Source organism: Magnetococcales bacterium, from assembly GCA_015232395.1.
In the GTDB taxonomy this organism is placed as follows: domain Bacteria; phylum Pseudomonadota; class Magnetococcia; order Magnetococcales; family JADFZT01; genus JADFZT01.
Genome location: JADFZT010000018.1, coordinates 1 through 55129, shown reverse-complemented (window position 1 = coordinate 55129; position 55129 = coordinate 1). Strand labels below are relative to the sequence as shown.

General features: G+C 53.9%; 62 protein-coding genes, 5 tRNA genes and 2 pseudogenes (1 of these 69 cut by a window edge). 63 read left to right on the top strand and 6 right to left on the bottom strand.

Features of this window, described 5'->3' with window-relative positions:
• From HQL52_07480 to ychF, 4 genes are all read left to right on the top strand, one after another.
• Window positions 1-567 carry the 3' portion of a ribose-phosphate pyrophosphokinase gene (locus HQL52_07480; protein MBF0369278.1) on the top strand. 372 nt of this gene lie to the left of the window's left edge, so the window shows 567 of its 939 coding nt (coding positions 373-939); its start codon lies beyond the left edge, outside the window; the stop codon is at window positions 565-567.
• 34 nt (window positions 568-601) lie between these two features.
• Window positions 602-1243: a 50S ribosomal protein L25/general stress protein Ctc gene (locus HQL52_07475; protein ID MBF0369277.1), complete on the top strand. Its 642-nt coding sequence runs from the start codon at window positions 602-604 to the stop codon at window positions 1241-1243.
• 36 nt (window positions 1244-1279) lie between these two features.
• On the top strand, window positions 1280-2068 hold the full coding sequence (locus HQL52_07470) for an aminoacyl-tRNA hydrolase (GenBank protein MBF0369276.1): 789 nt from the start codon (window positions 1280-1282) through the stop codon (window positions 2066-2068).
• Between the two features lie 125 nt (window positions 2069-2193).
• Window positions 2194-3303 carry a redox-regulated ATPase YchF gene (ychF, locus tag HQL52_07465; GenBank protein ID MBF0369275.1) on the top strand — a complete coding sequence of 370 codons (1110 nt, stop codon included), beginning with the start codon at window positions 2194-2196 and terminating at the stop codon, window positions 3301-3303.
• Window positions 3304-3454: 151 nt separating this feature from the next.
• Here the strand turns inward: ychF and HQL52_07460 are convergent, their stop codons facing one another.
• Window positions 3455-3595 carry a hypothetical protein gene (locus HQL52_07460; protein ID MBF0369274.1) on the bottom strand — a complete coding sequence of 47 codons (141 nt, stop codon included), beginning with the start codon at window positions 3593-3595 and terminating at the stop codon, window positions 3455-3457.
• Between the two features lie 209 nt (window positions 3596-3804).
• Complete coding sequence (locus HQL52_07455; protein ID MBF0369273.1) at window positions 3805-4776, bottom strand: homoserine kinase; 972 nt, start codon at window positions 4774-4776, stop codon at window positions 3805-3807.
• Window positions 4777-4909: 133 nt separating this feature from the next.
• Here HQL52_07455 and HQL52_07450 point away from each other — a divergent pair, with 133 nt between their 5' ends.
• The 6 genes from HQL52_07450 to HQL52_07425 all read left to right on the top strand — a co-directional run bounded on the left by HQL52_07450 (window position 4910) and on the right by HQL52_07425 (window position 11852).
• The gene (locus HQL52_07450) at window positions 4910-5596 is read left to right on the top strand and encodes a UbiX family flavin prenyltransferase (GenBank protein MBF0369272.1); all 687 of its coding nucleotides are present in this window, start codon (window positions 4910-4912) and stop codon (window positions 5594-5596) included.
• A gap of 98 nt (window positions 5597-5694) precedes the next feature.
• Window positions 5695-6699: a U32 family peptidase gene (locus HQL52_07445; GenBank protein ID MBF0369271.1), complete on the top strand. Its 1005-nt coding sequence runs from the start codon at window positions 5695-5697 to the stop codon at window positions 6697-6699.
• Window positions 6699-7619: a U32 family peptidase gene (locus HQL52_07440; protein MBF0369270.1), complete on the top strand. Its 921-nt coding sequence runs from the start codon at window positions 6699-6701 to the stop codon at window positions 7617-7619. The genes HQL52_07445 and HQL52_07440 overlap by 1 nt, the downstream gene beginning before the upstream one ends.
• Before the next feature lie 62 nt (window positions 7620-7681).
• Window positions 7682-7954, top strand: coding sequence for an accessory factor UbiK family protein (locus HQL52_07435; protein ID MBF0369269.1), 273 nt, complete (start codon window positions 7682-7684; stop codon window positions 7952-7954).
• Window positions 7955-7979: 25 nt separating this feature from the next.
• The gene (locus HQL52_07430; GenBank protein ID MBF0369268.1) at window positions 7980-9407 is read left to right on the top strand and encodes an aldehyde dehydrogenase family protein; all 1428 of its coding nucleotides are present in this window, start codon (window positions 7980-7982) and stop codon (window positions 9405-9407) included.
• Between the two features lie 915 nt (window positions 9408-10322).
• Window positions 10323-11852: a YifB family Mg chelatase-like AAA ATPase gene (locus HQL52_07425; protein MBF0369267.1), complete on the top strand. Its 1530-nt coding sequence runs from the start codon at window positions 10323-10325 to the stop codon at window positions 11850-11852.
• A gap of 140 nt (window positions 11853-11992) precedes the next feature.
• Here HQL52_07425 and HQL52_07420 read toward each other — a convergent pair whose 3' ends face one another.
• The 3 genes from HQL52_07420 to HQL52_07410 all read right to left on the bottom strand — a co-directional run bounded on the left by HQL52_07420 (window position 11993) and on the right by HQL52_07410 (window position 13793).
• Window positions 11993-12574 (bottom strand): superoxide dismutase [Fe], encoded by a 582-nt coding sequence (locus HQL52_07420; GenBank protein ID MBF0369266.1) that lies wholly within the window; start codon window positions 12572-12574, stop codon window positions 11993-11995.
• Window positions 12575-12737: 163 nt separating this feature from the next.
• A complete protein-coding gene (locus HQL52_07415) occupies window positions 12738-13127 on the bottom strand; it encodes a class II SORL domain-containing protein (GenBank protein ID MBF0369265.1) in 390 nt (129 codons plus the stop codon).
• Between the two features lie 69 nt (window positions 13128-13196).
• A complete protein-coding gene (locus tag HQL52_07410) occupies window positions 13197-13793 on the bottom strand; it encodes a peroxiredoxin (GenBank protein MBF0369264.1) in 597 nt (198 codons plus the stop codon).
• A gap of 235 nt (window positions 13794-14028) precedes the next feature.
• Between HQL52_07410 and HQL52_07405 the strand changes: the two genes are divergently transcribed.
• From HQL52_07405 to HQL52_07150, 52 genes and pseudogenes are all read left to right on the top strand, one after another.
• The gene (locus HQL52_07405) at window positions 14029-14607 is read left to right on the top strand and encodes a helix-turn-helix transcriptional regulator (protein ID MBF0369263.1); all 579 of its coding nucleotides are present in this window, start codon (window positions 14029-14031) and stop codon (window positions 14605-14607) included.
• A gap of 44 nt (window positions 14608-14651) precedes the next feature.
• Window positions 14652-14736, top strand: a tRNA-Tyr gene (locus HQL52_07400).
• Window positions 14737-14784: 48 nt separating this feature from the next.
• A tRNA-Gly gene (locus tag HQL52_07395) sits at window positions 14785-14858 on the top strand.
• 11 nt (window positions 14859-14869) lie between these two features.
• Window positions 14870-14944: transfer RNA gene (locus HQL52_07390), tRNA-Thr, on the top strand.
• A 93-nt stretch (window positions 14945-15037) separates the two neighbouring features.
• Window positions 15038-16228: an elongation factor Tu gene (tuf, locus tag HQL52_07385; GenBank protein ID MBF0369262.1), complete on the top strand. Its 1191-nt coding sequence runs from the start codon at window positions 15038-15040 to the stop codon at window positions 16226-16228.
• Window positions 16229-16262: 34 nt separating this feature from the next.
• Window positions 16263-16418, top strand: a complete 156-nt coding sequence (rpmG, locus tag HQL52_07380; GenBank protein MBF0369261.1) for a 50S ribosomal protein L33 — start codon at window positions 16263-16265, stop codon at window positions 16416-16418.
• 29 nt (window positions 16419-16447) lie between these two features.
• Window positions 16448-16523, top strand: a tRNA-Trp gene (locus tag HQL52_07375).
• 143 nt (window positions 16524-16666) lie between these two features.
• Window positions 16667-16858, top strand: a complete 192-nt coding sequence (gene secE, locus HQL52_07370) for a preprotein translocase subunit SecE (protein ID MBF0369260.1) — start codon at window positions 16667-16669, stop codon at window positions 16856-16858.
• Between the two features lie 113 nt (window positions 16859-16971).
• A complete protein-coding gene (gene nusG, locus HQL52_07365) occupies window positions 16972-17502 on the top strand; it encodes a transcription termination/antitermination protein NusG (protein ID MBF0369259.1) in 531 nt (176 codons plus the stop codon).
• An 85-nt stretch (window positions 17503-17587) separates the two neighbouring features.
• Window positions 17588-18019, top strand: a complete 432-nt coding sequence (gene rplK, locus HQL52_07360; GenBank protein ID MBF0369258.1) for a 50S ribosomal protein L11 — start codon at window positions 17588-17590, stop codon at window positions 18017-18019.
• A gap of 11 nt (window positions 18020-18030) precedes the next feature.
• A complete protein-coding gene (locus HQL52_07355) occupies window positions 18031-18720 on the top strand; it encodes a 50S ribosomal protein L1 (protein ID MBF0369257.1) in 690 nt (229 codons plus the stop codon).
• A gap of 178 nt (window positions 18721-18898) precedes the next feature.
• On the top strand, window positions 18899-19426 hold the full coding sequence (rplJ, locus tag HQL52_07350) for a 50S ribosomal protein L10 (protein ID MBF0369256.1): 528 nt from the start codon (window positions 18899-18901) through the stop codon (window positions 19424-19426).
• A gap of 82 nt (window positions 19427-19508) precedes the next feature.
• The gene (rplL, locus tag HQL52_07345) at window positions 19509-19889 is read left to right on the top strand and encodes a 50S ribosomal protein L7/L12 (protein ID MBF0369255.1); all 381 of its coding nucleotides are present in this window, start codon (window positions 19509-19511) and stop codon (window positions 19887-19889) included.
• A 201-nt stretch (window positions 19890-20090) separates the two neighbouring features.
• Entirely contained in the window at window positions 20091-24185 is a 4095-nt protein-coding gene (gene rpoB / locus HQL52_07340; GenBank protein MBF0369254.1) for a DNA-directed RNA polymerase subunit beta, read from the top strand.
• A 52-nt stretch (window positions 24186-24237) separates the two neighbouring features.
• Window positions 24238-28320: a DNA-directed RNA polymerase subunit beta' gene (gene rpoC / locus HQL52_07335; protein ID MBF0369253.1), complete on the top strand. Its 4083-nt coding sequence runs from the start codon at window positions 24238-24240 to the stop codon at window positions 28318-28320.
• 155 nt (window positions 28321-28475) lie between these two features.
• Entirely contained in the window at window positions 28476-28847 is a 372-nt protein-coding gene (locus HQL52_07330; GenBank protein ID MBF0369252.1) for a 30S ribosomal protein S12, read from the top strand.
• 76 nt (window positions 28848-28923) lie between these two features.
• The gene (rpsG, locus tag HQL52_07325; GenBank protein MBF0369251.1) at window positions 28924-29394 is read left to right on the top strand and encodes a 30S ribosomal protein S7; all 471 of its coding nucleotides are present in this window, start codon (window positions 28924-28926) and stop codon (window positions 29392-29394) included.
• Window positions 29395-29452: 58 nt separating this feature from the next.
• A complete protein-coding gene (gene fusA, locus HQL52_07320) occupies window positions 29453-31537 on the top strand; it encodes an elongation factor G (GenBank protein ID MBF0369250.1) in 2085 nt (694 codons plus the stop codon).
• Between the two features lie 13 nt (window positions 31538-31550).
• Entirely contained in the window at window positions 31551-32741 is a 1191-nt protein-coding gene (gene tuf, locus HQL52_07315; GenBank protein MBF0369249.1) for an elongation factor Tu, read from the top strand.
• Window positions 32742-32859: 118 nt separating this feature from the next.
• On the top strand, window positions 32860-33168 hold the full coding sequence (rpsJ, locus tag HQL52_07310; GenBank protein MBF0369248.1) for a 30S ribosomal protein S10: 309 nt from the start codon (window positions 32860-32862) through the stop codon (window positions 33166-33168).
• 26 nt (window positions 33169-33194) lie between these two features.
• Complete coding sequence (gene rplC, locus HQL52_07305; protein MBF0369247.1) at window positions 33195-33836, top strand: 50S ribosomal protein L3; 642 nt, start codon at window positions 33195-33197, stop codon at window positions 33834-33836.
• A 19-nt stretch (window positions 33837-33855) separates the two neighbouring features.
• Window positions 33856-34476: a 50S ribosomal protein L4 gene (rplD, locus tag HQL52_07300; protein MBF0369246.1), complete on the top strand. Its 621-nt coding sequence runs from the start codon at window positions 33856-33858 to the stop codon at window positions 34474-34476.
• A complete protein-coding gene (gene rplW / locus HQL52_07295; GenBank protein MBF0369245.1) occupies window positions 34473-34772 on the top strand; it encodes a 50S ribosomal protein L23 in 300 nt (99 codons plus the stop codon). The genes rplD and rplW overlap by 4 nt, the downstream gene beginning before the upstream one ends.
• 40 nt (window positions 34773-34812) lie before the next feature.
• Complete coding sequence (gene rplB / locus HQL52_07290) at window positions 34813-35643, top strand: 50S ribosomal protein L2 (GenBank protein ID MBF0369244.1); 831 nt, start codon at window positions 34813-34815, stop codon at window positions 35641-35643.
• A gap of 37 nt (window positions 35644-35680) precedes the next feature.
• On the top strand, window positions 35681-35959 hold the full coding sequence (gene rpsS / locus HQL52_07285; GenBank protein ID MBF0369243.1) for a 30S ribosomal protein S19: 279 nt from the start codon (window positions 35681-35683) through the stop codon (window positions 35957-35959).
• Between the two features lie 50 nt (window positions 35960-36009).
• Window positions 36010-36354 carry a 50S ribosomal protein L22 gene (gene rplV, locus HQL52_07280; GenBank protein MBF0369242.1) on the top strand — a complete coding sequence of 115 codons (345 nt, stop codon included), beginning with the start codon at window positions 36010-36012 and terminating at the stop codon, window positions 36352-36354.
• A gap of 69 nt (window positions 36355-36423) precedes the next feature.
• Complete coding sequence (gene rpsC, locus HQL52_07275) at window positions 36424-37062, top strand: 30S ribosomal protein S3 (GenBank protein MBF0369241.1); 639 nt, start codon at window positions 36424-36426, stop codon at window positions 37060-37062.
• A gap of 23 nt (window positions 37063-37085) precedes the next feature.
• Window positions 37086-37490 (top strand): 50S ribosomal protein L16, encoded by a 405-nt coding sequence (gene rplP / locus HQL52_07270; GenBank protein ID MBF0369240.1) that lies wholly within the window; start codon window positions 37086-37088, stop codon window positions 37488-37490.
• Window positions 37491-37501: 11 nt separating this feature from the next.
• On the top strand, window positions 37502-37705 hold the full coding sequence (gene rpmC / locus HQL52_07265) for a 50S ribosomal protein L29 (GenBank protein ID MBF0369239.1): 204 nt from the start codon (window positions 37502-37504) through the stop codon (window positions 37703-37705).
• A gap of 3 nt (window positions 37706-37708) precedes the next feature.
• Window positions 37709-37948, top strand: coding sequence for a 30S ribosomal protein S17 (gene rpsQ, locus HQL52_07260; protein ID MBF0369238.1), 240 nt, complete (start codon window positions 37709-37711; stop codon window positions 37946-37948).
• Window positions 37945-38313, top strand: a complete 369-nt coding sequence (rplN, locus tag HQL52_07255; GenBank protein ID MBF0369237.1) for a 50S ribosomal protein L14 — start codon at window positions 37945-37947, stop codon at window positions 38311-38313. Before rpsQ ends, rplN begins: the two co-directional genes overlap by 4 nt.
• 9 nt (window positions 38314-38322) lie before the next feature.
• Entirely contained in the window at window positions 38323-38652 is a 330-nt protein-coding gene (gene rplX / locus HQL52_07250; GenBank protein ID MBF0369236.1) for a 50S ribosomal protein L24, read from the top strand.
• Window positions 38653-38694: 42 nt separating this feature from the next.
• Window positions 38695-39234 (top strand): 50S ribosomal protein L5, encoded by a 540-nt coding sequence (gene rplE / locus HQL52_07245; GenBank protein MBF0369235.1) that lies wholly within the window; start codon window positions 38695-38697, stop codon window positions 39232-39234.
• Between the two features lie 24 nt (window positions 39235-39258).
• Window positions 39259-39444: a type Z 30S ribosomal protein S14 gene (locus tag HQL52_07240; GenBank protein MBF0369234.1), complete on the top strand. Its 186-nt coding sequence runs from the start codon at window positions 39259-39261 to the stop codon at window positions 39442-39444.
• Between the two features lie 54 nt (window positions 39445-39498).
• Window positions 39499-39897: a 30S ribosomal protein S8 gene (gene rpsH / locus HQL52_07235; GenBank protein MBF0369233.1), complete on the top strand. Its 399-nt coding sequence runs from the start codon at window positions 39499-39501 to the stop codon at window positions 39895-39897.
• Between the two features lie 19 nt (window positions 39898-39916).
• Window positions 39917-40450, top strand: a complete 534-nt coding sequence (gene rplF / locus HQL52_07230; protein MBF0369232.1) for a 50S ribosomal protein L6 — start codon at window positions 39917-39919, stop codon at window positions 40448-40450.
• 15 nt (window positions 40451-40465) lie between these two features.
• On the top strand, window positions 40466-40831 hold the full coding sequence (locus HQL52_07225; GenBank protein ID MBF0369231.1) for a 50S ribosomal protein L18: 366 nt from the start codon (window positions 40466-40468) through the stop codon (window positions 40829-40831).
• A 44-nt stretch (window positions 40832-40875) separates the two neighbouring features.
• Complete coding sequence (gene rpsE / locus HQL52_07220; GenBank protein MBF0369230.1) at window positions 40876-41412, top strand: 30S ribosomal protein S5; 537 nt, start codon at window positions 40876-40878, stop codon at window positions 41410-41412.
• Between the two features lie 9 nt (window positions 41413-41421).
• A complete protein-coding gene (gene rpmD, locus HQL52_07215; GenBank protein MBF0369229.1) occupies window positions 41422-41601 on the top strand; it encodes a 50S ribosomal protein L30 in 180 nt (59 codons plus the stop codon).
• A 26-nt stretch (window positions 41602-41627) separates the two neighbouring features.
• Entirely contained in the window at window positions 41628-42089 is a 462-nt protein-coding gene (rplO, locus tag HQL52_07210) for a 50S ribosomal protein L15 (protein MBF0369228.1), read from the top strand.
• Window positions 42089-43420: a preprotein translocase subunit SecY gene (secY, locus tag HQL52_07205; GenBank protein ID MBF0369227.1), complete on the top strand. Its 1332-nt coding sequence runs from the start codon at window positions 42089-42091 to the stop codon at window positions 43418-43420. The genes rplO and secY overlap by 1 nt, the downstream gene beginning before the upstream one ends.
• A gap of 125 nt (window positions 43421-43545) precedes the next feature.
• Entirely contained in the window at window positions 43546-43662 is a 117-nt protein-coding gene (rpmJ, locus tag HQL52_07200) for a 50S ribosomal protein L36 (GenBank protein ID MBF0369226.1), read from the top strand.
• A gap of 36 nt (window positions 43663-43698) precedes the next feature.
• Window positions 43699-44067: a 30S ribosomal protein S13 gene (rpsM, locus tag HQL52_07195; GenBank protein MBF0369225.1), complete on the top strand. Its 369-nt coding sequence runs from the start codon at window positions 43699-43701 to the stop codon at window positions 44065-44067.
• A gap of 25 nt (window positions 44068-44092) precedes the next feature.
• Window positions 44093-44485, top strand: a complete 393-nt coding sequence (gene rpsK, locus HQL52_07190; GenBank protein ID MBF0369224.1) for a 30S ribosomal protein S11 — start codon at window positions 44093-44095, stop codon at window positions 44483-44485.
• A 30-nt stretch (window positions 44486-44515) separates the two neighbouring features.
• Window positions 44516-45142, top strand: a complete 627-nt coding sequence (gene rpsD / locus HQL52_07185; protein ID MBF0369223.1) for a 30S ribosomal protein S4 — start codon at window positions 44516-44518, stop codon at window positions 45140-45142.
• 34 nt (window positions 45143-45176) lie between these two features.
• On the top strand, window positions 45177-46193 hold the full coding sequence (locus HQL52_07180) for a DNA-directed RNA polymerase subunit alpha (protein ID MBF0369222.1): 1017 nt from the start codon (window positions 45177-45179) through the stop codon (window positions 46191-46193).
• Between the two features lie 12 nt (window positions 46194-46205).
• On the top strand, window positions 46206-46580 hold the full coding sequence (rplQ, locus tag HQL52_07175; GenBank protein MBF0369221.1) for a 50S ribosomal protein L17: 375 nt from the start codon (window positions 46206-46208) through the stop codon (window positions 46578-46580).
• 98 nt (window positions 46581-46678) lie between these two features.
• Window positions 46679-47476: an SAM-dependent chlorinase/fluorinase gene (locus tag HQL52_07170; GenBank protein MBF0369220.1), complete on the top strand. Its 798-nt coding sequence runs from the start codon at window positions 46679-46681 to the stop codon at window positions 47474-47476.
• A gap of 52 nt (window positions 47477-47528) precedes the next feature.
• Window positions 47529-47604 (top strand) — tRNA-Asn (locus HQL52_07165).
• Window positions 47605-48016: 412 nt separating this feature from the next.
• A complete protein-coding gene (locus HQL52_07160; protein ID MBF0369219.1) occupies window positions 48017-50158 on the top strand; it encodes a TonB-dependent receptor in 2142 nt (713 codons plus the stop codon).
• Between the two features lie 402 nt (window positions 50159-50560).
• Window positions 50561-50989 (top strand): annotated as a pseudogene (locus tag HQL52_07155) (response regulator).
• A gap of 30 nt (window positions 50990-51019) precedes the next feature.
• Window positions 51020-53635 carry a bacteriohemerythrin gene (locus HQL52_07150; protein MBF0369218.1) on the top strand — a complete coding sequence of 872 codons (2616 nt, stop codon included), beginning with the start codon at window positions 51020-51022 and terminating at the stop codon, window positions 53633-53635.
• A gap of 317 nt (window positions 53636-53952) precedes the next feature.
• Here the strand turns inward: HQL52_07150 and HQL52_07145 are convergent, their stop codons facing one another.
• A complete protein-coding gene (locus tag HQL52_07145; protein ID MBF0369217.1) occupies window positions 53953-54288 on the bottom strand; it encodes a hypothetical protein in 336 nt (111 codons plus the stop codon).
• 243 nt (window positions 54289-54531) lie between these two features.
• Between HQL52_07145 and HQL52_07140 the strand changes: the two are divergent.
• Window positions 54532-55129 (top strand): annotated as a pseudogene (locus tag HQL52_07140) (DUF4372 domain-containing protein).

The window sequence follows — 55129 nt, the reverse complement described above, 5'->3', positions numbered from 1 at the left end:
CTCACCATGGATCTGCATGCAGGCCAGATTCAGGGATTTTTCAACATGCCGGTGGATAACATCTACGGCACACCCGTCCTCTTGAACGCCGTTCGTTCCATGGGGTTGGGGCCGTCTGTTGTGGTCTCCCCGGATGTGGGCGGTGTGGTACGGGCGCGTTCCTACGCCAAGCGGCTGGATATGGATCTGGCCATCATCGATAAACGCCGCCCCTCCGCCAACGTCTCCGAAGTGTTGCATATCATCGGTGAGGTGGACGGCAAGGAGTGCATTATTGTCGATGACATGGTAGATACGGCGGGCACCATGACCAAAGCCGCCGATGCTCTGATGGAACGGGGAGCAAAATCAGTCCGGGCGGTCTGCTCCCACGGCGTGCTCTCAGGGCCGGCCGTGGACCGCATTGAGGCTTCCGCCTTGAAGGAACTGATTGTCACCGATACCATTCGCCTGTCGGATCGTGCGGCAGCATGCGATAAAATTCAGGTTCAGACCGTTTCCCATCTCCTCGGAGAAGCCATCCGGCGGATTTCCGACGAGGAATCGGTCAGTTCTCTGTTTGTCTAGTTCGTGTAGGTAAAATAGCAAGGAGTTTAAGATCATGGCACTCATTCAAGCCCTATCACGTGAAGGGCTCGGTAAGGAAAAAGCCCGCCATTTGCGCAAGGAAGGTCGTCTGCCAGCCGTGTTGTATGGTGGTGATCGGGACAATCGCAACCTCTCCCTGGAGCTTAAGGAGTGGAGGAGCGTTTTGATTTCCGAAGGGACCAACCTGCGTACCCAGCGTCAAAACCTGGTGATCGATGGTAAGGGACGGGCTGCGGTTTTGCTTAGAGACATGCAGGTCCACCCCCTCACCGGTAATCCGATCCATGTGGACTTTCTCCGCTTCGATCCCAACATGCAGATCGAGGTGAACGTTCCAGTGATCCTGGAAGGGGAAGAGGAGTGTCCCGGGGTCAAAATCGGTGGCATGGTCCAGCAGGTTCGGCGTGAGCTGGAAGTCAGCTGCCGGGCGGGTGACATTCCCGACGAAATCAGACTCTCCCTGGTTGGCATGGAGATCGGTGATTCCATCCATATCGAGGATGTCGAGTTGCCCAAGGGGGTCGAGGTCCACACCGATGTCAACTTCACCATCGTCGCCGTGGTTGGCGTCAAGGCTGAAGAAGTCGAAGAGACCGAAGAGGAAGAGGTGCTTGAGGGTGCTGAACCTGCTGCCGAAGAGGGTGGCGAGGCCTGACGTATTTGTCAGTTCCTGCAATCGTCTCGATAGTCCATGAATCTGCTGGTGGGATTGGGAAACCCCGGTGAACGCTACCGGGGGACCCGTCACAACCTGGGTTGGGATGTGCTCCAGGAGGTGACCCGTGCCTATGGTCTCTCTGCGGGAAGCAACCGCTTTCAGGGGCTTTTCGGTAGCGGACGCGTGGGCGATCATCGGGTCTATTGGCTCTTTCCCGAAACCTACATGAACCTCGCTGGCCAAGCGGTGGGTGAGGCTGCGCGCTATTTTAAGATCGAGCCTGACCAGGTCGTCGTGTTTCACGATGACCTGGATCTGGCTTGCGGCGTGGTGCGTATGAAAGTAGGCGGGGGCAATGGCGGCCACAACGGTCTCAAGTCCATCCAGCAGCATCTGGGTACCCCGGCTTTTGTGCGTATACGCTTAGGCATTGGCCGCCCGCCACCGGTCATGGATCCTGCTCAATTTGTGCTCTCCCACTGGACCCAGGAAGAGCAGACGCTTTTGACCCCCCCTCTGACCGACCTCCCCAAGGCCATGCCCCACGTTTTGGCTGGCAACCTGCCGGGAGCGATGAACCAGCTCTACAACCCTCCAACCGGCAAAAAAACACCCAAGGCCCCTAAACAAAAAAGAGATCGGGTGAAACCTCCCAAGGCCGAAAATCAGATCGAAATGGCTTTTAAAAAGAGCCAGGCTGAAAAATCCGCCAACGAGAATAAACAGGCCCAGGAGAGGGACCCAACCCAACCATCCGGGGTGGGGGGCGTGGTCGGAGCCGGAGAGGTTCAGTCCAACGCCGGGGATGAAACAGTGAAATAGTATCCATGCGCCCCAGCTCAACAGCTTAATCTAATCAGGTAGAGCCACTCCCTTAAGAACGATACGCAGAATAATCGTTTTTTTTAATTCATCCCCAAACCAACACCACGGATCCCACTCATCCCATGTCACTCAAATGCGGCATCGTAGGTCTTCCCAACGTCGGTAAGTCCACCATTTTCAACGCCCTCACAGCTGCGGGGGCCCCCATGGCCAACTATCCCTTCTGTACCATCGAGCCCAATGTGGGGGTGGTGACGGTGCCGGACAGTCGCTTGGAATTGCTGGCGAAATTTGCCAAATCCGAAAAAATTCTTCCCACGGTGATGGAGTTTCTCGATATTGCCGGTCTGGTCGCCGGGGCCAGCAAGGGGGAGGGGTTGGGGAACCAGTTTTTGGGCCATATCCGCCAGGTGGACGCTATCGCCCATGTGGTGCGCTGTTTTGAGGGGGGGGATATCACCCATGTCCATGGCCAGGTGGATCCCGAAACGGATGTCGGGGTGATTGATACCGAGTTGATGTTGGCGGATTTGGTCAGCGTGGAAAAAAAACGCGACGGGGTGATCAAAAAAGCCCGCATTGGGGACAAGGAGGCCAAGCTCCAAGCCCCGGTGCTTGAAAAAGTGGCCACAGGCCTGCAAAACGGAGAGCCGGTCCGCCGCCTGGGGTTGAGCCCTGAGGAGTTGGCGGTGGTTGGGGAGCTGTTTTTGCTGACGGCCAAACCCCTGCTCTATGTTTGTAATGTTTCCGAAGAGGAGATCGGTGCTGCCCAGACTCCCGGCAACCATCGCTTAACCGATGCCGTGCGGGCCATGGCTGAGCAGGATGGCGCCCAGGTGGTGGTGGTGTGTGGCTCCATCGAAGCGGAAATCGCTGAGCTGGAAGCAGAGGAGAAGGCGGCCTTTTTGGAAGATCTATCCCTGTCGGAGCCAGGCTTGAATCGTTTGATCCGGGCGGCTTATGAGCTGTTGGGCCTGTTGACCTTTTTTACCGCCGGACCCAAGGAGGCCCGGGCCTGGACCGTTGAGAAGGGTTCCAGCGCCTATGATGCTGCCGGAGCCATTCATACCGATTTTCAGAAAGGCTTCATCCGGGCGGAAGTGATCGCCTTCAGCGATTTTGTCGAATATAAGGGGGAGCAGGGGGCCAGAGAGGTGGGACGCATGCGTCTGGAGGGGCGGGACTATCCGGTCCTCGATGGGGATGTGATGCATTTTCGCTTCAATGTCTGAGGATTTATCCCGACACCCTTGGCCGCTTTGGTTTATTTGCTGGATGAGACGCTGCAAATAAACAGGGGCTGTCTCCTGGGAGAAGGCCCCTTTTGGTCGTCTGGTTTTGGGGAATCAGGAAATGCCCTTGTGGGAAGGGGTGGTTGAATCTTTACCAAAAGGTGTGGTTCAAGTGGTCGGAGAGGTTTTTGACCCCCTTGACAATGACCACAGCCAGGGTAGCGGTGCCAAGGATGACAGCACCGGAGAGGGCCACTCTTCGGAGATGATTCCAATATGTGCGAAAAGCCATCTGTAAGCCTCCAACAGCCATTTGGCCCCCGCCAAATATTCTTGTTCGTTGATGTTTAGTATATACGAATGAGTTTCATTTTACGGGGTTTTGTTCGTTCGGTAGCAAAATAAATATCGGACGGAGGTTGGCGAAAATGACAGGCCCTTGGCAGGCTGCTGGGATTGTTGATTTTTTTTGATGGTGATCTTGTCTGGGGAATGATGTTTTTATCGGGTGTGGCTTGATAAAAAAGCTGTGAGGTCGGTTTTTTGATGAAACCGCAACCGATTCAGGAACGCTTTCGGGGGCTTGCGGGTCACTTGATCCCCTTGTCTGGGAAAGAGTTGATCCTTGAGTCGGGTGAGGGAAAACCGCAGCGCAGCGGCTCTCAGCGCCAGATTGAGGGCTGCCATTTCCTGGGGTTCCAGGGGGCGTAAGGTGCGGTAGCCCTCCCAGAGTGCCCCCAAACGATGTTGGTCGGGCTCCCCCTGATCATTCAGGCACCAGGCGTTCAAGGTGATGGCCAGATCCAACACCCAGCGCTCCTGGCAGCTGTAGTGAAAGTCGATCACCCCGGTCAGTCGGTCCCCTTCGAAGAGGGTGTTGTCGGGAAAAAGATCGGCATGACACACCCCCATGGGCAGGGATTTGGCGGCAAACTCTTTGGTCATGGCCACCATCTCCTCTTGCAGGAGGGCGGCGGTTGCTGGATCCTGTTTTTCCAGGAGCGGCTGCAATTGAGCAAAAATCCGGGTCAACATCCCGTCTCCCATGGGATTGGGCCGCTGTTTGGGAAAATCCCGTCCCGCTTGATGGAGCTTGGCCAGCATTTCCCCCAGGGTGTGGCATTGACGGGGGGTGGGGGTTTGGGGGGAGCGACCTGGCAGCAGGGTGACGATGAGGGTGGGGCGCTCTTTGAGTTGCTGGAGGACGATCCCCTTTCGATCCGCCACTGGCAAGGGGCAGGGGATGTGGCGTTTGGCCAGATGGCTGAGCAAAAAGGTCGAATAGGGGAGGCCGCGTGCTTCCCGGGGATCTTCCACCAGGGTGAGGATATATTTCCCCTGATCGGTCAACAGCCGATAGTTGGTGTTGACCACCCCATCGGAGATCCCTTCCAAGCGGTGAAGCTGGCCGATATCAAAACGGGGCAGCCAGTGGGTGAGATCTTCGGGGGTGACCCGGGTATAAACGGACATCGGTGGAAACTCTCCCTTGAAACGAAACGCTTAGCTTCCCATTCTTGGATGGATTTTTCCAGCTGGTGTTCCAGTGAGGTTATTTGACTGAACCATTGGCTGAAATGGTCAGTGGACGAAAGGTGTGCAAGCCATGGACCAGCAGCAGCCCATCACCGTCGCTTTGACCGGGGCCTCCGGCGCCCTTTATGGCTTGCGCCTGGTGGAAGTGTTGCTCGATTCTGGTCTGGCGGTGGATTTTTTGTTGAGTGAGGCGGCTAGAGTCGTGCTGGAGCGGGAGTGTGGTCTCAGCTGGCAGGGGGGGGATGAGGCGGTTGCCCGGGAGGTGTCGGATTATTTCCGGGTGGATGCCGGGCGGTTGCGCTATTTTGGCGTTCGGGATTGGTTTTCCCCCTTGGCTTCCGGCTCCGGAGGCGTGCGTAAAATGGTGGTTTGCCCTTGCTCCATGGGTACTTTGGCGGCTATTGCCGGGGGAATGTCCGATAATCTCATTGAGCGGGCGGCGGATGTCACCATCAAGGAGGGGGGCGATCTCATCCTGGTGCCCAGAGAGACCCCGTTTTCGGTGATTCATCTGGAAAACATGCTGAAGCTGGCCCGCCTGGGGGTGGTGATATTGCCTGCAGCACCTGGATTTTATCATGGGGCTCAGGGGGGGGAGGGGGCTCAAAACGGGTCTGTTCCAGATCAAGATCCCCCGAGAGTCGCGGAGCTTTCCGCTCCAAGGGTTTCGGATCTGGTCGATTTTTTAGTCGGGCGGATTTTGAACAGGTTGAAAATACCCCACAAACTGACCCGGGCCTGGCCAGAGGTTGGTTGACGGGGGGATGACGCAGCGTTTTGCCAGAACTTGTGGAAAAGGATAGACTCTTGCCTTGTGAGAGGGAGTTCACCCCCAATGTGGTTAGGGAAGCTATAATGAGTAGAGTGGAAGTCCTGGCCCCCGCTGGCAATCTGCCTTCACTGAAGGCTGCGGTGGATAATGGTGCCAATGCTGTCTATTTCGGTTTTCGCAACGCTACCAATGCCCGCAACTTTGAGGGGCTGAATTTTAGCGAGGCGGAGGCGGAGAAGGGAATCGAATATGCCCGCCGAAAGGGGGTCAAGGCCAATATTGTCTTGAACACCTTTCCCCAGGTGGATGATCCGAGCCCCTGGTATAACACCGTCGATCTGGCCTCAAAACTGGGGGCCAACGCCATTATTTTGGCCAATTTGGCGCTTTTGAAATATGCCCGGGAAAAACATCCCGACCTGAAGATTCATCTTTCGGTGCAGGCCTCTGCCAGCAACCACGAGGCGATCAACTTTTACCAGCGCCATTTTGGCATCACCCGGGTGATTTTACCCCGGGTGCTGACGGTGGAGGAGATCAAACGGCTCAAGACCAAGACCGATGTGGAGTTGGAGGTGTTTGCCTTTGGCGGGCTCTGTGTGATGGCTGAGGGGCGTTGTTATCTTTCCTCTTTTATCACCGGGGTGTCGCCCAACATCGAGGGGGTCTGCTCACCGGCTCGGGCGGTGCGGTTCGAAAACAGAGGGGAAAAGCTCCAGACCCGTCTCAACGGGGTGCTGATTGCCCAGTACGAAAAAGATCAGGACGCGGCTTATCCCACGGTGTGTAAGGGGCGTTTTCAGGCCAATGGCGAGACCTATCACGTGATGGAGGAGCCGGGCAGTTTGAATATCATTGAGATGCTGCCCCAGGTGATCGAAGCGGGTGTGGTTTCTCTCAAGATCGAAGGCCGCCAGCGCACCAAATCCTACGTAGCCACGGCGACCCGCATCATGCGCAAGGCGGTGGACAGCTACTATAAGGATCCGGAAAATTTTGAGCCCCGAGGCGGCTGGCTTCGGGCTTTGAATGCGACGTCGGAGGGTTCGACCCATACCCTGGGCACCTATGAGGAGAATTGGCAGTAATGAAAATTTCCATAGGTCCCCCGCTCTTTGACTGGGGTAAAAAGGGGTTTCGGACGTTTTTCAAGCAGATGGCCTACGAGACCAGCGCGGATATTCTCTATCTGGGGGAGGTGGTCTGCTCCAAGCGCTATAATCTGACCCCGGAGGAGATGGTCGAGCTGGCTGGTGAGTTGAAGGATTCGGGCAAGGAGGTGGTGTTTTCGACCCTGGGTCTGGTGATGAGCGATGGGGAGATCGAAAACGTCCGCAAAGTGGTGGAAAATGCCCGGGAGCTTGGACTCAAATTTGAAGCCAACGATATGGCGGCGGTCGGAATAGGTGAGGGGCATCCCATGGTAGCGGGGCCCCATATCACCACCTATAATCCGGAAACCCTCTCCTTTTTGGCTGAGGTGGGGGTCAATCGTCTGGTGCCGCCGGTGGAGCTGCCGCTGCACACCATCAAAGCCCTGGTCAACGACTATCGGGGGCCTGTCATGGAGTTTGAGGTGTTTGCCCATGGTCGCCTGCCCCTCACTTTTTCGGCACGCTGCTACACCTCCCGGGCGTTTCATCTGCCCAAAAATGACTGTCACTACAAGTGTGGGGAGTTTCCCGACGGCATGGAGGTGAAAACCCAGGAGGATTCCCCCATTCTGGTGATGAACGGCACGGAAACCATGTCGGAAAAGGTCTATAACCTGGTAGACCAGGTGGATGTGATGCGGGAGACGGGGGTGGATATCGTGCGTTTGTCTCCTCAATCCAAGCATATGGCTGAGCTTGTCGGGGTGTGGCGGGATCGGATTGATGGCCGGGTGGATGGCGAAGAGGCTCTGGCCAGGATGATGCCGTTTAACGACGACAAGGGGTTTTGTAACGGCTATTTTTATGGCAAGGCGGGGCTGGACTTTATACCGGCGGCCAAGTCCTCTACGTAAATCGGCGGCGGACCTGGAGAGAGGGGCCGTCTGGTTTCATTTTTTGTGGGAGATTCCTCGAAATGATGCAGATCGACAACATGGTGGTGGACCAGATCACCCAAAACATTTTGGGTGTGTTCAGCCAGCTCGGTGAGAGCCGGGAAGAGATGGTCGGCAAGGTGCGTGAGGTGGTGCAAGAGGGGGCGGAGCATTTTAATCTGGCCACCCGGGAGGAGCTGGAGGTGGCCCAGGAGCTGCTGTCCAACACCCGCATCAAGCTGGAAAACATGGAAAAGCGTGTGGCGGAGCTGGAGGCGGCCATGGCGGGCCTGAAGGACAAACCCGAAGGATGATGGATTTAGAGCTGGGGGAATTGTGATGCGCAGCGCTTATCTGGCCGGAGAGTGGGTGGAAACCGGCAAGAGCATGGATGTGGTCAACCCCTTTGACGGCGGGTTGGTGGAGCAGGTGGCCCGATGTGGCACGAGTGAGATCGATCGGGCGTTGGAATCGGCCCAGGTGGCGTTGGGGGATACCCGCAAGATGGAGCCCTATCAGCGGGCCGGGGCGTTGGCTTATGTCCGGGATCGGCTGGCCCAGCGTTCGGAGCTGTTTGCCAAAACCCTCTCCCAGGAAAATGGCAAGACCATCGCCGAATCCCGCCTGGAAGTGGCGAGAGCTGTAGCCACTTTCGATATTGCGGTGGGGGAGGCGACCCGGGTTTATGGGGAGGCGTATGATCTGGGTGTCAACTCCATGGGGGCGGGCCGTCGGGCATTGGTGCGGCGCTATCCCGTCGGGGTGGTGGCGGCGATTGCCCCTTTTAATTTTCCCTTGAATCTGGCCGTACATAAGATCGCTCCGGCGATGGCAGTGGGCTGTCCAGTGGTCATGAAACCCGCATCCAAAACCCCACTGACGGCGCTGATGCTGGCGGAAATCATTCGGGAATCCGGCTGGCCTCACGGGGCTTTTTCGGTGCTGCCGTGTGATCGCGCAGCGGGGCAGATGCTGGTGGAGGATGACCGCAGCCAGCTGCTGTCGTTTACCGGTTCCCCGGATGTCGGCTGGCAGATGAAGCGGGATGCGGGACGCAAAAAGGTAGTGCTGGAGCTGGGGGGCAATGCCGGGCTGATTGTTGATAAGGATGTTCGGGATTGGGACTGGCTGATTTCCCGGGCGGTGATGGGGGCTTTTTATCAGTGCGGCCAGGTGTGTATTTCGGTGCAGCGGATTTTTCTCCACGAAGAGGTGGTGGGGGAGTTCAGAGCCAGGTTCAAGCGGGCGGTGGAGCAGCTACGTCCCGGCAACCCCCTGGAGGAGTCCACCACACTGGGTCCGATGATCGATACCGCCAACTTGAATCGCTTGCAGAGCTGGATTGGGGAAGCGTTGGATCTGGGTGCGGAGTTGGTTACCGGTAATACCATCGCCGAAGTGGGTCAGGGCAACACCTTGAATGCGACAGTGTTGCAGGAGGTGGAAGAAAATTGCCAGGTCAATGCCGAGGAGGCCTTTGGACCGGTGGTGACCTTAACCCCGGTGGAGTGCATGAACGAAGCCTTTGATCGGGTGAATGACTCCCGCTTTGGTTTGCAGTGCGGCATCTTTACGAATGATTTCAACACGGTGATGCGCGCCATGGATCAACTGGAAGTGGGGGGTGTGATCCACAACGACGTGCCCTCATTCCGAGTTGATTCCATGCCCTACGGCGGCCTCAAGGATTCCGGCCTGGGAAGAGAAGGGGTCCGCTACGCCATGAACGACATGCTGGAAGAGCGGGTACTGGTCTATCGGGTGTGACCCCTCTCCAACGCCAACGCTGAACCCACCAAAGAGCAGACAAAAAGCCTTTCCCTCCCCGGAGAGGCTTTTTTGTTTTGCTTTCTTTCAACAACCTTGCCTCCCTATCCCTGAGATGTGCTCTCAAGCAATTCGAATCTTTGAATTGGACATGTGCTGTTGCCCTTTTGCCGTCGTTTTTGCGAAGGCGGGAATCCTGGAAGTCCAATGCGAATATATCCAGATTTGGCGTTACTTATCAGCATGTGTCAGAACTCTTGTAAGGATGAAATGAATGCTCAAGAGAAATATTATCATTTAAGCGCTCTGTTTTCCAAACTATCTCCTCTAGTGGTAAAAGTGCGAGTGTAAAAAATGGGATTAGAGTTGCAACACTTTGATTTCAAAGACAACCGCCACCACTAGTCCACCCCCATCTTCAATGCTTGGCTCTAGTTCTTTACTCCCGCCGACCACTTGACCGCAGAAGTTGCATAAAGAATCTGATATCCTGATCCATCAGATGGCTTAATGTTGTCGTCACGCCTCAATGGGTCTACCATCGAGGTGGGAATGGCTGGGAAGATCAGAGCGAAAACAGCCGACATGCAATGATTGATGGGTGCACTGAAAGCGGAGCGTTCTTAATGCATCCGAGCCGCTGAGGTGGGTGACCTGTCCTCATCACCCGTCGCAACAAACCTGTCGCCCAGTTGGTTCCTAATCAGAGAGACCGATCAGCCAGGCCTGCAAAAAACGGCTGATTCAACCGAATATCACCTGGCCTGGGGGCAAACCAGAGCCTGAGAGGTATGGTGGACTTCCTGCCAGGTGATAAAACTGCAGCTGAAATGCTCCTGGAAGAGAGAGGATAACAACGCTATGCACCGTTTGGGCGCTATGTTTGGAACATTTACCGTGATGGATTACTGAATAATGCTCGCTCGCATCAATACCGTGGCGTTGGAAGGGGTGACGGCGCGTCCCGTTGAAGTGGAAGTGGATCTCAGCCGGGGATTGCCCTCCCTCAACATGGTGGGGCTGCCGGAAGGGGCGGTGAAAGAGGCCAAGGATCGGGTGCGGGCGGCACTGGGCAACTCCGGCTATCGCATTCCCCCCCGAAGAGTCACCATCAACCTGGCGCCAGCCAACCTCCCCAAAGCGGGCAGCGGCTACGACCTCCCCATGGCTTTGGGGCTCTTGGCTGCCATGGGTTCCTTGTCTCCGGAAGTGTTGGAAAATCGGATTTTTTTAGGAGAGCTGGCCCTCGATGGCCGCATCAAGCCCGTCCCCGGAGCCCTCCCGGCCGCCCTCTATGCCCGCAAGCGGGAAATGGAGTTGATCGTATCCGGAGAGAATGGCCCGGAAGCCGCTCTGACCCCGGACCTGTCAGTGATTGCCCCCAAAACCCTCCTCGATCTGGTCCAGCATCTGGTGGGAGATACCCCCTTGGAGTCGGTCCCCACCACCAACTGGCAGGGATGGCTGGATGCAGAAACCGCCCTTTTTCGTGATCTCTCCGAGGTTAAAGGTCAGGAGTTTGCCAAACGGGCTCTGGAAGTGGTGGCGGCTGGGGCTCACAATCTCATCATGAGCGGCCCTCCAGGCTCCGGAAAAACCCTCCTGGCCCGCTGCCTGCCCGGTATTTTGCCCACGCTTTCTCTCGACGAAGCCCTGGAAGTAACCGCCATTCACTCCGTCGCAGGCAAGCTCCCCCAGGGTCAACCTTTGGTAGGGATCCGCCCCTTTCGCGCCCCTCACCACACCGCCTCCCGGGTCGCTCTCATCGGCGGCGGCGGGGTGCCTCGTCCGGGAGAGGTGAGCTTGGCCCACCGGGGAGTGTTGTTTCTGGATGAAATTCCCGAATTTGGTCGTAACACGCTGGAAGTGCTTCGGGAGCCTCTGGAAGCGGGGGAGGTGACCATCTCCCGGGCCGCCCGCACCACCGCCTTCCCCGCTGATTTTCAACTCATTGCTGCCTGCAATCCTTGCCCCTGTGGCCATCGGGGAGATCCCTATCGGGAGTGCCGCTGCCATCCGGGGCGGGTGGAAAACTATCGCGCCAAGCTCTCCGGCCCTCTGCTTGATCGCATTGATCTGCATGTGGAAGTGCCCCCGGTTCCCCACGAAAAACTGGTGGCCATGGCCGATGGCGAAGCCTCAAGCCGGGTTCGGGAACGGGTTTCCCAAGCCAGGGAGAAGCAGCTACGCCGCAACGGTCAGGGAATGCTCAACGCAGGCCTCATCGGGGAAGCTTTGGATCGTGTCACCCAACTGGATGAAGCCGGTCGAAGTCTGCTCTTGAACGCCGGTCGCAAGCTGGGCTTTTCCGCCCGCACCCACCATCGCCTGCTCAAAGTCGCCCGCACCATTGCGGATTTGGCCGGAGCGGAAAAAATCGAGGTGGACCATTTGGCCGAGGCGGTGCAGTTCAGAGTTTCCGGGGGCTTTGCCGGAGGGGATTGAAGGGGAGGGGGATGGTGCCCCTCTATCGGATTTAGGATTAAAAGAGCGATAAAAAATCAAAACGGCCAGCAGCTCCCGGGAGCCCTGGCCGTTCCTCGTTTTAGAAGCGCTTCCACCCGGTCAGGTGGTTATGGATCCCATCAGACCGCGAGATTTTTTCCGACAAATTCCCAATTGACCAGCTCCCAGAACGCCACCAAATATTTGGGTCGGGCGTTGCGGTAGTCCACATAGTAGGCATGCTCCCAGACATCACAGGTGAGAAGGGGCGTCCTGCCCTCTGTCCCAGGGGTGCCGGCATTGGCAGTGGTCATGATTTCCAACGATCCATCCCCGTTTCGCACCAGCCACGCCCAGCCTGAACCGAAAGTGGTAACTGCGGCTTTGGTGAAGGCTTCCTTGAAATTTCCAAAGGAGCCGAAGGCATCGTTGATAGCCTGGGCCAGGGCACCGGTCGGCTCACCTCCACCATTGGGTGAGAGGCAGTGCCAATAGAAGGTGTGGTTCCACACTTGGGCGGCATTGTTGAAGAGTCCGCCGGTAGCGTTCCTGACGATCTCATCCAGGCTCATTCCGTCGAATTTGGAACCAGGAACCAGATTGTTCAGGTTGGTGAGGTAGGTCTGATGGTGCTTGCCATAGTGAAAGGCCAGGGTTTCCCGGGAAATATGGGGCTCCAGGGCATCCATGGGGTAGGGGAGAGGGGGGAGTTCAAAGGCCATTATTCCGTCCTTTCGTTGCAAAAGGTGGCTGAACCGAAACGCCCGAAAGCCTGGAGGGTGCGAGGTGATTCATGCACCGTCCAGGCTTGGGGACGTTCACTTTTGATCCGGGCTTCAAGTGTTTCACCCGGATGCAAAGTTCATATGGCCGAAGTGGTTTGGATCAATCCACGGAGACCTCAACCGGATCACACTCCCAGAGGCCGTGCTTGGTGCAGTAGGCCAGGGCAGTGAGACGCATTTTGTTGCCTGAGGGGATGATGTTGAAGGTCACTTCGGCTTGACTTTTATTTCCGGTGCCGCCCAGGGCGCCGGAGGTGAAGCTGGCTTCGGCCAGGAGGGTCGGGCCGTTATAGAGCTGCATGGATTTGATGTAGTGGTCGGCATCGTCCGGGTGGCTATATTCCTGGCCCATGCGCACGGTCACTGGAAATTTGACCGAGTCTTTGGCGCTGCTGGCGCACTCGATGAAGGGGGAGTGACGGTCGATGTAATCCTTCTTGGCTTCTTTGTCCACTTGGGAGATGTCAACATAGCGATTGATCTTGGGCATGATCTTGTTCCTTGGCAGTTCGGGTTTCTTACGATTTTTGATCGTGAATAACGATTGTAGTTCCGTGCCTTAAAGGGCGTCGGCGTGCTTGGCCAGATAGTCGGCAACCCCTTTGGTGGAGCCTTGCATGCCGGGTTTGCCTTCTTCCCAGCCCGCCGGGCAGACCTCGCCGTGCTCTTCGGTAAACTGTAGAGCGTCGATCATGCGCAGCATTTCATCGATGTTGCGACCCAGGGGCAGGTCATTCACCACCTGATGGCGGACAACGCCTTCCTTGTCGATCAGGAATGAAGCGCGCAGGGCGATGTCGGGGCCGGTAAGGACATCATAGTCCCGGGAGATCTGTTTGGTGAGATCCGCCACCAGAGGATATTGCACATTGCCGATACCACCGTTGTTGACCGGGGTGTTCTTCCAGGCCAAATGGCTGAAATGGGAGTCAACCGAAACACCGATCACTTCGACGCCGCGCTTTTTGAATTCATCCAACCGGTGGCCGAAGGCGATGATTTCGGAGGGGCAGACAAAGGTAAAGTCCAGAGGGTAGAAAAACAGCACGACATATTTGCCCTTATAGTCGGACAGGGAAATTTCTTGGAAATCGTTGTCAGCCATGACGGCGGTAGCTTTGAAATCGGGGGCGGGCTTGGTGACCAGTACACTCATGTTGATGCTCTCCTTGGGTGGTTCATCTACGTTTCAAATGGACAGTTCGTTAGGGTTTTAAAGCGAGGCTTAATGCCTCTTTGGCGTTTGGTTTTGTCAGCTGGGTGACCTTTACTCGTTTGGTCCCGTCGTCTGGTGGCTACAGGGTGGAGAATTGGGCCTTGCAAGTCAAGAAAAAAAATGGTATACCGACAAAAAAGTTGGCGAGCCGACAAAACAGAAGAGGAGTTAAGCCATGTTGACCAACCTGGTCGGGACCCGGATTCGTGCTGTGCGGGCACAAAAAAAGCTGACCCAGCAGCATCTGGCCGATCTGGCCGGTGTGCCCCGGGCAACCCTGGCGACGGTGGAGCGGGATGATGCCAATCCGAGTTTGGCCGTGGTTTTTAAAATCGCCAAGGCTTTGGGAATTGGCATTGATGAATTGGTCGAGGAGGCCCGACAGCGGATTCAGCTGATCCCGGCTGGGGAGATGCGGATTGTCGAATCGGCAGACCGAGCCTACCGGGCGGTGACGGTTTCTCCAGCCAGATCTTTCCATATCACCCAGATGGTTTTCCATCTCAAGGGCCATGCATCCTATGAGGGAAAGCCCCACCCACCGGGTAGTGAGGAATATCTGCATCTCCTCAAGGGCGAGGTGGTGTTGGAGTTGGGAGGGGAGGCGCTTCATTTGAAAGGTGGGGATTCGGCGCGTTTTCACGGCAATATTCGCCATTTTTACCGCAATCCGGTAGAAAGTGAGGCCCATGGGGTGGTGACGATTTTGGAAGGAGTGGCCTCGGATGAAAAAAATAGCGCGGAAATCTCTTGACAATCGAATCGCCAGCGGTTAAATCTTCACGGCTTTATTGCGCTGGAGGGGTTCCCGAGTGGTCAAAGGGAGCAGACTGTAAATCTGCCGGCTTAGCCTTCGAAGGTTCAAATCCTTCCCCCTCCACCATTTTTTATTTTCACTTTTTTTCATCATTTTGCACGCTAGGGGTTTCGGGCGGGTGTAGTTCAATGGTAGAACGTCAGCCTTCCAAGCTGAACATGGGGGTTCGATTCCCCCCACCCGCTCCAGAAACGGATTCGCCCACGTAGCTCAGGGGTAGAGCACTTCCTTGGTAAGGAAGAGGTCACCGGTTCAATCCCGGTCGTGGGCTCCATTTTCCCCGGTATGGTCACAGACGTCATCAACTTTGGCACACAACACTTAGCTTTACGCTAATCATCTTAAAGCCTCCTGGGAGGGATCCAGCATGTCCAAGGCGAAATTTGAACGCACCAAACCCCATGTCAACATTGGGACGATTGGCCATGTTGACCACGGCAAAACGACGCTGACGGCGGCGATTACCAAGACACTGGCGGCGAAGGGCGGGGCCGAGTTTATGGCCTACGACCAGATCGACGCAGCCCCTGAAGAGCGTGAGCGCGGTATCACGATTGCGACGGCCCATGTTGAATATGAGACCGACTCCCGCCACTATGCCCATGTGGACTGCCCGGGGCATGCGGACTATATCAAGAACATGATCACGGGTGCGGCCCAGATGGATGGCGGAATTCTGGTTGTGTCTGCAGCGGACGGCCCGATGCCCCAGACCCGGGAGCACATTTTGTTGGCCCGCCAGGTGGGTGTGCCTGCTCTGGTGGTCTATATGAACAAGGCCGATCAGGTTGACGATCCCGAGCTTCTGGAGCTGGTTGAGCTGGAAGTGCGTGAGCTTTTGAGCCAGTACGACTTTCCCGGCGACGACATTCCGGTGATCATTGGATCTGCTCTCCATGCCCTGGAAGGCAAGGGCGGGGAGATGGCTGAGGATTCGATCACCCGGCTGATGGCTGCGGTGGACGAATATATTCCTGAGCCGGACCGTCCCCTGGATGGCCCCTTTCTGATGCCCATTGAAGATGTTTTCACGATTTCCGGTCGTGGTACGGTGGTGACGGGAAGGGTGGAGCGGGGCATCGTCAAGGTGGGTGAGTCCATCGAGATTGTCGGCATGAAGGCGACCACGACCACCACCTGTACGGGTGTGGAGATGTTCCGCAAGCTTTTGGACGAGGGCCGAGCTGGTGACAACATCGGTGCCCTGCTGCGCGGTGTGAAGCGCGAGGATGTGGAGCGTGGTCAGGTTTTGGCCAAGCCCGGCTCGATCAAGCCCCACACCAAGTTTGAAGCGGAATGCTATGTGTTGACCAAGGAGGAGGGTGGGCGTCATACACCTTTCTTCAGCAACTACCGGCCTCAGTTTTATTTTCGCACCACGGACGTCACGGGTATTTTGCATCTGCCTGAAGGGGTTGAGATGGTGATGCCCGGCGATAACGTATCCATGGTGGTGGAGCTGATTGCCCCGATCGCCATGGAGCAGGGGCTGCGATTTGCGATCCGCGAAGGTGGCCGTACGGTGGGTGCGGGTGTGGTTTCGAAGGTGCTTGAATAATTCCAATGAACCCTGACCGCCCGGGAGCGGCTCGATGCGAGATCTGTTAAGCCTGTGCTGTGAGGCGTGCAAACGCCGCAACTACACGAAAGACCGTAACAAGCGAAACAAGCCGGAAAAGCTGGCATTGAAAAAATATTGCCCCTTTTGCCGGAAACATACCCTTCACAAAGAGGGTAAAATCAAATAAGATATCCGGCTTTACGGAAAAGCCTGCAAAGGACAGTAGCTCAACTGGCAGAGCATCGGTCTCCAAAACCGACGGTTGTGGGTTCGAGTCCCTCCTGTCCTGCCAAGATCCGTTATCGCGGCGAATACCCTGCGTACTCCCCTGGCCAACAGCTCAGGCAGGTCGTGGGGCGTCGAGGATCCTAACAGGCCAATTTGGTGAATCGGAAGCCCATACACCGTTTAAAAGAAAGCCGGCGTTGATTCGATATGGAACGTGTCGCCCAATTCAAGAAGTACCTTCTGGACGTTCGGGTAGAAATGAAGAAGGTGGTCTGGCCCGACCGAAAGGAGACCACGACCACGACGATCGTCGTTTTCGGCATGGTGATCCTGGTTTCACTCTTTTTGTGGCTGGTGGATACCATCCTGGGCCTGATGGTGCGGGCTGTTATTGGCTGATGGCTCCTTCGTCAGATTTCCCCCCGACTCGAATCAAGCCTCGGAATAACGCGCTGACACCAGAGACAAAATCAGTTATGCCGGAGCGCACACCGGGGACGGCTTAGGTTATCATGTCAAAAAAATGGTACGTCATACACGCCTACTCGGGTTATGAAAAGAAGGTCAAAAGTATCCTTGAAGAGACCATTCGGGTTTCGGGCGCGACCCACCTCTTCGATGAAATTTTGATCCCTACCGAAGAGGTCGTAGAGCTACAAAAAGGTAAGAAGGTCACTTCCGAAAGGAAGTTTTTCCCCGGCTATGTGCTGGTGAAAATGGAGTTGAACGACGAAACCTGGCACATGGTCAATGAAACGCCCAAGGTAACCGGCTTTCTGGGTGGGGGGGGACGACCTCAAGCCCTTTCCGAGCGGGAGGTGGATAAAATCCTGCGTCAGGTTCGGGACGGTACCGAAAAACCAAAACCCAAGGTGACCTTTTCCGTCGGGGAAAATGTGCGTGTCATCGACGGACCTTTCGTCTCCTTCAATGGTCTTGTGGAAGAGGTGGACGAAGACAAGACCCGGCTCAAGGTTTCGGTCAGCATCTTTGGACGCGCCACTCCGGTGGAGCTCGATTTTGTACAGGTGGAAAAACTCTGATTCCGGCTCTTTACAGCCTGCCTGGAACCGTTCCAGGTGGGTTTTTTGCTGCGGGAATTTCGGACAATAAGGGAAGGGCTTCAAGATGGCGAAGAAGATAACGGCCTACATCAAGCTGGAAGTGCCTGCAGGCGCAGCCAAACCCAGTCCCCCGGTGGGACCGGCCCTGGGTCAGCACGGCTTGAACATCATGGAATTTTGCAAGTCCTTCAACGCCAAGACTCAGAAGATGGAGGCAGGAGCGCCGATTCCAGTCGTGATTTCGGTTTTCTCCGATCGGACCTTCACCTTTGAACTCAAAACCCCTCCGGCCTCCTACTATCTGCGCAAAGCGGGTGGCCTTGAGAAGGGTAGCCAAACCCCGGGACGTGGGGAGTCGGTGGGGACGGTAAAATGGAGCCAGGTGGAAGAGATCGCCCAGGCCAAAATGCCTGACCTCAACGCCGGTGACATCGAAGCTGCCAAACGTATCATTGCCGGATCCGCCCGCTCCATGGGCCTGGAAATAGTGGATTAGGAGAACCCTTCATGCCTCGTCGCGGTAAAAGACTGAATGCCATTCTTGAAAACATGGATCGTGTAGCGTCTCATGGTCTTTCGGAGGCGGTTAAGCAGGTAAAGGCTGCCGCCACTGCCAAATTTGACGAAACCATTGAGGTGGCTGTTAATCTCGGAGTGGATCCACGCCACGCGGACCAAATGGTGCGGGGCACGGTTGCTCTGCCCCATGGTACGGGTAAAACCGTTCGTGTATTGGTTTTCGCCAAAGGAGACAAGGTAGCCGAAGCTGAGGCTGCCGGTGCCGACTTTGTGGGTTCGGACGATCTGGCCAAAAAAATTCAGGATGGCTGGCTCGATTTTGATCGGGTAGTGGCCTGCCCTGATGTCATGGGCGTCGTTGGACGCCTGGGCCGGGTACTGGGCCCCCGGGGTCTCATGCCCAACCCGAAGCTGGGTACCGTCACCTTTGATCTGGAACGGGTCATCAAGGAGATCAAGGCGGGTCAGGTCACCTTCCGGGTTGAAAAAGCCGGGATCGTTCACGCTGGCGTCGGCAAGGCCTCTTTTCCCCAGGAAAACCTGGAGGAAAACGTCAAGGCCCTGGTCGAAAAATTGCGTAAGCTGCGGCCTGAGAGTACCAAGGGTACCTACATGAAAAAGCTCACTCTGAGTTCCTGCATGGGGCCAGGTGTCAAGATAGATTTAAATACGATCTGATGACGCTTTGATCACGGGGTGATCAAAGCTGCACAATTTCAGTCCAAGACAGCAGGCGGCATCCCCGGCCGGGGGATTCCTTAATCGGTAAGATCAAGCCTGCCGAGACCAGAGGCGAGGTGGATGGGGCGCTTCAGGGACCTGGACACACCCCAGCCACCGGCCAGAAGGAGTGGATATGGAAAAGGCCAAAAAAGGTGCTGTAGTCGAGGAAGTCAAAGCGACGTTGGAAAAGTCCAATATCGCCATTGTGACCCACTATCGTGGTCTCACTGTGGCGGAAATGACAGCCCTGCGTCGGGATATGAGAAAATCTGGATCTGAATACCGTGTGGTGAAGAATACCCTCACCAAGCGGGCCGCCCAAGGCACCTCTTTTGAGGGGCTGGGTGAAATTTTGACTGGTCCGGTGGGGCTCGCTTCCTCATCTGATCCTGTGGCACCAGCCAAAGTGCTCTCTGATTTTGCCAAGACCCATCCCAACCTGCAGATCATCGGTGGGATCATGGAAGGTCGTCCCATCGACTTGGCCGGGGTGAATGCCCTGGCAAAACTACCCAGCCGCGAAGTGCTGTTGGCCAAGTTGTTGGGTACCATGATGGGGCCTGTTCAAGGAGTGGTCGGAGTTTTGGCCGCCGTACCCGGAAGTTTTGTTCGGGTGCTGGAGCAGATCCGGCAACAGAAGGAAGAGCAATCCGCAGCCTGATTTTTCCGCCCAAATCAGGATATAAAAAATATCAACGAGTCATGCCTCAAGGCATACCGTACGTCCCAAGGAGTGTATAAAGATGTCCATTTCCCGTGAAGATCTGATCAGCGCCATTGAAAACATGACGGTTCTTGAGCTTTCCGAACTGGTCAAGGCGCTGGAAGACAAATTTGGTGTGTCTGCCGCCGCTCCTGTGGCTGCCGCTGTTGCCGGTCCCGCTGATGGGGGGGGGGCTGCTGCAGAAGCCCAGACCGAATTTAGCGTCATTTTGGCTGAAGCCGGTGCCAAGAAGATCCACGTCATCAAAGCCGTCCGTGCCATCACCGGCCTTGGCCTCAAGGATGCCAAGGATCTGGTTGAAGGCGCCCCCAAGCCTGTGAAGGAAGGGGTCTCCAAGGAAGAAGCTGAAAAGATGAAGAAAGATCTGGAAGATGTGGGTGCCAAGGTGGAAGTGAAATAATCCAACCTGTTTTAAACCGGTGGCATCCACATCTGCCCGCCGGTTGTAGCATGTTTATATAATAGACGACGTAGAACGGGGGTGGACCGTAATGCCGGTTCACCCCCATCTCCCTGGTTTCAATCCAAGGGACCGTCCGCTTGATACTGCCAATCCTAAAGCGGACGCCAGCCAATCCTCCATGGCGGCAGAGGAAACCCGATGGCTCTGACCTTTACCGACAAGAAACGGTTGCGCAAGAATTTCGGTCGGATCCCGACCATCATCGACATTCCCAACCTGATCGCGGTCCAAAAACAATCTTTTCAGCGTTTTTTACAAACTGGAACCGACCTCGCCGAAAGACGTAAACAGGGCCTGGAAGCGGTTTTTCAGTCTGTGTTTCCCATACAGGATTACACCGGAACTGTTACCCTGGAGTATGTCAACTATCAGCTTGGCGAACCCAAGTATGATGTCGACGAATGTCTCCAGCGGGGAATGACTTTTTCAGCTCCCCTGAAGGTAACCTTCCGCTTGGTGGTGTGGGAAGAGAACGAAGACACCGGCGCCAGGACCGTACGCGAGGTCAAGGAGCAGGATGTCTATCTGGGCGAAATGCCCATGATGACCGATACCGGTACCTTTATCGTTAACGGTACTGAGCGGGTGATTGTCTCCCAGATGCACCGCTCTCCCGGGGTGTTCTTCGACCATGACAAGGGTAAAACCCATCCCAGCGGCAAATTGCTTTTTTCTGCCCGGGTGATCCCTTACCGAGGTTCCTGGCTCGACTTTGAATTCGATCCCAAGGATTTGGTTTTTACCCGAATTGATCGCCGCCGCAAACTGCCCGTTACCACCTTTTTGCGCGCTTTGGGGATGACCGCCGAGGAGATTCTCAATCGTTTCTACTCCTCGGAAGTTTTTCGCAAAAATGGCGTCGTTTGGGAAAAGCGCCTGGATGCCGAACAGCTCGTTGGCAGCCGCCTCAACTTTGCCATCGTTCACCCTGAAACGGGTGAAGAGATCGTTCGTCCCAAGCGAAAGGTGACCCCTCGGGCCATCAAAAAGCTACAGGCTCTTGGGCTTGAGTGGATCCAGGTGCCAGCTGACGATGTCATGGGTCGCTTTTTGGCACATTCCATTCCTTCTGCAGACGGGGAGGTTTTGCTGACAGCTGGTGAAGAGCTGACCGAGGAAAATCTGACCGTTCTGGAAGAGCTGGGCGTTAACGAGGTCGAGGTTCTTTTTATCGACTATGTCACGGTGGGGCCCTATCTGCGCAACACCCTGAGCCTGGATAAAAACCAGACCCCGGAAGAGGCGCTGATCGATATCTATCGGATGATGCGCCCCGGTGAGCCGCCCACGGTGGAGGCGGCCAAAAATCTCTTCAACAATATGTTTTTCAATCCGGATCGCTACGATCTTTCAGCTGTGGGTCGGCTGAAGATGAATAAGCGTCTGAATGTCGAATGCGATCTCGATACCCGGGTATTACGCCAGGAAGATATTCTGGGGGTTGTAGAGATTCTGCTCAAGATCAAGGACGGTTTCGGCAAGATCGACGATATCGACCATCTGGGCAATCGCCGGGTTCGCTCGGTGGGTGAGTTGTTGGAAAATCAGGTGCGTATCGGTCTGGTACGCCTGGAGCGGGCCATTCGTGAGCGGATGTCTTCCGGAGAACCGGAAAACCTGATGCCCCACGACGTGATGAACTCCAAGCCTTTTTCAGCGGTCATCCGGGAATTTTTTGGTTCCAGCCAGCTTTCCCAGTTTATGGATCAGACCAATCCTCTTTCGGAAATCACCCATAAGCGTCGGCTTTCAGCTTTGGGGCCGGGCGGTATGACCCGAGAGCGGGCCGGATTTGAGGTGCGGGATGTCCATCCGACGCACTATGGTCGAATCTGTCCCATTGAGACCCCTGAGGGGCCCAACATTGGCCTCATCAACAGTCTCTCCACCTATGCCCGAATCAACGAATTTGGCTTTATCGAAAGTCCTTACCGTCAGGTTTCCGAGGGGCGGGTGACCGATCAGGTGGACTATCTGTCGGCCATCGAAGAGGAAAACTTTGTCATCGCCCAGGCCAATGCCCTTCTGGATCGGCAGGGGCGGTTTACCGGTGAGTTGGTCCAGTGTCGGCACAAGCTTGAATTTACCATGGCAGCTCCCGACCGCATCGAATATATGGACGTCTCTCCGAAGCAGATTGTTTCGGTGGCGGCCTCCTTGATTCCCTTTTTGGAGAACGATGACGCCAACCGGGCTTTGATGGGCTCCAACATGCAGCGTCAGGCTGTGCCGCTGATCAAGACCGATGCCCCCTTTGTCGGGACAGGTATGGAATCAGTGGTGGCCCGGGATTCCGGGGTGACCATCGTCGTCCGTCGTACCGGGGTGGTGGAGGATGTGGATGCTTCCCGTATCGTCGTCAAAGCGGATGATCAGCCGGGAGCCACCGAGCCGGGTGTCGATATTTACAACCTCACCAAGTTTTCCCGCTCCAATCAGAACACCTGTATCAATCAGGTGCCTCTGGTTCGCACTGGAGATCGGGTGACCAAGGGGGATATCGTCGCTGACGGTCCCTCCACCCAATGGGGTGAGCTGGCCCTGGGGCGTAACGTCCTGGTGGCCTTCATGCCCTGGAACGGCTACAACTTTGAGGACTCGATTCTCATCTCCGAGCGGTTGGTCCGGGACGATATTTTTACCTCGATTCATATCGAAGAGTTTGAGGTAATGGCCCGGGATACCAAGCTGGGTGCTGAAGAAATCACGCGGGATATGCCCAACGTCGGTGAGGACGCCCTGGCCAATCTCGACGAGTCGGGGATCATCTACGTCGGTGCCGAGGTCAAGGCCGGGGACATCCTGGTGGGTAAGGTAACCCCCAAGGGAGAGACCCAGCTCACCCCAGAGGAAAAACTTCTGCGGGCAATCTTTGGTGAAAAGGCCTCTGATGTTCGGGATACCTCCCTCAGATTGCCACCGGGTGCATCCGGCACGGTAGTCGATGTCCGGGTTTTTTCCCGGCGGGGGCTGGAAAAGGACGACCGGGCCAAGTTGATCGATCAAGATGAGATCGACCGACTGCGCAAGGATATTCAGGCCGAGCGACGGATCATTGAGCAGGATGCCGAAGGGCGTATTCGCAATCTTCTGGAGGACAAGAAGGTGGCAAGCGCCCCGGGACGCAAACCCGGAACCCGGCTGACTCGCTCCTATCTGGATAAGCTTGGTTCGAGAAAGCTGGGGGAGATCGTCCTGGAGGACGACGAAATCACCAAGCAGATCGAAGGCATTCTGGTCAATATCGAAAAGGCTGGAAAGCGTCTGGAAAAGCGTTTTGAGTCCAAGGTTGAAAAGCTGGAACGGGGAGATGATCTCCCCCCCGGCGTGCTCAAAATGGTCAAAGTCTATATCGCCATTAAACGCAAGCTGCAACCCGGCGACAAAATGGCGGGACGCCACGGTAATAAGGGCGTTATCTCCAAGATCAATCCCATTGAGGATATGCCCCACCTGGAAGATGGTACACCGGTGGATATTGTGCTCAATCCCTTGGGTGTGCCCTCCCGTATGAATGTGGGGCAGATTTTGGAGACCCATTTGGGCTGGGCGGCCCGAGGTATGGGAATTCGGCTTGGCAATATCATGGAGCGACTCCATAGTGGCGGTGGTGAAGAGGATGCTCTGGAGCTACGGGAGTTGATGACGGAGATCTACTCCAACCCTCGGCAATCCCGGGCGGTGCGGGCGCTCTCCGATGATGAGCTTAAGTCCATGGCGGTCAACCTGGAGGATGGGGTGCCGGTCGCCACACCGGTCTTCGATGGTGCCAGCGAAAAATCAATTCTGGATTGGCTGCAAAAGGCTGATCTCCCGGATTCGGGTCAGGTGCGGCTGATTGATGGCCGCACGGGTGAATATTTCGACCGTTCAGTCACGGTGGGCTACATCTACATTCTCAAGCTGCATCATCTGGTGGACGACAAAATCCACGCCCGATCCATCGGACCCTACTCTCTGGTGACCCAGCAACCTCTGGGAGGTAAGGCCCAGTTTGGTGGTCAGCGTTTCGGAGAGATGGAGGTTTGGGCCCTGGAGGCGTACGGCGCCGCCTATACTTTGCAGGAAATGTTGACCGTTAAATCGGACGACGTGGCGGGGCGCACCAAAATCTATGAATCCATCGTCCGCGGGGACGACACTTTCGAGGCCGGTATTCCGGAATCCTTCAACGTGTTGGTGAAGGAACTCCAGTCTCTGGCGTTGGACGTTGAGCTGTTGAGGTCTGAGTGAGGTGACGATGGACGTGACACAAAATCTTTTCAAGATCTTTTCCCGGCCCACCATGGGGCAGAGTTTTGATGGCATACGGATATCCATCGCCTCCCCGGAAAAGATTCGTTCCTGGTCTTTCGGTGAGGTAAAAAAGCCGGAAACCATCAACTACCGCACCTTTAAACCGGAGCGCGATGGTCTGTTTTGCGCCAAGATTTTTGGCCCGGTAAAGGATTATGAATGCCTTTGTGGTAAATATAAGCGCCTGAAGCATCGCGGTGTGGTCTGTGAAAAGTGCGGTGTGGAGGTGATCCAATCCAAGGTGCGCCGGGAGCGAATGGGCCACATTGAGCTGGCAAGTCCAGTGGCCCATATCTGGTTCTTGAAATCCCTGCCCAGCCGTATCGGCCTGCTTCTGGATATGACCCTGAAGGATCTGGAGCGGGTTCTCTATTTCGAAAACTTTGTCGTGCTGGAACCTGGCCTGACACCGCTGAAAAAGGGTGAACTCCTTACTGACGACCGTTTTCACCAGCTTCAGGAAGAGCATGGGGACGAATTTGTAGCGGGTATCGGTGCCGAGGCGATTCGCCAGATGCTGATGGACCTCGATATCAACAGCGAGGTTCTCACTTTGAGGGAGGAGTTTGCTGCCACCAACTCCGAGGCCAAGCGCAAAAAGATCATCAAGCGCCTGCATACCCTGGAGGCTTTCCTGGAGTCTGGGAATCGTCCGGAATGGATGATTCTGGAGACGATTCCCATTATTCCACCGGAACTGCGGCCCCTGGTACCTCTGGACGGCGGACGTTTTGCCACATCGGACCTCAACGATCTCTATCGGCGGGTGATCAATCGTAACAACCGCCTGAAACGTCTTTACGAACTACGGGCACCAGACATTATCATCCGCAACGAAAAACGGATGCTCCAGGAGTCGGTGGATGCCCTTTTTGACAACGGGCGCCGAGGACGGGTCATTACGGGAACCAACAAGCGGCCTCTGAAGTCTCTTTCAGAGATGCTGAAGGGTAAACAGGGGCGTTTCCGCCTGAACCTTCTGGGTAAGCGTGTTGACTATTCGGGACGTTCGGTGATCGTTGTGGGGCCGGAGCTGAAACTCCACGAATGCGGCCTGCCCAAAAAGATGGCGTTGGAGCTTTTCAAACCCTTTATCTACAACCGCCTGGAGGAGCGTGGTCTCTCCACCACCATCAAGGCGGCCAAGCGGATGGTTGAGAAAGAAAAAGGGGAGGTGTGGGATATTCTGGAGGAGGTGATCCGGGAACATCCGGTCATGCTCAACCGTGCGCCTACCCTGCATCGACTGGGCATTCAAGCCTTTGAACCCAAATTGATTGAAGGTAAGGCGATCCAGCTGCATCCTTTGGTCTGTACCGCCTTTAACGCCGACTTTGACGGGGACCAGATGGCGGTCCATGTGCCTCTTTCCATTGAGGCGCAGATTGAGGCTCGGGTGTTGATGATGTCCACCAACAACATCCTTTCACCCGCCAACGGCAAACCGGTGATCGTACCTACCCAGGATATCATTCTGGGGCTTTACTATATGACCTCCGAGCGTCTCAATATTATCGGTGAAGGGATGATCTTTTCGTCACCCCTGGAGGTGCGGCAGGCTTACGATTCCGGTGAGGCCGGGCTCCATGCCAAGATTCAGTGTCGCTATCGGGGAGAGCGGATCAAAACCACGGTTGGACGAACGTTGCTGACCGAAATTTTGCCCGAAGCGGTCCCTTTTGAGATGATCAACAAGCTTCTTACCAAGAAAGAGGTGGCGAAGCTGACGGATATGGTCTATCGGACCTGCGGCACCAAAGAGACCGTGATTTTTACCGACCGCTTGATGAACATGGGCTTCTCTTTTGCCACCCGGGCGGGCATCTCCTTTGGTAAAGAGGATTTGGTCATTCCCCAGGCCAAGAAAAAACTGGTCCGGGAGTCCCAAAAACAGGTGAAGGAGATTGAGCATCAATATACGGATGGCTTGATCACTGAAGGTGAAAAATATAACAAGGTGGTGGACATCTGGTCCCACTGTACCGAGCGGGTGGCCGAGGAGATGATGAAGGCCATTTCGACGGAAAAGGTGACTCTCGCCAACGGTGAAGAGGAGGAGCAGCCCTCCTTCAACTCCATCTTTATGATGGCCAACTCCGGTGCGCGTGGATCAGCTGCCCAGATGCGTCAGCTGGCGGGAATGCGCGGTTTGATGGCCAAGCCATCTGGTGAAATTATCGAAGCACCTATCACTGCCAACTTCCGCGAGGGGTTGACGGTGCTGCAATACTTTATCTCCACTCATGGTGCCCGTAAGGGTCTGGCTGATACCGCACTTAAAACCGCCAACTCCGGATATCTCACCCGGCGTCTGGTGGATGTGGCCCAGGATTGTATCGTTCGGGAATGGGATTGTGGCACCCGCACCGGCATGACCTCTTCGGCTCTGGTGGAAGGCAACGATGTGGTGGAAACCCTGGGAGATCGGGTGCTGGGCCGGGTACCATTGGATGATGTCCTGGATCCGGTCACTCAGGAACTGATTTCCAAGAAAGGGGATATCATCGACGAGGAAACCGTCGAAAAGCTCGAAAATTCCTCGGTGGACACCATCTATATCCGCTCTCCGCTGACTTGTGAGACCCATCGCGGGGTTTGCATCCAATGTTATGGTCGAGATCTGGCCCGTGGTACGGCAGTCACTGTAGGTGAGGCCGTGGGGGTCATCGCGGCTCAGTCCATTGGTGAGCCGGGTACACAGCTTACCATGCGGACCTTCCACATTGGTGGAACCGCTTCCAGAACAGTGGAAAAATCTTCCTCCGAGACCCACTTTGGTGGGGTTGCCCGGTTTCATAATCTGGCCATGGTGACGGGGAGGGATGGACGACCGGTGGTGGTCTCTCGAAATGGTGAAGTGACTATCCACGAATTGCGCATCATCAGTGGTCAGGATAAGCCGGAGGCGGGACGCGAGCGGGAACGCTACCGTATTCCCTATGGTGCCCGTCTATCGATAACCGATGGTTCTCAGGTGGAAGCAGGGGGGAATATCGCCGAATGGGATCCCTTCTCAAGCCCCATTATTACCGAGCAGGCGGGCCGGGCGCGTTTTGAGGATCTTGTGGATGGTCAGACTCTGCGGGAAACCATGGATGAAACCACGGGTCTTGCTACCCGGGAGGTGTGTGAATACAAGAGTCAGGATCGCAAAGCGGATATGCGTCCTCGGTTGGTTTTGAACGATCCGCAAACCAATGCCCCGCTGCTGCTCCCCAACGGCTCTCAGATGCGTTATTATCTGCCGGTGGGTGCGGTGATTCTGGCCACGGATGGGGAGGATGTTCAACCGGGCGATATTGTCGCCAAGATGCCACGCCAATCCTCAAAAACCCGTGACATCACCGGTGGTTTGCCCAGAGTTGTGGAGCTTTTTGAAGCACGACGGCCCAAAGAGTTTGCCATCATCGCTGAAAACAACGGTGTGGTCTCCTTTGGTAAAGACCTGAAAGGCAAACGCCGCCTGGTGGTTACCCCGGAGGTTGGGGATCCCCGGGAATATCTGATTCCCAAGGGCAAGCAGTTGGCGGTTAACGATGGTGACTGGGTCCGCAAAGGGGAACCCCTCATGGAGGGCTCTCCGGTACCCCAGGAGATTCTCAAGGTGATGGGAATCGAGGCCTTGTGCCGCTTTATGGTCACTGAAATTCAGGATGTCTATCGCCTTCAGGGTGTGAAGATCAATGATAAGCACATTGAGGTGATCGTCCGGCAGATGTTGCAGAAAGTGTCGGTGTTGGATCCAGGGGATACCACCTTCATTGTGGGAGAGCAGGTGGAGAAGGTGGACTTTGAAAATACCAATGAGAAGGTTTTGGCTGGAGGGGGAGAACCCGCTTCAAGCTATCCACTGCTGTTGGGTATCACCAAAGCTTCCCTCTCAACCCCCTCCTTCATTTCAGCAGCCTCCTTCCAGGAGACCACGCGGGTGCTCACCGAAGCCGCTATCTCCGGTAAGGCGGATACCTTGAATGGCCTGAAGGAGAACGTCATCGTCGGCCGGTTGATTCCGGCTGGCACGGGTCGGGCCTTGGAATTATTGCGTGAAAGCTACGCAACGGATGCGGGGTAACCGGGTCCTTTTGATTGATTTTCCGAGGAAAAATGTCTTTTTCGGAGAATTGTTCCAAGTTCTGAAGAAAGAAAATTGACATTCCCGAATTGAGGCCTACAATAGCGTGTTTACCCGATTCGGGGATTTACGAGTGCAAGGTTTGGAGAGAAAACATGCCGACCGTTAACCAGTTGGTCCGCCTCGGGCGGAAAGCCCAGGTAAAAAAGACCAACGTTCCGGCGATGGAAAGTTGTCCCCAGAAGCGCGGGGTTTGTACCCGGGTCTATACGACTACTCCGAAGAAGCCGAACTCGGCCCTTCGCAAGGTTGCTCGCGTTCGTCTAACCAACGGCCACGAAGTAACGGTCTACATTCCCGGAGAGAGCCACAACCTCCAGGAGCATGCCGTTGTTTTGATTCGCGGTGGTCGTGTGAAGGATCTTCCTGGTGTTCGCTACCACATCATCCGGGGCACCCTGGATACCCAGGGAGTCAAGGACCGTAAGCAAGGGCGTTCCAAATACGGTGCAAAGCGTCCCAGGTAGTCTTAATCTCAAGCGTACCCAACCCTCGAATCCGGCGGGTTGGCTTTTAGATGGCGAAGTGTAAGGAGTCGGTTTTATGTCCAGGCGTCGTGAAGTTGCCAAACGTGAGGTCAACCCAGACCCCACCTATGGAGACAAGCTGGTCACCAAATTTATGAACTGCATCATGCAGGACGGCAAAAAAGCTCTTGCCGAAAGAATCTTCTACGGCGCTTTGGATCTGATCGAGGAAAAAACCAAGAACGATCCTCTCCAGGTGTTTCGCGACGCAGTCGACAACGTCCGGCCAGCGGTTGAAGTGCGCTCCAGGCGGGTGGGTGGTGCAACCTACCAGGTTCCTGTTGATGTTCGACCCAGTCGACGCCAAACACTGGCCATACGCTGGCTGGTTGGGTTTGCCCGGGCACGGCCTGAAAAAACCATGCGGGAGCGATTGGCGGGTGAGCTGATGGATGCCGCCGCCCGTCGGGGTAACACCGTCAAAAAACGGGATGATACCCACCGTATGGCCGAGGCCAACAAGGTCTTCGCCCATTATCGTTGGTAAGGCGGAAAGTTTCGCAGGCATTTCAGAACAAGCAGACGATCTTTGACAGGGGAAGTAAGTGGCAAGGGAAATACCACTGGCCCAGGTGCGCAATATTGGCATCATGGCCCATATCGACGCGGGCAAGACCACGGTTACGGAGCGAGTTCTCTTCTATACCGGCAGGTCCCATAAAATCGGTGAGGTCCATGATGGGGCCGCCACCATGGACTGGATGGCCCAAGAACAGGAGCGCGGAATTACCATCACTTCTGCAGCTACCACCTGTTTTTGGAACAACCACCGGATCAACATCATCGATACTCCCGGGCATGTGGACTTCACCATTGAGGTGGAACGCTCCCTGAGGGTTTTGGATGGATCGGTCGCGGTGTTCTGTGCTGTCGGCGGTGTGCAGCCTCAATCGGAAACGGTCTGGCGTCAAGCCGATCGCTACGGTGTGCCACGAATTGCCTTTGTCAACAAGATGGACCGCATGGGAGCTGACTTCTACCGGGTGGTCTCCATGATCAAAGACCGGTTGGGAGCTTCTGCGATTCCGCTCCAGTTACCGGTTGGCAAAGAAGACAAATATCGCGGTATGGTGGACCTGGTCACCCGTAAGGCGTGGCTTTTTGACGACGAATCCATGGGGGCCAAATTTGATATCACGGATCCCCCTGAGGATATGGTCGATGAGGTGGAAGAAGCACGTAACACCCTGCTAGAGACCGCCTTGGAGCAGAATGACGAATTGATGGAAAAATACCTCGATGGGGAAGAAATCTCCGAAGAGGAACTGCACAGCTGTATTCGTCTTGGCGTGATCAATAGCGCCTTCGTTCCTGTGATGTGCGGCTCAGCCTTTAAAAACAAAGGGATCCAGCCTCTTCTCGACTCTGTTGTCGAATACTTTCCTTCGCCACTTGACACACCGGCCATAGAAGGGGAGGATCCCGACAGCCAGGAAGTCCGCACTCGGGAAACCGCAGACTCGGAACCTCTGGCTGCTTTGGCCTTCAAGATCATGACCGACCCCTTCGTGGGAACCCTGACCTTCTTCCGGGTCTACTCTGGAGTGCTTGAGACGGGTGGGTACATCTTCAACGCGGTCAAACAGAAGAAAGAACGCATCGGTCGCCTTATGCTGATGCACGCCAACAAACGAGAAGATGTCAAAGAGGTTCGTGCCGGGGACATCGCAGCTGCAGTTGGACTGAAATACACCACTACCGGCGACACCCTGTGTGACATAAAGAACCCGATCATTCTGGAGCGTATGGTTTTCCCCGATCCAGTGATCTCGATCGCCATTGAGCCAAAGACCAAGGCTGATCAAGAAAAAATGGGTGTAGCCCTCGGTCGTCTGGCCCAGGAGGATCCCTCTTTCAAAGTGGCGGTGGACCAGGAAACCAATCAGACCATCATTTCCGGAATGGGCGAACTCCACCTTGAAATTTTGGTGGATCGGATGCTCCGGGAATTTAAAGTGGACGCCAACATCGGTAAGCCTCAGGTGGCCTACCGGGAGACCATTACCAGAGAGACGGAGATAGAACATCGTTTCATCCGTCAAACCGGTGGACGGGGTCAGTTTGGACACGTCTGGTTGCGCATTACACCAGGTGAGCCCGGCTCAGGGTTTGAGTTTATCGATCAGATCAAGGGCGGTGTGGTTCCCAGGGAGTATATTCCGGCTGTAGGCAAGGGGGTAGAAGAAGCCCTGACCAGTGGTGTCAAAGCGGGCTATCCCATGGTGGACTTGACGGTCACTCTCTACGACGGCTCATATCATGAGGTGGATTCCTCTGAAATGGCCTTCAAGATTGCCGGTTCCATGGCTACCAAGGAAGGGTGTGCCAAGGCAAGACCTGTTTTGCTTGAGCCGATTATGGCCGTTGAAGTGGAAATGCCGGAAGAGTATATGGGGGATATCATCGGCAACCTGAACTCCCGTCGAGGTCAGATTCAGGGGATGGAATCCGCCTCCGGCAATCAGGTGCAACTCGTCAAAGCAATGGTACCGCTGGCCAGCATGTTTGGATATGCGACGGATCTACGCTCTCAGACCCAGGGGCGAGGTACCTTCACCATGCAATTTGACCACTATGCGGAAGTGCCAACCAGTATCGCTGATGAGATTGTGGCGACAGTAAAAGGTTGAGGGGAATAGAAAGATGTCCAAGGCGAAATTTGAACGCACCAAACCCCATGTCAACATTGGGACGATTGGCCATGTTGACCACGGCAAAACGACGCTGACGGCGGCGATTACCAAGACACTGGCGGCGAAGGGCGGGGCCGAGTTTATGGCCTACGACCAGATCGACGCAGCCCCTGAAGAGCGTGAGCGCGGTATCACGATTGCGACGGCCCATGTTGAATATGAGACCGACTCCCGCCACTATGCCCATGTGGACTGCCCGGGGCATGCGGACTATATCAAGAACATGATCACGGGTGCGGCCCAGATGGATGGCGGAATTCTGGTTGTGTCTGCAGCGGACGGCCCGATGCCCCAGACCCGGGAGCACATTTTGTTGGCCCGCCAGGTGGGTGTGCCTGCTCTGGTGGTCTATATGAACAAGGCCGATCAGGTTGACGATCCCGAGCTTCTGGAGCTGGTTGAGCTGGAAGTGCGTGAGCTTTTGAGCCAGTACGACTTTCCCGGCGACGACATTCCGGTGATCATTGGATCTGCTCTCCATGCCCTGGAAGGCAAGGGCGGGGAGATGGCTGAGGATTCGATCACCCGGCTGATGGCTGCGGTGGACGAATATATTCCTGAGCCGGACCGTCCCCTGGATGGCCCCTTTCTGATGCCCATTGAAGATGTTTTCACGATTTCCGGTCGTGGTACGGTGGTGACGGGAAGGGTGGAGCGGGGCATCGTCAAGGTGGGTGAGTCCATCGAGATTGTCGGCATGAAGGCGACCACGACCACCACCTGTACGGGTGTGGAGATGTTCCGCAAGCTTTTGGACGAGGGCCGAGCTGGTGACAACATCGGTGCCCTGCTGCGCGGTGTGAAGCGCGAGGATGTGGAGCGTGGTCAGGTTTTGGCCAAGCCCGGCTCGATCAAGCCCCACACCAAGTTTGAAGCGGAATGCTATGTGTTGACCAAGGAGGAGGGTGGGCGTCATACACCTTTCTTCAGCAACTACCGGCCTCAGTTTTATTTTCGCACCACGGACGTCACGGGTATTTTGCATCTGCCTGAAGGGGTTGAGATGGTGATGCCCGGCGATAACGTATCCATGGTGGTGGAGCTGATTGCCCCGATCGCCATGGAGCAGGGGCTGCGATTTGCGATCCGCGAAGGTGGCCGTACGGTGGGCGCTGGAGTGGTATCGAAGGTTGTCGAGTAATACGAATCGGGGGGATGGCGGTGTGATGGTCCGGCATGTGCCGGAGGCTTCGCGGAAAAAAACCATCCAGCATGACCCCGTGAAGAAATGAGGCTGAAACAGGATTGGGTGATAAGGGATGAACAACGAAAAAATACGTATTCGGTTGAAAGCGTACGATCATCGGATACTCGACCAGTCAACGGGTGAGATCGTACAGACCGCCCGGCGGACAGGTGCCAATATCCGTGGGCCGATACCGCTGCCCACCCAGATCAGCCGATACACGGTGTTGCGCTCGCCCCACGTGGACAAAAAGTCCCGGGAGCAGTTCGAAATGCGCACCCATAAGCGACTGATTGATATCCTCAACCCTACCCCACAAACGGTAGATGCCTTGATGAAGTTGGACTTGGCTGCCGGGGTGAATGTTGAGATCAAGCTTTAGTCTTTGACAGAAAGGGTTCCGGCATTATGGCTGCTGGACTGATTGGCCGAAAAATCGGCATGACACAAATGTTTGCTGAAGATGGACGTCGTCTACCTGTGACAGTTCTACAGGTCGGCCCCTGTCCGGTCGTAGCCAAAAAAACCCTTGATCGGGATGGTTATGATGCAGTTCAGCTTGGTTTCCTTGAGCAAAAGCCTTCCCGGATCAGCAAGCCGGTCAAGGGACAATTTGCCAATGCCAAAGTGGCGCCGACGCAATTCCTCAGGGAATTTCGGGTGGACGACCCGGAGCAGTACCAAATTGGCGATCTTCTCAAAGTGGATCGCTTTGAGGTAGACCGATTTGTAGACGTAACCGGTCGCTCCATCGGAAAAGGTTTCGCCGGTGTGGTCAAACGCTGGGGCTTCAAAGGCGGACGTGCCTCCCACGGCGCGCACAAAACCCATCGGGCTCCTGGATCCATCGGTCAATGCCAATATCCAGGCCGGGTATTCAAGAATAAAAAGATGGCTGGCCACATGGGAGACATCACGGTAACCGTGCAAAATCTGCAAATTGCCGGTGTGGATGTAGAGAAAAACCTGTTGATGGTGAAGGGTGGAATCCCTGGATCCAAGGGCAGCCTGGTTTTGATTCGGAACGCCATCAAAAAAGGCGGCTCCTAATATTTAAGGCTAAGAAAAGATGGAACTTTCGTTAAAAGATGCCAGTAACCAGGAGCTCAGGACCGTCCAGCTGAGCGAGTCGGTCTTTGGCCGACGGGTTCGAGGCGATATTCTTGCAGCCATGGTCAACTACCAGTTGGCCAAACGGCGCTCGGGTACCGCCTCATCCAAGGGCCGTTCAGAAATTCGCGGTGGCGGCAAGAAGCCCTATCGCCAAAAAGGGACTGGTAACGCCCGTCAGGGAACCGTAAGTGCACCTCAGTATCGTACTGGTGGAGTGGTCTTTGGGCCCCAGCCCCGTGATTTTGGTTTCAAGCTGACCAAAAAACTAAGACGACTGGCTCTCTTGACCGCACTTTCCGCCAAACGGGCGGCTGAGGAGATGGTGCTGATTGAGGACTTCGGTCTGACCGATATCAAGACCAAGGCCATGAAGGGAATTCTTGCCAGCCTGGGAGTCAATGGCTCCGCTCTGGTGGTGATTGCCGAAGAAGATCGAAACGTCCAGCTTTCTGCCCGTAACCTGCCAGGCGTCACTGTTCTTCGAGAAGAGGGGGTCAACACCTATGACCTTCTCAAGCACGAAAAATTGGTTCTCACTGAGGCCGCGTTGCAAAAACTTGAAGGGAGGCTGTCATGAGTGACCAAACAACTCTTTTCAAGGTACTTCGCGCCCCCAGGGTAACTGAAAAAGCGACTCTCTGTCTGGAAAAGGGCAATCAGGTCGTTTTTGAAGTGGCCACCTGGGCTAATAAGCCACAGATCAAGGCAGCAATAGAAAAATTTTTCGACGTCAACGTGGTCTCTATTCAGACCGTCAACGTCAAAGGCAAGAACAAAAGGTTTGGACGTCTGATGGGGCGGCGCAATGATTGGAAAAAGGCCGTGGTCCGTCTTCAGGAAGGCCAATCCATCGATTTTCATGCCAACGCCTGATGAGCGGATTTTGGCAAACGGCTGAATGTGGAGTTGATCCATGGCGTTAAAAACTTACAAACCGACCTCCAACGGCAAACGTACTCAGGTGTCGGTGGATTATGCAGCCCTTCACAAGGGGGAGCCAGAGAGCACCCTGCTTGCCCCACTGCATAAAACCGGAGGACGCAACAACAAAGGACGCATGACTTCCCGTCACATTGGTGGTGGTCACAAGCGGCGTTATCGGATCATTGACTTCCACCGCAACAAGGTGGATATCACGGCACGGGTCTCCCGAATCGAGTATGATCCCAATCGTACTGCTTTTATCGCCTTGTTGGTTTACGCGGACGGTGAAAAGAGGTACATTCTGGCTCCCCAACGGTTACAGGTAGGGGATCAGGTGTTTGCAGGTCGGACTGCTGGGGGGGTAGATGTCAAACCCGGCAACGCCATGCCTCTGCGCATCATGCCTATGGGTACGGTCGCGCACAATATTGAATTGAGACCCGGAAAGGGTGGGCAACTGGCTCGATCCGCAGGAAGCTATGTACAGCTGATGGGTAAAGAAGGTAAATATGCCCAGCTGAAGATGCCCTCTGGTGAAATGCGAATGGTCCTGCTTGACTGCATGGCCACCGTAGGGCTGGTTTCCAACCCCGATCATGGCAATACCAAAGAAGGCAAGGCTGGACGGGCACGTTGGCGTGGTCGTCGGCCTTCGGTACGCGGCGTTGCCATGAACCCGGTGGATCATCCCCACGGTGGTGGTGAAGGTAAGGCTTCAGGTGGACGGCATCCCGTCACACCTTGGGGCGTTCCCACCAAGGGTAAGAAGACACGCAAGAAGAATAAGACGTCGGATCGCTTGATCATGCGTCGTCGCTGATCCATCAGCCAACAACCGCAGGAAAAGGGTGAGTTAAGTGGCACGGTCCATCAAAAAAGGTCCATTCTACGACGAATACCTTCTTCAGAAGGTAGAAAAGCTGCAGTCCGATAGCCGTAAAGAGCTGATCAAGACCTGGTCCAGGCGCTCAACGATCATTCCGGAGTTTGTCGGCTACACCTTCGGTGTTCACAACGGCAGGAAGTTTATTCCGGTCCTGGTGACGGAAAACATGGTCGGTCACAAACTGGGGGAATTTGCACCTACCCGGATCCACCATGGTCATGCTGGCGGCAAAAAAGCGGTACGCCGTTAGGATTTGGATCGACTTTTGAAACGGCTCGCCGTTAATTTTGGGGAACATCGATGTCAAGCGAAGCAGTCGCAAAAGTAATGAATGTCAGGGTATCTCCCCAGAAAGCTCGATTGGTTATCAACCAAATTCGTGGCATGAATGTGGAGAAAGCTCTGCAGACCCTGGAATTTTCCAGAAAAAAGGTGGCGCGACAGGTACAGGAAACGTTAAAGTCCGCCATCGCCAATGCCGAGAACAATCTAGGCTTGGATGTGGATACCCTGATCGTATCGAAAGCCTTCGTTGATGAAGGGATTACCGCCAAGCGGTTTATGCCCAGAGCAAGAGGCCGGGCAAGCCGAATTTTAAAGCGGATGTCTCACATCACCCTGGCGGTTCGGTCCCAGGAGGAGTAGGGTACCGGCGCTTCCCGCCGCAAGAGGCGACGGGGAAGAGTTCATACTTATAGAAGCGAGTTCGATTTCATGGGGCAAAAGGTTCATCCAACGGGATTTCGGCTAGGTAACACCAAAACCTGGGATACAAGGTGGTATGCAGACAAAGCGTACGCCTCCTTGCTCCTTGAAGATGTCCGGCTGCGGGAATGGCTGAAAAATCGCCTGTCTCACGCCAGCGTCTCCAAGGTGGTGATTGAAAGGCCAGCCAAAAAAGCCCGCATCAACATTCATTCGGCCAGGCCTGGTATCATCATTGGCAAGAAGGGCGCCGATATTGAAAAGTTGAAGCAGGACCTCCAGAAGGTTGCGAGTACCGACGTACAGATCAATATCGTCGAGGTTCGTAAACCCGAAGCGGAAGCCCAGCTCATCGCCGAAAATGTCGCCCAGCAGTTGAACCGACGGGTGGCTTTCAGACGGGCCATGAAAAGAGCGGTTACTTCGGCCATGCGACTGGGTGCCCAGGGAATACGAATCAACTGCTCTGGACGCCTGGGCGGTGGGGAAATTGCCCGCCGTGAATGGTACCGGGAAGGTCGTGTTCCGCTGCATACGCTGCGTGCCGACATTGAATATGGTTTTGCTGCGGCCATGACCACCTACGGAATCATCGGGGTTAAGGTCTGGGTCTTCAAAGGCGAAATCATCGATAAAGACAACACCTGAAGCTCCTAAGGTTTCTAGCAATGCTGCTGCAACCCAAAAAAACCAAGTTCAGAAAGGCGCACAAAGGCCGTGTTCACGGTCTGGCAACGCGCGGCGCTGAACTCAATTTCGGCAACTTCGGGCTCAAGGCCATGAAGGCGGGTCGACTTTCCGCCAGGCAACTTGAAGCTGCTCGTCGGGCCATGACCAGACACATCAAACGTGGTGGTCGAGTTTGGATCCGCGTATTTCCAGATGTGCCTGTTACCAGCAAACCCGCTGAGGTGCGTCAGGGTAAAGGTAAAGGTAATCCGGAATTCTGGATCGCCAGGGTCAAACCCGGTCGGATTCTTTTCGAGATGGAAGGGGTTCCCAGAGAGCTGGCAATAGATGCTATGCGTCTGGCTGGTGCCAAGCTGCCCGTCGCGACCCGATTCGTTGAGCGTTAAGAGGTCAGATGATGAATAGCAGTGAATTGAGAACCCTTTCTGAGGCAGCCTTGCAGGATAAGCTCAAGGAGCTTCATCAAGAATCATTCAACCTGCGATTCCAGCATGCTACGGCTCAGCTGGACAACACTGCCCGGATTCGTCAGGTACGCCGTAATGTGGCCAGGGTCATGACAGTTCTCGGCGAACGAACTGCGGATAAACAGGAGAGCTGACCAATGGCCAAAAGGGTAATGCAGGGTGTCGTTGTAAGCGACAAAATGGACAAGACCATCGTGGTCAAAGTAGAGCGGCGGGTACGCCATCCGCTTTACGGAAAGATCACGCGTAGGTCAAAAAAATACAAAGCTCACGACTCAGAAAACGTTTTTAAAGCTGGGGATGTGGTACGGATCGAAGAGTGCCAACCCCTGAGTCGTGACAAGCGCTGGCGGGTTCTGGAAAAGGAAGGGCCATGATTCAGGTACAAACCATACTGGATGCGGCCGACAACTCCGGGGCAAAAAAGGTTCAGTGCCTCAAAGTCCTTGGTGGCTCCAAGCGTCGCTATGCCCGAGTGGGTGATGTCATCACCGTTGCGGTGAAGTCAGCCATCCCCAGAGGTAAAGTCAAAAAAGGCGAAATCGCCAAAGCTGTTGTTGTGAGAACCCGAAAAGAAGTTACTCGGGAGGATGGTAGTTACATCCGTTTTGACAGCAACGCTGCGGTTTTGATCAACAACGCCGGCGAACCCATCGGCACCCGTATCTTCGGTCCGGTTCCCCGGGAACTCCGTGGTCGTAATTATATGAAAATCGTCTCTTTGGCCCCGGAAGTACTCTAGGTGCGGCAAATGTCAAACAGTTTCCATACCAATCTTCGTAAAGGGGACCAAGTGGTCGTCATTGCGGGGAAGGACAAGGGTAAGCGCGGGGGGATTTTGCAGATACTCCCCAAAAAGAACGCCGTGCTGGTTGAAAAAGTCAACATGATCAAGCGCCATACCAAACAGGCGCGGGAGCAGGAAGGGGGAATCGTTGAAAAAGAAGCCCCCATCCACATCTCCAATGTCATGCTGCATGATCCGACCAGTGGTAAAGGCACCCGAATCGGAAAAAAATTCCTAAAGGATGGCCGTAAAGTCAGGGTGGCGCGCGCCTCTGGGGAAGACCTGGACAAATAGACCCTGTCCGAATAAGCGCCAAACGAACCAAAGGACCCTGAGATGGCAAGGTTGAAAGCGTTTTACAAGGAGAAGGTTGTTCCGGAGCTCAAAGAAAAGTTCAGCTATCGGAACATCATGCAGATCCCCCGCCTGGAGAAGATTGTCATCAACATGGGGGTGGGACAGGCTATCGTCGACAAAAATCTGCTGGAGGGGGCACTCAAAGATATGATTGCCATCTCCGGGCAGAAGGCCGTTATCACCAGAGCGCGGAAATCCATCGCTGGATTCAAACTGCGTCAAGGCCAAGCCGTCGGATGTCGTGTGACCCTGAGAGGGGACCGGATGTATGAGTTTCTGGATCGACTGATCAACACCGCTCTACCGCGTGTACGTGACTTTCGAGGCGTTTCCAAAAAAGCCTTCGATGGTCGTGGAAATTATGCGCTGGGGCTTAAGGAACAGATCATCTTTCCGGAAATCGACTACGACAAGGTGGATAAAGTCCGGGGCATGGACATCGTGATTACGACGTCAGCCAAAACCGATGACGAGGCACGTGCCCTGCTCAAAGGTTTTAGCATGCCTTTCAAGAACTAAGACTGTTTGTGGGGAAGATCGGTAATGGCCAAGAAATCCTTGATTGCCAAATGTAAGAGAAAGCCCAAGTTTGCCGTTCGCAGCTATAATCGTTGTCAGCGCTGCTCTCGGCCTCGGGGTTATCTGAGAAAATTTTCCCTTTGCCGGATTTGCCTGCGCAACCTGGCATTACGCGGTGAAGTACCTGGGATTATCAAAGCATCCTGGTAGGGCTGGATTCACCTCAACATCCAGGAAATACCGTACCCGTTTGGAGTGTAGCTGATGGGAATGACCGATCCGATAAGCGACATGTTGACCCGCATACGTAATGCTCATGCGGTTCGCAAGGAGGTCGTGGAAATACCCGCTTCGAAAATCAAAGCACGAATTGGCGAGATTCTCGTTGATGAAGGCTACGTCGAGGCACAGAAGGTGGTAGAGCGTGAAGAGGGTGGCAATTTTTTGCAAATTACCCTTAAATACCACAAGAACAAACCGGTGATCGAAAAAATTGAACGCCGCTCACGCCCCGGTATGCGGGTCTATGTGGGGGTTAACGATATTCCATCGATCTACAATGGTCTGGGCATTTCCATCCTCTCCACAAGCCATGGCGTTATCTCCAATCGAGAAGCCAAAAAGCTTGGAGTGGGTGGAGAGCTTTTGTGCGCCGTATTCTGACCTGTAAGGTGACAAATCGATGTCCAGAATAGGAAGAAAAGCCATACCCGTGCCCCAGGGCGTCGATATCAAAATCGACAACCAATCGGTCACGGTTAAGGGAAAACTGGGGACTCTGAGCAGAAATATGCATCCCCAGATTGAGGTGAAAAAGGACGGTGACACAATAACCGTTGCACCTCGGGCCAAGGACCGTAAAACGCGTGCTCTTTGGGGACTTTCCCGGTCCTTATTGAACAATATGGTGGTAGGTGTTTCCGAGGGTTTCAGTAAACAACTGGAAATCCTGGGTGTTGGTTATCGTGCTGCCGTTAGCGGCCAGACACTGAAGCTGACCCTTGGTTACTCGCACCATATTGAGTACAAGCTGCCCGAAGGGGTGTCGGCCCAAGTTGACAAAAACAACACCGTCACTGTTTCCGGAGCAGATCGAGAGACCATTGGTCAGACCTGCGCAGAAATTCGGGATATGAGAAGTCCGGAGCCTTACAAGGGTAAAGGGATTCGTTATGCCGGTGAATATGTTCTGCGCAAGGAAGGCAAGAAGAAGTAAGGAAAGGGTCATCTAATGGCAAACGCTCGGCACCAATCAAGACGCACCCGAGGCAGACGAATTCGTCACAAAATCCGGCAAGTCGCCGGAGACCGTCCACGTCTCTCCGTATATAGAAGCCTGAACCATATCTACGCCCAGATTATTGATGATCAAGCTGGTCGTACCTTGGTTGCCGCCTCCACGATAGATAAGGAGATCCGGGAAGGGCTCAAAAACGGCAGCAATCGTGAAGCTGCCGGCAAAGTTGGTAAGGCCATTGCGGAAAAGGCCAAAAAAGCCAACATAAATCAAGTGGTCTTCGATCGTGGTGGCTATATCTACCATGGACGAATCAAAGTCCTGGCCGATGCAGCGCGTGAAGGCGGACTGGAATTCTGACGGCTCCGTCCGTCTTGGTATGAAAAAGAGAGTTTGGAGACGCGATGTCTAAGCCACGCCCCGGCAGGAACCAGGAAAGAGGCGACAGCTGGCCGAGTGAAGAGCTGATCGAAAAGCTTGTCGTGATTAAACGTACCGCCAAAGTGGTCAAAGGTGGTAGCCGCTTTAACTTTTCAGCCATCGTTGTGGTAGGAGATGGCAAGGGTCAGGTAGGTTACGGCCTTGGCAAAGCCAAGGAAGTACCGGAATCGATCCGCAAAGCGACTGAACAGGCCAAGAAAAACATGCGCTCCGTATCCATTAAAGATGGACGGACCCTGCATCACCAAATCGTCGCTAAATATGGTGCAGGTGGTGTCGTATTGAGACCGGCTGCTGAAGGTACTGGAATCATTGCAGGTGGTGCCATGCGCCCCATCTTTGAAGCAGTGGGTATTCGAGATGTTCTGGCTAAGTCAACCGGAACCTCCAACCCCCACAACCTGGTTAAGGCAACCTTCAAAGCCCTCGAATTAATTCGCTCACCCGAAGACATTGCCGCACGGCGAGGTCTACCGGCGGATCAGGTACTGGCATACTAAAGGGTTGTCATGGCTAAGAAAATCAAAGTACAACTCATCCGTTCCACCATCGGCAGGCCCGGTAAACACCGCAAAGTCGTGGACGGGCTCGGACTGACCCGGCTTAATCAAGTTCGGGAATTGGTGGACACCCCGGAAGTACGGGGAATGATCAACAAGGTGGTCCATCTGGTCCAGGTGGTCGATTAAGATCTTCTACGGGAAAGACTTTCGATATGAAGCTCAATCAATTACCTGCAACCAACTCTACCAATTCCAAAAGGAAGGGTAGAGGAATGGGAAGCGGTCTCGGTAAAACTGCTGGTCGTGGTCACAAAGGCCAAAAATCACGCTCTGGCCGACTGGGCATGGTTGGTTTCGAGGGTGGACAGATGCCCTTGCAACGTCGACTGCCCAAACGGGGTTTTACCAACAACTTTAAAACCAACTTTGCTCTCATCAAGATCAAAGACCTAGACCTTTTCGATGCCGATACCGAAGTGGGTACTCAGGAGCTTCTAGATAAAGGTTTAGTCAAAGATTTGCAAACACCTGTTAAGCTGCTAGGTGATGGTGAGATGACCAAACCACTGAAACTCAAGGTCTCCAAAGCCTCCAAGTCGGCGCAAGCCAAGCTGGAAGCTGCTGGTGGTGTGCTGGCTTTGACTGAGGAAAAGGCCTCCGGGCCTGCTGATTGATGGCAGTTACCGAACCCCAGTCCCCGCTGGCCGGACTTGCCAACATGGGCAAGATTCCGGAACTCAGAAATCGACTCCTGTTTACTCTGGGAATGTTGATTGTCTACCGGATCGGGGCACACGTACCGACTCCTGGCATTGATCCCAATGCGCTGGCTGCCTTCTTTGCCCAGCAACAGGGCACTTTGTTGGGAATGTTTAATATGTTTTCTGGTGGGGCGCTATCCCGTCTCACCGTTTTTGCGTTGGGCATCATGCCCTATATCTCTGCCTCCATCATTTTACAATTGATGACGGCGGTGGTGCCTAAACTGGAGACTCTCAAGAAGGAAGGCGAGTCCGGTCGACGCAAAATCAATCAGTATACTCGATATGGAACGGTTGTATTGTCCATATTTCAAGGCTTTGGGATTTCTTACGGGTTGGAATCCATGGTCGCGGGTGGGCTGAACGTTGTGGTTACCCCAGGCTGGTCCTTTCGACTGATGACGGTCATTACCCTCACAGCGGGTACAGCTTTCATCATGTGGGTGGGTGAGCAGATCACGGCAAGGGGCATTGGTAACGGTATCTCACTGATCATCTTTGCTGGTATCGTCGCCAACCTGCCGATCGCCCTGGCCAACACGCTGCAACTGGCAAGAACCGGTGACCTGCAACCACTGTTCGTCCTGTTCCTGCTGGTGATGGCTGTGGCTGTAACCAGCTTCATTATTTTCATGGAACGGGCCCAGAGACGTATCACCATCCAGTATGCCAAAAGGCAAGTGAGTGGTCGGCGTATGGTTGGAGGAGAAAATACCCACCTGCCACTGAAAGTGAATACGGCAGGGGTGATTCCACCCATTTTTGCCAGCTCCATCATCTTGTTTCCGGTGACCTTGGCAAACTTTGCACCATGGGACGCCTTCAAGACGGCAGCATCCTATCTTTCACCAGGTCATATTCCATATATGGTGGTTTACGCCCTGGCGATTATTTTCTTCTGTTTTTTCTATACCGCGATTGTTTTCAATCCGGAGGAGACCGCAGATAACCTAAGAAAATACGGTGGGTTTGTGCCTGGGATTCGTCCTGGCAAAAAGACCGCTGAACATCTCGACACGATTCTGACGCGGCTCACCTTTATCGGGGCTGCTTATGTGGCTGCAGTGTGTCTCTTGCCTGAGATCCTGATTGCCAACTATAATGTACCGTTCTATTTTGGTGGTACCTCAATGCTCATCGTTGTGGGTGTCACCATGGATACCGCCGCCCAGATTCAATCCTTTCTCATCAGCCGCCAATATGAAGGGCTCATGAAAAAAACCCGAATCAGAGGTCGACGATAAACGGGTTTGATGCCACTGCTTATGTAGGGTGGTGAGAAGGTTTGATACCAACTTTTTCAAAAGACGGTATCAAACACGAAGGCCCAGGAAAAAACCGCAGCCTTCGTTAAGTGGAGGAAAAAAAGATGAAAGTCCGCGCATCAGTCAAGGTAATCTGCAAGGATTGTAAAATCATCAAACGCAAAGGTGTTTTACGGGTTGTTTGCCACAAAAACCCAAAACACAAGCAACGGCAAGGTTGACGTTTTTAACGCGCTTGAACTCCGGGAGACTGTATCTTGGCCCGAATAGCAGGGGTGAACATCCCCATCAACAAACGGATTGAAATTGGTCTGACCTATATCTATGGTATCGGTCGTCACGCAGCGCGGACAATTCTCCAAACTGCAGAGATTGCTCCGAACTCACGTGGTGTCGATCTGACAGAAGCGGATGTAGCCAAAATTCGATCCATTATTGACAACGATTTTACCGTGGAAGGGGATCTCCGTCGGCAGGTGGCTATGGACACCAAACGCCTGATGGATCTCGGTACCTACAGGGGGCTACGGCACCGTCGTGGACTTCCCACTCGTGGGCAGAGAACCCATACCAACGCCCGGACCCGCAAAGGTCCCAGGCGTGCTGTAATCAGTGGTAAAAAGTAAAAATAGATGAATTACCGGAGGTAAGATGGCGAAGGCCCAGAAGTCACTTAGGAAAAAGAAAGAGCGCAAGAACATCGCCAGCGGCATTGCGCACATCCGGTCGACCTTCAATAATACCCTTATCACCATTACCGATCCGTCAGGGAACGTTATCTCCTGGGGATCGGCTGGCGCTCAAGGATTTAAAGGGTCCCGGAAATCAACGCCATTTGCCGCCCAGATTGCCGCTGAAACAGCCGGTCGCAAGGCTCAAGAACACGGCATGAAAAACCTGGATGTTCGACTCAAGGGGCCAGGCTCTGGCAGAGAATCAGCCTTACGGGCGTTGGCGGGCATCGGATTCAACATTGGCTTTGTGCAGGATGTCACGCCCATCCCACACAATGGCTGCCGGCCGCCGAAACGCCGTCGGGTTTGATACTGGGCAGATTGGGAGACCTTCAGGAAAATGGCTCGTTACCTTTCATCCAAGTGCCGAATATGTCGGCGTGAAGCAACAAAAATGTACCTGAAAGGGGAAAAGTGCTATTCGGATAAGTGCGCCATTGAACGGCGCAGCTATATTCCCGGAGAGCACGGTCAAAGACGCCGTAAGATTTCCGACTACGGTGTTCACCTTCGGGAAAAACAGAAGATCAAACGGACCTATGGTCTGCTTGAGCGTCAGTTCCGCAACTACTTTAAAAAAGCGGCACGGATGCGTGGGGTCACCGGTGAAAATCTACTGGTTCTCCTGGAAAGACGTCTAGATAACGTGGTTTTTCGTCTGGGGCTTGCCGCCTCACGTACGGAGGCCCGTCAAGTCGTCAGCCACAAGCAGATCATGGTCAATGAACGATCGGTTAATATTCCCTCTTTTCTGGTCAAGCCTGGTGACAAAATTGCTGTCGCCACCAAGGCTCGGGAGCAGCTGCGTATCAAAGGTGCTCTTGACAGTGCACTGCAGAGAGGTCTTCCCACCTGGGTTGAAATGGACGCCGAAAAAATGGCCGGTGTATTCCATTCCTATCCGGACAGAAGTGACCTACCGGTCGACTTCAACGAAAACCTCGTCGTCGAGCTCTATTCCAAGTAACCGGAACCTTAGGGCGCTGGTTGAGGGGTGATGGATGTATAGAAACTGGATTGAACTGATCAAACCTCGCAAAATCGAGCTGGCCGGGACGGGGGATTTGCAGCGCAAGGCTAACCTTGTCGCGGAACCTCTGGAACGGGGTATGGGAATCACTTTGGGTAACGCCCTGAGACGCGTCCTGCTCTCCTCTCTACAGGGTGCAGCCGTCTCTACGGTCAAAATCGAAGGGGTTCTTCACGAATTTTCGAGTGTGCCTGGGGTGTTGGAAGATGTCACCGACATCATCCTGAACCTTAAGGAGCTGGCCATTCTTAAAAGCAAAACGGGTCCAGCTACCATTCAGCTCATCGCTGAAGGGGAAGGACCGGTAACCGCAGGTCAAATCACGGTTGGGCACGATGTGGAAATCCTCAACCCTGATCATCATATTGCTACCCTGAACAAGAGTGGCAAGCTGGATATCACCATGACCGTGGTGAGTGGAAAAGGGTACGTCAGAGCTACCCAAAGCCTGGATGAAACGGTCGCTATCGGGACCATTCCCGTAGACTGTAGTTTCAACCCAGTCAAAAAAGTAGCCTACAAGGTCGAAAACGCCCGAGTCGGGCAGCAGACCGACCACGATAAATTGATCATGGACATTGAGACCAATGGTGTGGTCTCACCTGAGGATGCTCTGGCACTCGCAGCCAAAATATTGCAAAATCAGCTCAATCCATTTATCAATTTCGAGGATGTACCCATCCTGGAATCTCAGGAAGAGGAGTCCGGACCCAAGTGGAATCCCAACCTCTTCCGAAAAGTGGACGAACTGGAACTTTCGGTCCGTTCCGCCAACTGCCTGAAAAACGACGATATCGTCTACATTGGGGACTTGGTTCAAAAAACCGAGTCTGAAATGCTCAAGACGCCCAACTTTGGACGTAAGTCGTTGAATGAGATCAAGGAAGTTCTGGACGAAATGGACTTGAGCCTTGGCATGGTGTTGGACAACTGGCCACCGGATAACATCGAAGAACTGTCCAAGCAGTTCGATGAGGAAAACTTTTAATAGGGGCTCGTCATGAGACATCGTAAAAGCGGACGGAAATTCGGCCGGGACGCTGCCCACCGCAAGGCTATGATGAGCAACATGCTTATCAGCCTTCTGCGCCATGAGCGGATTGAGACCACCCTTCCCAGGGCCAAAGAACTCAAGCGGATCGCCGATAAGGCGATTACCCTGGGCAAAAGGGGCGATCTTCATGCCCGGCGCATGGCCCTGCGTGTGCTGAAAGACAAAGATATCGTCTACAAGCTGTTTTCTGATATCGCCGAACGCAATCGGGAACGCAACGGTGGTTACACCCGGGTACTCAAGACCCGTTTTCGTCAAGGGGACAGCGCTCAGATGTCCTTAATTGAGTTGGTTGAACGTACTGAAGAGTCAGCTGCCTGATCACTGTTTAGAAACAATAAAGCCGGAAGCCAGGCGTGCTTCCGGCTGTATCCCCCCTCCTTTCCAAAGATAGATCCAACTGTGCTGCGGTTAAGGGCATGAGAAAAGTGCCGCCGGTCGTCCTGCTGACCGACTTCGGAACTTCCGATCCCTATGTAGGACAGATGAAGGGTGTGCTTCATCGGGATTTTCCTGGTGTCGTTTGCTTGGATCTCTATCACGAATTACCCCCCTTTTCCGTTAAGAGTGGTGCTTGGTTTATCGAACGTTGTCGCCACCATATGCCCGATCCTGCTGTCTGGATCTGTGTGGTAGACCCTGGTGTTGGTAGCCATCGGCGGGCTTTGGCTGTTCAAGTGGGAGATGCCTTCTATCTCGGGCCGGATAATGGTCTGATGACCCCATTTATCCAGCAAAATGACGCCCGGATCGTCTCTTTGGATCTCCCACAGGACAGAATCTCTTCAACTACTTTTCATGGTCGGGATCTTTTTGCACCTGCTGCTGTTCGTTTGTTGTCGGGTGAACTCCTTTCAGATCTTGGAAAAAGTATATCCGATCCCATTCTGCTCAATTCTCAATATGGGTTTAAGCAGGGGGCCCAGTGGCACTCAGAAGTGATGTTGGTGGATCGATTTGGCAATTTGGTCAGTGGGTTGTCAGGAGATCAACTTCCAAAAGGGGACGTTTTCGGCCTGATAGATGGCAACCCATGTGGTGCTCTTGTGGAGACATTTTCCGCACTGGGGCCTGGGCAGGCAGGCCTTGTGGTGGGTGGGTTTGGAACCGTGGAAGTGGTCGTTAATCAAGACAGTGCTGCTGAAAAATTTGGGTGTTCGATTGGGAGCCGTCTAATTCTTTCTACCAATTTGTCTGAAGGTGCACAATCGCCTTGACCGGGCACAAAAAAACCGTATAGTGTACGCACTTTCCGCTAAGGCTTCCTATTCCCCGGTAGCTCAGCTGGCAGAGCAGGTGGCTGTTAACCACCTTGTCGATGGTTCGAGTCCGTCCCGGGGAGCCAAAATAAAAAAAAGGGCTGGATTCTCCTGAATTCAGCCCTTTTTTGTCTCCTCTTCCGGCTTTTCTGCCTGCTTTCCTGCTGTTTGCCGACGCTCTTTTTCCAGGCTTTTTCTGTTGGTTTTTTCCTCTGATCCATTTTTGTTTTCCGACTTTCACTTTATCTTTGCGCCCAATCCAGACAGGCTGAGACCTTCGTTGTTTGGATGGTTAGTGAAAGAGGATGCAGGGAAATATGCCATCTTTTCTGCGGGGTAGGGGCATCACATTTTTCGTGATCCCATCGGTTCTTGATTGGTTGTTTCTGGTCGATCTTTGTTGAAAAGAGACCAGCGTTGATTTCAATGCATCCATGAAACCAATATGGTGTACTATTATATTTAGGGACAGCACACTGATTCAGGCTGATCGCGTGTATGAAAATGATGCAGCGGATGATGGGGACTCTATCTCGAAACATTCCGGAGCATCAGCGCCTTGAGGAGATATTTGGTTTGAAGCATCGATTCCATAAAAGCCTGGTACCGATTTCAATATCAGCGCTCCTCGTTCTCGTGGTCCAACTCACGGCTTTTGATGGTTGGTGTGATCTGACCCGTGCCCCTGAAGCAGATGCCGAAGTGGGGGAACTGCTCGACCTTTCCTTGGAGGATATTCTCGATCTGGAGGTCACCTCCGCCTCTCTCAAAACCCAACGCCTGATGGATGTGGCCTCTGCAGTCTATGTCATCTCCTCCGAAGATATTTTGCGCTCTGGAGCTTCTTCCCTGCCGGAAATGTTGCGCATGGTTCCAGGCCTCAACGTTTTCCAGATCGACACCAATAAATGGGGGGTGTCGGCCAGGGGGTTTAACGGGCGCTATTCCCGCAAGCTGCTGGTGCTTATCGATGGGCGCTCCATCTATAATCCCACTTTTTCCGGAGTTTACTGGGATGCCCAGGATATCATTCCTGAGGATATTGATCGCATTGAAGTGATCCGGGGTCCAGGTGCGACCATCTGGGGCTCCAACGCCATGAACGGGGTGATCAATATCATCACCAAAACCGCTCAGCAGACCCAGGGCGGTTTGCTCAAGGTGGGCATGGGAACCGAGCGACTGGCCAGTGGTGCTCTGCGTTATGGCGGCATGCTCGGCGAAAATTTCAGCTACCGGCTTCATGGAAATGGGTTTGAGGAGGATAGCGGTGTTGCCTTTGGTACCAGTGAGGATAGCTGGGATCATTGGGCAAATGGTCGCGTGGGTTTTCGGCTGGATGGCACTGTCGGTTCATCCGAAGATACCCTGACCATCCAGGGGGAATATTCTGAAAATCGCAACCATACCAATGTGCTGGCAGCTTCATTAGCCACGCTCACCACCAGCCGGGAGAATGATACCGAAGATGTCCATGGAGCCCATCTCCAGGTGCGTTGGATGCGACAGTTTGAGAATGGTGGAACCCTGACTTTACAGGGTTATTACGACCACTATGAACGGGATTCCACCTATTGGTTTATCGAATCGGTGGAAACTTGGGATGTGGAGGCACACCACGCTTTTCAGATAGCTCAGAGTCACCAACTCATCTGGGGACTCAACTTTCGTTGGATTGACAGTACCATCTCTCCCAACGAAACCCAATTTATGTCCCTTACCCAAAGCGACCTCTTTTTTGCCAGTCTGTTTGTCCAGGATGAGATCACCCTGATGGCGGATCGGCTGTTTTTAACTCTGGGCTCCAAAATCGAAGACAATCCCTATGCCGGTTGGGATATCCAACCCAGTGCCCGGCTGTTATGGCGTCTCTCTTCGAACCATACGGTGTGGGGTGCGGTCTCCAGGGCTTTGCGCTCTCCCTCCAGCATCGAGACAGATGGGGTGTTGCGGGCCATCGTCCAGTCAGCAAGCATGCCGGTGCCTTCCGTTCTGGAGATTGCCAGTGACGACGGAAATTTTGATACCGAAAAGATGATTGCCTATGAAATGGGCTATCGGGGGCGCCTCACCGATAAGGTGTTTATGGAGGCCAATCTTTTTTACAACGACTATGATGACCTCTTTCGGCTCGATTATGGGGATACCGCTTTGATCACTATTGCGGCGGGAACCTATCTCTACGTGCCGACGATCATCTCCAACGGCTCTTCCGGTCACACCCACGGCCTGGAGGTGGCCTTGGAGTGGGAAGTGAACGATTGGTGGCGGCTTATCGGTGGCTATGGTTATCTGCGTATGGATCTGGACGACTCTGTTACCGAAGCTGACTTGGATGTGGTGGCCGATGAGCAGTATGCCCAAAATCAGCTGAGTCTGCGCTCACGGATGGATCTACCCCACAACGTTTCCTTGGATCTTTGGTATCGGTTTACCGACCGGATTCCTGGTCTTGACCTCTCTGCTTTTTCCTCTCTGGATCTGCATCTGTCCTGGAAACCCCTGCCTGATCTGGAGTTTTCCATTATCGGTAAAAATCTTCTCGATTCCCAAAATATGGAATTTTCGGACGAATATTTTTCGATTCAAACAGTGGAAATCGAACGGTCTGTTTTTGGCCAGATCAAATGGGAATTTTGATCCTGCTGGCTCGGGTTGGCTCTGCCTGCTGATACAGCCATTTTCAGGGCTCCCTTCCCAGGTTCCACCCTCCTATTCATTCCTGTCATCACCACAAATCCTCTCTGGACTGGCAATCACAACCGCTGATCGGTACAATTCCTTTATGGAAATATTCTCTGCTGATCCTGGAATGGAACAGGATTCTAATGGGTTGATTTGGAGTTTTGCGCCATTGAATCTCCTTATTGGATCTTCTGGTTCAGGGAGAGCCTCTGGGGGCGTACATTGATGAGGGTAGACTCTGCTTGTTAGGGGGAGGAGTCTTCGATGTCTCTATTTTTAGCACCTGGCTCAAGCTTTTGGGCGTAGCTTTGGGTGATAAGGCCAGGGCACATGGGAAAATCAGGGGATGACCTGATCATGAAAGATGACAAAGCACGCATTCTCATCGTCGATGATGAAAAAATCAACATCGATATCCTGGTGGGATTGCTGGGGGAGCGCTATCGCACTCTCATTGCCAAAAATGGTGAGCAGGCCCTCAAACGCGCCGCCACCAATCCCCCCCCCGATTTGATTCTACTCGATATTCTCATGCCCGAGATGGATGGTTTTGAGGTATGCCGCAAGCTCAAGGCCAATCCCAATACCCGGGATATTCCTGTCATTTTTGTCACGGCCAAAGGGGCGGAGTGGGACGAAGCCTTGGGGTTTAAAGTGGGCGCGGTGGACTATCTCGCCAAACCCATCAGTCCCCCGGTGTTGCTGGCAAGGGTGCGCATGCATCTCTCTCTCTCCAGTCAAAGTCGCGCTCTGGAAGAACAGGTCCGGGAGCGCACCAGTGAACTGGAACAGATCCGGGATGCCTTGCGTACAACCATGCAGAGTCTCCTCACCATTCGGGTGACGGCGGGTGTGTTTTGGCTGAAGGTGCCGGAAGCTGGTTTGAATATTCTTTGCGGCTGCCCGGCTGATGTGGTGAAACACTTGATTCGCCAAGGGCTTATCTCTTCCGCCCAAAAAGATGGCATCACCTTCGAAACCGGTCCTAATGCCATTCTTCTCTCTGATGTGATGTTGCAAAATGGGGATTTTGCCAACGTGGCGGAATTTCCGGTTTTGCAGATGCTCTATAAGCAGGGGATGATTTTGCCCAACCATCCCAACAATACCGGTGAAAAGCCGATGTTGATTGGGGCGTCAGAGCAGGTCAACGCCCAAATGCGCTATATCTATCGGGGCAATTATGGGCTGGTTTCAAGGGAGGAGATCATCCAAACCGGGGTGGATCCGGAGGTGGCGGATGAGATGATGCGTCTCAAGCTGCGCTTCGCCTTTGGCAAAATTCGCCCAACCACCGATCTGCTGGATACCCGTATCGTTGGAGACAAAGGGGTTGAGATTAAAAACGGTCTCTTCGTACGCCGCCTGGACAGCAATATCTTTGAGTTCGAATATCAAGGCCACACCGCGACTGTCGATCTCAATCTGAAACCGGGTGAACGTTACGAAACCGCCTATCCTCTGGGGTTTCGCAGGATTCGGCGGGAATATTTCGGGGTGATCCATTCCGGTGAGGGGGATGGCTGGGATATTAACCGGCCCAGCATGTCCAGCGTTTTGATGTTTCAGGGGAAAATTTATTTGATCGATGCTGGACCCAACCTGGCCAGCAATCTGGTGGCTCTGGGGATTGGGCTCAACGAAATCGAAGGCATTTTTCACACCCACGCCCACGATGATCACTTTGCCGGTATCACCACCCTGATGCAGGCGGGCCATAAAATTAAATATTTTGCTACGCCCCTGGTCCGAGCCACCATCGAAAAAAAGCTGGCCGCCCTGCTCTCCATGGAAGAAGAGCGGTTTTTGGACTTTTTTGATGTGTATGATCTGGATTTCGATACCTGGAACGATATCGACGCCCTGGAGGTCAAGCCGCTCTTTTCACCCCACCCATTGGAAACCAGTATCTTTATTTTCCGCACCTTGTGGGATGGTGGCTATAAGACCTACGCGCACTTTGCCGATATCGTCTCCCTGGATGTGTTGGAAGGGATGGTGACTGATTCCACCACCGCACCCGGCATATCTCAAACGGTGTTCGACAAAGTCAAATCGGACTATCTCACACCGGTGGATATCAAAAAGATCGATATCGGCGGTGGTCTCATTCACGGTGTGGCCAAGGATTTTAGGGAGGATCGTTCCGATAAAATTTTACTCTCCCATACCGCCCTGCAACTCTCCCCGGAGGAGATGGAGATCGGCTCCAACGCCCCTTACGGCATCACCGATATTTTGATTTCCGGTAAATCCGATCTGGTCCGGCGTAGTGCTTTTCAATTTCTGGAATCTTATTTTCCCAATATTCCAGACTCCCAGATACGCATTCTCCTCAACAGCTTCATCGTTGATTTTAATCCCGGAAGTATCATCCTGAAGGAGGGGGAGACTTCCTCCACCGTATTGCTGGTTCTTTCTGGTGCGGTGGATTGTATTCGGACCCGCAGCCACTTTCTCAATCAACTGTCGGCTGGGGCCATGATCGGGGAGTTGAGTGGTTTGCATGGTGTCCCCTCTGAATCAACCTATCGGGCCGCCTGCTTTGTGCGGGCGCTGCGCGTTCCTGCCAATCTCTATATCGAAATTGTCATGCGCAACGGTCTCCTGCCGAGGATTGAGCAGACTTGGGAGGTGCGCTCATTCCTGGAAAGTACCGTTTTGTTCGGTGAGGGCGTTTCCTATCCCATCCTGAATCGTATTCTGGATTTTATCGAGGAGAAGCGATTTGAGCCCGGCGAGAGTGTCGGCTGCAAAGATCTGGACGCCTTGAATGTGATCAAATCCGGCAAGCTCCAACGCCTCATCGGCAGCGAGGTGATCGATACTCTTTCAGACCGGGATTATTTTGGTGAGGAGTCGGCCATTTTTGACTCCCCCTGCCTATTTCGAATTGAAGTGCTGGAACCCACACAGGTGTTACGGATTCCCGGTGAGGTGCTGCTGGATATTCCCATTGTGCGTTGGAAATTGTTTGAGTCCTACCAGAGACGGGCATCGAAAATCATTCTTTCAGGAAAAGATTCGGAAATTTTTCTTTGGCGGGAAAGCTTCAGTGTTCAGGTCTCACGGATGGATGTTCACCACAAAAAATTGGTGGAGATCGCTAACAGCATCATGGAGATCATCCGTTCTGATCTGGATATGGGCTCCATGGAACGCGCTTTGGAAGCCTTGGTGAACTATACCAAATATCACTTCTCTGAGGAGGAGTCGATTATGATGCAGTATGGTTATCCTGAAGCAGAGGCACACAAAGAAAAACATGCCGTTTTAGAAAAGAAGGTGCACCAATTCAGGGCAGATCTGAGGGCTGAAAAGGCTTTGAGTGTGGCAGAATTTAGAGCGTTTTTTTCTGATTGGTTGATTCAGCATATTTTAGAGGAAGATGTTCAATACGGTGTTTTTCTGAATGAAAAGTGTGTGTTCTGAGGTTCGTTTTGAAGATGGGAAAAATGAACGGTTGAGGCAGGCTGTGGCGGGTAGGGAAGGTTGACCTTATATCGTCGTCCCATCTGAAAAAGGCATGCTTGAAATTTATTGGAGACACGTATCGTTTTTGCCGTCACTCCCGCTTTCGCAGGAATGATGGCAAAGTGCAACGGCACGCATCCAGGCTGCAAGTGGCAACGCCATAGAAGTGTTTGAAGGTTTGGTCCGTTCTGTTTTTCCAAAGAGTGTCGTGGACACAAAAGCAGTGCCCACCCTACCGCTCATCTATCTCCCCACCTGTATGTGAACTTTGCCAGTTAGTCTTTTTTCTTCAGAATGGATCGCATGGCCCGAATGACGTAGGGGTTCGGATTGACCAGTTGGGTCTTGGCGTCTTTGTAGGCGTCACGCACCTCTGGTGTCCAGCTTTTTGGCTTTCCATGCTGTTTTTTGAAGATTTTTTTCAATACCTTGGTCATGGCAGGCCGGTTTGCCAGTTTAGCTTGGCCATTGTTTTTTAGCAGGAAAAGATCGCTGAGATTCATGATGGCTCCTCCTCTGACTGTTGAATGAGTAACCTGCAATATAGCTTGTTTTTGTGGATAATAAAAGAAATTGGTCTGGGTGGGGTGTTTATTGTTCCAGCTGTCCAATAATTTATTCTGTGTCACGCTTTTCTATAAAATGATCTGGATAGGAAGGTGCTCGTTCTGACTGTCCAATAACTTTTTCGGCTTTATGTAATCCATCACTAGTGTCCGGGACATAAGTTTTGCTTCTTCTTAACAATCTGTTAATTAACGATAATTCGCGATTTTAACCTGTTATCGATTTGAACCTGGACCGGATATTTTGTCACCCTATTGCCCTTTCCAACCGGCAATGGAGGGTGACCAATGAACAAGGGTAAAACCGTTTTCTCGCAGGTGATGGATCACATGCCCCTCCACACCTTTCGAAGTTGCGTTCACCGATATCACGGGAATCGGCAAATCAAACGATTCTCTTGTTTGGACCAATACCTTTGCATGGCCTTTGCCCAACTCACCTACCGGAACAGCCTGCGAGACATCGAAGTTTGCCTTCGCGCCCAACAATCCAAGCTTTTCCACATGGGCATTCGCAGTAGTGTATCCAGGAGCACTTTGGCCGATGCCAACGAAAAACGCGATTGGCGGATCTATGCCGATTTCGCACAATCTCTGATTCAAACTGCCAGACGACTATACCAAAACGACGAATTCGGTATCGATCTTCAGCAAACGGTTTACGCCCTCGATTCCACTACAATCGACTTGTGTCTGTCCGTCTTCCCCTGGGCCAAATTCCGCAAGACCAAGGGGGCGGTAAAACTTCATACCCTGTTCACCTGCGGCGGGTGAAATTCTATGGCTCCAAAAACGACAAGATCCTGGTATTTCTGACCAATGATTTCACGCTACCAGCACTGACGATTGCTCAACTCTACCGTTCCCGCTGGCAGGTAGAGCTGTT

What these genes read in the sequence shown, in the direction of transcription:
- HQL52_07475 (MBF0369277.1), top strand. Translation starts at nt 602, where the DNA reads ATGGCACTCATTCAAGCCCTATCACGTGAAGGGCTCGGTAAGGAAAAA.
- HQL52_07470 (MBF0369276.1), top strand. Translation starts at nt 1,280, where the DNA reads ATGAATCTGCTGGTGGGATTGGGAAACCCCGGTGAACGCTACCGGGGG.
- ychF (MBF0369275.1), top strand. Translation starts at nt 2,194, where the DNA reads ATGTCACTCAAATGCGGCATCGTAGGTCTTCCCAACGTCGGTAAGTCC.
- HQL52_07460 (MBF0369274.1), bottom strand. Translation starts at nt 3,595, where the DNA reads ATGGCTTTTCGCACATATTGGAATCATCTCCGAAGAGTGGCCCTCTCC.
- HQL52_07455 (MBF0369273.1), bottom strand. Translation starts at nt 4,776, where the DNA reads ATGTCCGTTTATACCCGGGTCACCCCCGAAGATCTCACCCACTGGCTG.
- HQL52_07450 (MBF0369272.1), top strand. Translation starts at nt 4,910, where the DNA reads ATGGACCAGCAGCAGCCCATCACCGTCGCTTTGACCGGGGCCTCCGGC.
- HQL52_07445 (MBF0369271.1), top strand. Translation starts at nt 5,695, where the DNA reads ATGAGTAGAGTGGAAGTCCTGGCCCCCGCTGGCAATCTGCCTTCACTG.
- HQL52_07440 (MBF0369270.1), top strand. Translation starts at nt 6,699, where the DNA reads ATGAAAATTTCCATAGGTCCCCCGCTCTTTGACTGGGGTAAAAAGGGG.
- HQL52_07435 (MBF0369269.1), top strand. Translation starts at nt 7,682, where the DNA reads ATGATGCAGATCGACAACATGGTGGTGGACCAGATCACCCAAAACATT.
- HQL52_07430 (MBF0369268.1), top strand. Translation starts at nt 7,980, where the DNA reads ATGCGCAGCGCTTATCTGGCCGGAGAGTGGGTGGAAACCGGCAAGAGC.
- HQL52_07425 (MBF0369267.1), top strand. Translation starts at nt 10,323, where the DNA reads ATGCTCGCTCGCATCAATACCGTGGCGTTGGAAGGGGTGACGGCGCGT.
- HQL52_07420 (MBF0369266.1), bottom strand. Translation starts at nt 12,574, where the DNA reads ATGGCCTTTGAACTCCCCCCTCTCCCCTACCCCATGGATGCCCTGGAG.
- HQL52_07415 (MBF0369265.1), bottom strand. Translation starts at nt 13,127, where the DNA reads ATGCCCAAGATCAATCGCTATGTTGACATCTCCCAAGTGGACAAAGAA.
- HQL52_07410 (MBF0369264.1), bottom strand. Translation starts at nt 13,793, where the DNA reads ATGAGTGTACTGGTCACCAAGCCCGCCCCCGATTTCAAAGCTACCGCC.
- HQL52_07405 (MBF0369263.1), top strand. Translation starts at nt 14,029, where the DNA reads ATGTTGACCAACCTGGTCGGGACCCGGATTCGTGCTGTGCGGGCACAA.
- tuf (MBF0369262.1), top strand. Translation starts at nt 15,038, where the DNA reads ATGTCCAAGGCGAAATTTGAACGCACCAAACCCCATGTCAACATTGGG.
- rpmG (MBF0369261.1), top strand. Translation starts at nt 16,263, where the DNA reads ATGCGAGATCTGTTAAGCCTGTGCTGTGAGGCGTGCAAACGCCGCAAC.
- secE (MBF0369260.1), top strand. Translation starts at nt 16,667, where the DNA reads ATGGAACGTGTCGCCCAATTCAAGAAGTACCTTCTGGACGTTCGGGTA.
- nusG (MBF0369259.1), top strand. Translation starts at nt 16,972, where the DNA reads ATGTCAAAAAAATGGTACGTCATACACGCCTACTCGGGTTATGAAAAG.
- rplK (MBF0369258.1), top strand. Translation starts at nt 17,588, where the DNA reads ATGGCGAAGAAGATAACGGCCTACATCAAGCTGGAAGTGCCTGCAGGC.
- HQL52_07355 (MBF0369257.1), top strand. Translation starts at nt 18,031, where the DNA reads ATGCCTCGTCGCGGTAAAAGACTGAATGCCATTCTTGAAAACATGGAT.
- rplJ (MBF0369256.1), top strand. Translation starts at nt 18,899, where the DNA reads ATGGAAAAGGCCAAAAAAGGTGCTGTAGTCGAGGAAGTCAAAGCGACG.
- rplL (MBF0369255.1), top strand. Translation starts at nt 19,509, where the DNA reads ATGTCCATTTCCCGTGAAGATCTGATCAGCGCCATTGAAAACATGACG.
- rpoB (MBF0369254.1), top strand. Translation starts at nt 20,091, where the DNA reads ATGGCTCTGACCTTTACCGACAAGAAACGGTTGCGCAAGAATTTCGGT.
- rpoC (MBF0369253.1), top strand. Translation starts at nt 24,238, where the DNA reads ATGGGGCAGAGTTTTGATGGCATACGGATATCCATCGCCTCCCCGGAA.
- HQL52_07330 (MBF0369252.1), top strand. Translation starts at nt 28,476, where the DNA reads ATGCCGACCGTTAACCAGTTGGTCCGCCTCGGGCGGAAAGCCCAGGTA.
- rpsG (MBF0369251.1), top strand. Translation starts at nt 28,924, where the DNA reads ATGTCCAGGCGTCGTGAAGTTGCCAAACGTGAGGTCAACCCAGACCCC.
- tuf (MBF0369249.1), top strand. Translation starts at nt 31,551, where the DNA reads ATGTCCAAGGCGAAATTTGAACGCACCAAACCCCATGTCAACATTGGG.
- rpsJ (MBF0369248.1), top strand. Translation starts at nt 32,860, where the DNA reads ATGAACAACGAAAAAATACGTATTCGGTTGAAAGCGTACGATCATCGG.
- rplC (MBF0369247.1), top strand. Translation starts at nt 33,195, where the DNA reads ATGGCTGCTGGACTGATTGGCCGAAAAATCGGCATGACACAAATGTTT.
- rplD (MBF0369246.1), top strand. Translation starts at nt 33,856, where the DNA reads ATGGAACTTTCGTTAAAAGATGCCAGTAACCAGGAGCTCAGGACCGTC.
- rplW (MBF0369245.1), top strand. Translation starts at nt 34,473, where the DNA reads ATGAGTGACCAAACAACTCTTTTCAAGGTACTTCGCGCCCCCAGGGTA.
- rplB (MBF0369244.1), top strand. Translation starts at nt 34,813, where the DNA reads ATGGCGTTAAAAACTTACAAACCGACCTCCAACGGCAAACGTACTCAG.
- rplV (MBF0369242.1), top strand. Translation starts at nt 36,010, where the DNA reads ATGTCAAGCGAAGCAGTCGCAAAAGTAATGAATGTCAGGGTATCTCCC.
- rpsC (MBF0369241.1), top strand. Translation starts at nt 36,424, where the DNA reads ATGGGGCAAAAGGTTCATCCAACGGGATTTCGGCTAGGTAACACCAAA.
- rpmC (MBF0369239.1), top strand. Translation starts at nt 37,502, where the DNA reads ATGAATAGCAGTGAATTGAGAACCCTTTCTGAGGCAGCCTTGCAGGAT.
- rpsQ (MBF0369238.1), top strand. Translation starts at nt 37,709, where the DNA reads ATGGCCAAAAGGGTAATGCAGGGTGTCGTTGTAAGCGACAAAATGGAC.
- rplN (MBF0369237.1), top strand. Translation starts at nt 37,945, where the DNA reads ATGATTCAGGTACAAACCATACTGGATGCGGCCGACAACTCCGGGGCA.
- rplX (MBF0369236.1), top strand. Translation starts at nt 38,323, where the DNA reads ATGTCAAACAGTTTCCATACCAATCTTCGTAAAGGGGACCAAGTGGTC.
- rplE (MBF0369235.1), top strand. Translation starts at nt 38,695, where the DNA reads ATGGCAAGGTTGAAAGCGTTTTACAAGGAGAAGGTTGTTCCGGAGCTC.
- HQL52_07240 (MBF0369234.1), top strand. Translation starts at nt 39,259, where the DNA reads ATGGCCAAGAAATCCTTGATTGCCAAATGTAAGAGAAAGCCCAAGTTT.
- rpsH (MBF0369233.1), top strand. Translation starts at nt 39,499, where the DNA reads ATGGGAATGACCGATCCGATAAGCGACATGTTGACCCGCATACGTAAT.
- rplF (MBF0369232.1), top strand. Translation starts at nt 39,917, where the DNA reads ATGTCCAGAATAGGAAGAAAAGCCATACCCGTGCCCCAGGGCGTCGAT.
- HQL52_07225 (MBF0369231.1), top strand. Translation starts at nt 40,466, where the DNA reads ATGGCAAACGCTCGGCACCAATCAAGACGCACCCGAGGCAGACGAATT.
- rpsE (MBF0369230.1), top strand. Translation starts at nt 40,876, where the DNA reads ATGTCTAAGCCACGCCCCGGCAGGAACCAGGAAAGAGGCGACAGCTGG.
- rpmD (MBF0369229.1), top strand. Translation starts at nt 41,422, where the DNA reads ATGGCTAAGAAAATCAAAGTACAACTCATCCGTTCCACCATCGGCAGG.
- rplO (MBF0369228.1), top strand. Translation starts at nt 41,628, where the DNA reads ATGAAGCTCAATCAATTACCTGCAACCAACTCTACCAATTCCAAAAGG.
- secY (MBF0369227.1), top strand. Translation starts at nt 42,089, where the DNA reads ATGGCAGTTACCGAACCCCAGTCCCCGCTGGCCGGACTTGCCAACATG.
- rpmJ (MBF0369226.1), top strand. Translation starts at nt 43,546, where the DNA reads ATGAAAGTCCGCGCATCAGTCAAGGTAATCTGCAAGGATTGTAAAATC.
- rpsK (MBF0369224.1), top strand. Translation starts at nt 44,093, where the DNA reads ATGGCGAAGGCCCAGAAGTCACTTAGGAAAAAGAAAGAGCGCAAGAAC.
- rpsD (MBF0369223.1), top strand. Translation starts at nt 44,516, where the DNA reads ATGGCTCGTTACCTTTCATCCAAGTGCCGAATATGTCGGCGTGAAGCA.
- HQL52_07180 (MBF0369222.1), top strand. Translation starts at nt 45,177, where the DNA reads ATGTATAGAAACTGGATTGAACTGATCAAACCTCGCAAAATCGAGCTG.
- rplQ (MBF0369221.1), top strand. Translation starts at nt 46,206, where the DNA reads ATGAGACATCGTAAAAGCGGACGGAAATTCGGCCGGGACGCTGCCCAC.
- HQL52_07170 (MBF0369220.1), top strand. Translation starts at nt 46,679, where the DNA reads ATGAGAAAAGTGCCGCCGGTCGTCCTGCTGACCGACTTCGGAACTTCC.
- HQL52_07160 (MBF0369219.1), top strand. Translation starts at nt 48,017, where the DNA reads ATGAAAATGATGCAGCGGATGATGGGGACTCTATCTCGAAACATTCCG.
- HQL52_07150 (MBF0369218.1), top strand. Translation starts at nt 51,020, where the DNA reads ATGCAGAGTCTCCTCACCATTCGGGTGACGGCGGGTGTGTTTTGGCTG.